The 40,700-nt window shown below is 59.5% G+C and carries 36 protein-coding genes and 1 pseudogene; 22 read left to right on the forward strand and 15 right to left on the reverse strand.

Annotated elements, in window-relative coordinates; genetic code table 11:
* Positions 1-231: 231 nt before the first annotated feature.
* On the forward strand, positions 232-1,257 hold the full coding sequence (gene tsaD, locus ACIP66_RS21070; protein WP_053124416.1) for a tRNA (adenosine(37)-N6)-threonylcarbamoyltransferase complex transferase subunit TsaD: 1,026 nt from the start codon (positions 232-234) through the stop codon (positions 1,255-1,257).
* Positions 1,258-1,280: 23 nt separating this feature from the next.
* Here tsaD and plsY read toward each other — a convergent pair whose 3' ends face one another.
* Complete coding sequence (plsY, locus tag ACIP66_RS21075; protein ID WP_400650556.1) at positions 1,281-1,850, reverse strand: glycerol-3-phosphate 1-O-acyltransferase PlsY; 570 nt, start codon at positions 1,848-1,850, stop codon at positions 1,281-1,283.
* Between the two features lie 74 nt (positions 1,851-1,924).
* Between plsY and folB the strand changes: the two genes are divergently transcribed.
* Positions 1,925-2,281 carry a dihydroneopterin aldolase gene (gene folB, locus ACIP66_RS21080; RefSeq protein WP_053124412.1) on the forward strand — a complete coding sequence of 119 codons (357 nt, stop codon included), beginning with the start codon at positions 1,925-1,927 and terminating at the stop codon, positions 2,279-2,281.
* Positions 2,272-2,787 (forward strand): 2-amino-4-hydroxy-6-hydroxymethyldihydropteridine diphosphokinase, encoded by a 516-nt coding sequence (gene folK / locus ACIP66_RS21085; RefSeq protein ID WP_400650558.1) that lies wholly within the window; start codon positions 2,272-2,274, stop codon positions 2,785-2,787. Before folB ends, folK begins: the two co-directional genes overlap by 10 nt.
* Before the next feature lie 91 nt (positions 2,788-2,878).
* Here folK and ACIP66_RS21090 read toward each other — a convergent pair whose 3' ends face one another.
* The 11 genes from ACIP66_RS21090 to ACIP66_RS21140 form a co-directional block, all read right to left on the reverse strand.
* Positions 2,879-4,102 (reverse strand): multifunctional CCA addition/repair protein, encoded by a 1,224-nt coding sequence (locus ACIP66_RS21090; RefSeq protein ID WP_400650561.1) that lies wholly within the window; start codon positions 4,100-4,102, stop codon positions 2,879-2,881.
* A gap of 63 nt (positions 4,103-4,165) precedes the next feature.
* Entirely contained in the window at positions 4,166-5,728 is a 1,563-nt protein-coding gene (locus ACIP66_RS21095) for a SpoVR family protein (protein WP_053124404.1), read from the reverse strand.
* The gene (locus ACIP66_RS21100; RefSeq protein ID WP_053124403.1) at positions 5,725-6,996 is read right to left on the reverse strand and encodes a YeaH/YhbH family protein; all 1,272 of its coding nucleotides are present in this window, start codon (positions 6,994-6,996) and stop codon (positions 5,725-5,727) included. The genes ACIP66_RS21095 and ACIP66_RS21100 overlap by 4 nt, the downstream gene beginning before the upstream one ends.
* Positions 6,997-7,117: 121 nt before the next feature.
* Positions 7,118-9,040, reverse strand: coding sequence for a PrkA family serine protein kinase (locus ACIP66_RS21105; protein ID WP_007910115.1), 1,923 nt, complete (start codon positions 9,038-9,040; stop codon positions 7,118-7,120).
* Between the two features lie 297 nt (positions 9,041-9,337).
* On the reverse strand, positions 9,338-9,667 hold the full coding sequence (gene glpE, locus ACIP66_RS21110) for a thiosulfate sulfurtransferase GlpE (RefSeq protein ID WP_400650566.1): 330 nt from the start codon (positions 9,665-9,667) through the stop codon (positions 9,338-9,340).
* Positions 9,668-9,700: 33 nt separating this feature from the next.
* Positions 9,701-10,582 carry a symmetrical bis(5'-nucleosyl)-tetraphosphatase gene (locus ACIP66_RS21115; RefSeq protein WP_159814854.1) on the reverse strand — a complete coding sequence of 294 codons (882 nt, stop codon included), beginning with the start codon at positions 10,580-10,582 and terminating at the stop codon, positions 9,701-9,703.
* A complete protein-coding gene (apaG, locus tag ACIP66_RS21120) occupies positions 10,582-10,962 on the reverse strand; it encodes a Co2+/Mg2+ efflux protein ApaG (protein WP_016983136.1) in 381 nt (126 codons plus the stop codon). Before apaG ends, ACIP66_RS21115 begins: the two co-directional genes overlap by 1 nt.
* A gap of 112 nt (positions 10,963-11,074) precedes the next feature.
* The gene (gene rsmA, locus ACIP66_RS21125) at positions 11,075-11,893 is read right to left on the reverse strand and encodes a 16S rRNA (adenine(1518)-N(6)/adenine(1519)-N(6))-dimethyltransferase RsmA (protein ID WP_053124397.1); all 819 of its coding nucleotides are present in this window, start codon (positions 11,891-11,893) and stop codon (positions 11,075-11,077) included.
* Complete coding sequence (pdxA, locus tag ACIP66_RS21130) at positions 11,890-12,879, reverse strand: 4-hydroxythreonine-4-phosphate dehydrogenase PdxA (protein WP_400650571.1); 990 nt, start codon at positions 12,877-12,879, stop codon at positions 11,890-11,892. Before pdxA ends, rsmA begins: the two co-directional genes overlap by 4 nt.
* The gene (surA, locus tag ACIP66_RS21135; protein WP_400650573.1) at positions 12,876-14,192 is read right to left on the reverse strand and encodes a peptidylprolyl isomerase SurA; all 1,317 of its coding nucleotides are present in this window, start codon (positions 14,190-14,192) and stop codon (positions 12,876-12,878) included. The genes pdxA and surA overlap by 4 nt, the downstream gene beginning before the upstream one ends.
* The gene (locus ACIP66_RS21140) at positions 14,173-16,995 is read right to left on the reverse strand and encodes an LPS-assembly protein LptD (protein ID WP_400650576.1); all 2,823 of its coding nucleotides are present in this window, start codon (positions 16,993-16,995) and stop codon (positions 14,173-14,175) included. The genes surA and ACIP66_RS21140 overlap by 20 nt, the downstream gene beginning before the upstream one ends.
* Positions 16,996-17,125: 130 nt before the next feature.
* Here ACIP66_RS21140 and ACIP66_RS21145 point away from each other — a divergent pair, with 130 nt between their 5' ends.
* The 3 genes from ACIP66_RS21145 to ACIP66_RS21155 are packed head-to-tail and all read left to right on the forward strand — an operon-like array spanning position 17,126 to position 19,582.
* Complete coding sequence (locus tag ACIP66_RS21145; RefSeq protein ID WP_400650579.1) at positions 17,126-18,145, forward strand: aminoglycoside phosphotransferase family protein; 1,020 nt, start codon at positions 17,126-17,128, stop codon at positions 18,143-18,145.
* On the forward strand, positions 18,142-18,813 hold the full coding sequence (murU, locus tag ACIP66_RS21150; protein WP_212550064.1) for an N-acetylmuramate alpha-1-phosphate uridylyltransferase MurU: 672 nt from the start codon (positions 18,142-18,144) through the stop codon (positions 18,811-18,813). The genes ACIP66_RS21145 and murU overlap by 4 nt, the downstream gene beginning before the upstream one ends.
* 1 nt (position 18,814) lies before the next feature.
* Positions 18,815-19,582, forward strand: coding sequence for a TerB family tellurite resistance protein (locus ACIP66_RS21155; RefSeq protein ID WP_053124388.1), 768 nt, complete (start codon positions 18,815-18,817; stop codon positions 19,580-19,582).
* 94 nt (positions 19,583-19,676) lie between these two features.
* Here the strand turns inward: ACIP66_RS21155 and ACIP66_RS21160 are convergent, their stop codons facing one another.
* Positions 19,677-20,666 carry an alpha/beta hydrolase family protein gene (locus tag ACIP66_RS21160; RefSeq protein ID WP_400650584.1) on the reverse strand — a complete coding sequence of 330 codons (990 nt, stop codon included), beginning with the start codon at positions 20,664-20,666 and terminating at the stop codon, positions 19,677-19,679.
* Positions 20,667-20,739: 73 nt separating this feature from the next.
* Between ACIP66_RS21160 and ACIP66_RS21165 the strand changes: the two genes are divergently transcribed.
* The 10 genes from ACIP66_RS21165 to trpE all read left to right on the forward strand — a co-directional run bounded on the left by ACIP66_RS21165 (position 20,740) and on the right by trpE (position 33,216).
* Complete coding sequence (locus ACIP66_RS21165; RefSeq protein ID WP_400650586.1) at positions 20,740-23,133, forward strand: PAS domain S-box protein; 2,394 nt, start codon at positions 20,740-20,742, stop codon at positions 23,131-23,133.
* A 105-nt stretch (positions 23,134-23,238) separates the two neighbouring features.
* The gene (locus tag ACIP66_RS21170) at positions 23,239-23,868 is read left to right on the forward strand and encodes a response regulator transcription factor (RefSeq protein ID WP_008085218.1); all 630 of its coding nucleotides are present in this window, start codon (positions 23,239-23,241) and stop codon (positions 23,866-23,868) included.
* A gap of 355 nt (positions 23,869-24,223) precedes the next feature.
* Positions 24,224-25,348, forward strand: coding sequence for an ABC transporter ATP-binding protein (locus ACIP66_RS21175; protein WP_400650589.1), 1,125 nt, complete (start codon positions 24,224-24,226; stop codon positions 25,346-25,348).
* Between the two features lie 48 nt (positions 25,349-25,396).
* Positions 25,397-26,440, forward strand: coding sequence for an ABC transporter substrate-binding protein (locus tag ACIP66_RS21180; protein ID WP_400650591.1), 1,044 nt, complete (start codon positions 25,397-25,399; stop codon positions 26,438-26,440).
* A gap of 198 nt (positions 26,441-26,638) precedes the next feature.
* The gene (locus tag ACIP66_RS21185; RefSeq protein ID WP_400650593.1) at positions 26,639-27,886 is read left to right on the forward strand and encodes an ABC transporter permease; all 1,248 of its coding nucleotides are present in this window, start codon (positions 26,639-26,641) and stop codon (positions 27,884-27,886) included.
* Positions 27,887-27,898: 12 nt separating this feature from the next.
* The gene (locus ACIP66_RS21190; protein ID WP_008084123.1) at positions 27,899-28,723 is read left to right on the forward strand and encodes an ABC transporter permease; all 825 of its coding nucleotides are present in this window, start codon (positions 27,899-27,901) and stop codon (positions 28,721-28,723) included.
* 223 nt (positions 28,724-28,946) lie between these two features.
* Entirely contained in the window at positions 28,947-30,095 is a 1,149-nt protein-coding gene (locus tag ACIP66_RS21195) for an iron-containing alcohol dehydrogenase (protein WP_212544982.1), read from the forward strand.
* A 79-nt stretch (positions 30,096-30,174) separates the two neighbouring features.
* The gene (gene rpe / locus ACIP66_RS21200; protein WP_007918813.1) at positions 30,175-30,849 is read left to right on the forward strand and encodes a ribulose-phosphate 3-epimerase; all 675 of its coding nucleotides are present in this window, start codon (positions 30,175-30,177) and stop codon (positions 30,847-30,849) included.
* Positions 30,846-31,664, forward strand: a complete 819-nt coding sequence (locus tag ACIP66_RS21205) for a phosphoglycolate phosphatase (RefSeq protein WP_400650599.1) — start codon at positions 30,846-30,848, stop codon at positions 31,662-31,664. The genes rpe and ACIP66_RS21205 overlap by 4 nt, the downstream gene beginning before the upstream one ends.
* Before the next feature lie 70 nt (positions 31,665-31,734).
* Positions 31,735-33,216 carry an anthranilate synthase component I gene (gene trpE / locus ACIP66_RS21210; RefSeq protein WP_400650602.1) on the forward strand — a complete coding sequence of 494 codons (1,482 nt, stop codon included), beginning with the start codon at positions 31,735-31,737 and terminating at the stop codon, positions 33,214-33,216.
* Between the two features lie 219 nt (positions 33,217-33,435).
* On the opposite strand, the gene estP is transcribed toward trpE, so the two are convergent.
* Positions 33,436-35,343, reverse strand: a complete 1,908-nt coding sequence (gene estP / locus ACIP66_RS21215) for an esterase EstP (protein ID WP_400650603.1) — start codon at positions 35,341-35,343, stop codon at positions 33,436-33,438.
* A gap of 408 nt (positions 35,344-35,751) precedes the next feature.
* Here estP and ACIP66_RS21220 point away from each other — a divergent pair, with 408 nt between their 5' ends.
* The 4 genes from ACIP66_RS21220 (at position 35,752) to ACIP66_RS21235 (ending at position 39,073) form a co-directional block, all read left to right on the forward strand.
* Positions 35,752-36,345, forward strand: coding sequence for an aminodeoxychorismate/anthranilate synthase component II (locus tag ACIP66_RS21220; RefSeq protein WP_034155101.1), 594 nt, complete (start codon positions 35,752-35,754; stop codon positions 36,343-36,345).
* Between the two features lie 9 nt (positions 36,346-36,354).
* Positions 36,355-37,404, forward strand: coding sequence for an anthranilate phosphoribosyltransferase (gene trpD, locus ACIP66_RS21225; protein ID WP_150793331.1), 1,050 nt, complete (start codon positions 36,355-36,357; stop codon positions 37,402-37,404).
* Positions 37,401-38,237: an indole-3-glycerol phosphate synthase TrpC gene (gene trpC / locus ACIP66_RS21230; protein ID WP_400650607.1), complete on the forward strand. Its 837-nt coding sequence runs from the start codon at positions 37,401-37,403 to the stop codon at positions 38,235-38,237. Before trpD ends, trpC begins: the two co-directional genes overlap by 4 nt.
* Before the next feature lie 137 nt (positions 38,238-38,374).
* The gene (locus tag ACIP66_RS21235; RefSeq protein ID WP_400650609.1) at positions 38,375-39,073 is read left to right on the forward strand and encodes a biotin/lipoate A/B protein ligase family protein; all 699 of its coding nucleotides are present in this window, start codon (positions 38,375-38,377) and stop codon (positions 39,071-39,073) included.
* Here the strand turns inward: ACIP66_RS21235 and crp are convergent.
* The gene (crp, locus tag ACIP66_RS21240) at positions 39,070-39,714 is read right to left on the reverse strand and encodes a cAMP-activated global transcriptional regulator CRP (RefSeq protein ID WP_053124359.1); all 645 of its coding nucleotides are present in this window, start codon (positions 39,712-39,714) and stop codon (positions 39,070-39,072) included. The genes ACIP66_RS21235 and crp overlap by 4 nt on opposite strands.
* A gap of 236 nt (positions 39,715-39,950) precedes the next feature.
* Here crp and ACIP66_RS21245 point away from each other — a divergent pair, with 236 nt between their 5' ends.
* Positions 39,951-40,373 carry an OsmC family protein gene (locus ACIP66_RS21245; RefSeq protein WP_003228794.1) on the forward strand — a complete coding sequence of 141 codons (423 nt, stop codon included), beginning with the start codon at positions 39,951-39,953 and terminating at the stop codon, positions 40,371-40,373.
* A gap of 237 nt (positions 40,374-40,610) precedes the next feature.
* Positions 40,611-40,700 (forward strand): annotated as a pseudogene (locus ACIP66_RS21250) (S-adenosylmethionine decarboxylase); the annotation flags it as partial.

Consider the following 40,700-nt stretch of genomic DNA (forward strand, 5'->3'; position numbering starts at 1 on the left):
GCATCGTACACATCACCACTGCCGGCTGGCATCCACAGCAACCTACAATCATCACCGGGGTCAACATCCACGCGGCAAAAGAGCACTTGAAGACGTCGCTATTTCACCGTACCGGATGTTAACCCCTCATCGCTCGGAATGCAAAGCCTCTGATCGAAAACCGCTGGTCGGGGCATCACGTGGCGACTATTATGCGCGCCTTCGAAGTCAGCCTAAACAAGGCGCAAACCCATGCTAGTACTGGGATTAGAAACCTCCTGCGACGAAACCGGCGTCGCATTATATGACAGTGAGCGCGGTCTGCTGGCCGACGCACTGTTCAGCCAGATCGACCTGCACCGCGCTTATGGCGGTGTGGTGCCGGAGCTCGCCTCGCGTGACCACGTCAAACGCATGCTGCCCTTGATTCGTCAGGTGTTGGCCGAAGCGGACTGTGTACCCACCGAGATCGACGCGATCGCCTATACCGCGGGCCCTGGCCTGGTTGGCGCGTTGCTGGTCGGCGCTTCCTGCGCTCAGGCGCTGGCGTTTGCCTGGGGCATTCCGGCGCTCGGCGTGCACCACATGGAAGGGCATTTGCTCGCGCCGATGCTGGAGCCAAAACCGCCGGAATTCCCGTTCGTCGCTTTGTTGGTCTCGGGCGGTCATACGCAGCTGGTTCAGGTCGATGGCATCGGTCAATACACCTTGCTCGGCGAGACGCTCGACGACGCTGCCGGTGAAGCTTTCGACAAAACCGCGAAAATGATGGGCCTGAATTATCCGGGCGGGCCGGAAATCGCCAAGTTGGCGGAGAAAGGCGTTGCAGGACGTTTCACCTTTCCGCGTCCGATGTGCGATCGCCCGGGCCTGCAATTCAGCTTCAGCGGTCTGAAAACCTCCGCGCTCAACGCCTGGCAGCAGTGCGTCAGCGCCGGGGACGACAACGAGCAAGCCCGTTGCGACATCGCGCTGGCGTTCCAGCAGGCCGTGGTGGAGACTTTGACCATCAAGTGCAAGCGCGCCCTGAAACAGGCGGGCATGAAGCGTCTGGTGATCGCTGGCGGCGTCAGCGCCAACAAGGCTTTGCGCGTTTCGCTGGAGAAAATGCTCGGCGACATGAAGGGCGATGTGTTTTATGCGCGTCCGGAGTTCTGCACCGACAACGGCGCGATGATCGCCTTTGCCGGTTGCCAGCGCTTGCAGGCCGGTCAGCAGGAAAGTCTGGCGATCAGCGTGCAGGCGCGTTGGCCGATGGAGCAGTTGTCGCCGCTGTGATGAGCGGCGCTCATGGACGGTATTTAAAAATGCCGTTCGCGCCCGGCAAACAGGTCGCGTAGATTGCCGCGGTGGCGCCAGACGATCAGCAGTGTCAGCGCGCTCATCGGCAGTAGCGCCTCCGGTTCTTGCCAGGCCAGCAGTGGCAGGGTCAGCGGCGTGGCGATCAGTGCCGCCAGCGAGCTGGTGCGGGTCAGGTAGAACGTCAGCAGCCAGGCACACACGGCCAGCAGCGCGGCGGGCGGATACAGGCCCAGCAGCATGCCGGCGGCGGTGGCGACACCTTTGCCACCACGGAAGCGGAAATACAGCGGGAACAGGTGACCGATCACGGCACACACGCCGATCCACGCCTGCTCCTGCAGCGAAAGGCCGACAGCCGAGCCAATCAGCACCGGCACCAGGCCTTTGCACAGATCACCCAGCAGGGTCAGGATCGCCAGTTTGCGACCGACCAGGCGGAGCATGTTGGTGGCGCCGGCATTACCCGAGCCACTCATTCGCGGATCCGGATTTCCGGTCAGGCGGCTGAGCAAAATGGCGAAGGACAGCGAGCCGAGCAGGTAGGCGAGAGTCGCCAGTAACCAAAACATGCTAACTATTCCGGGCGAGGACGCCCTGATTCTAACGGCGCATTGCGCCCTTGTCGTGCAGCGGAGAGAAGTGCTTGGACAGAGTGTTTATCGAGGGCCTGGAAGTCGATACCGTGATCGGTGCCTACGACTGGGAGCGCGGCATCCGCCAGTGCCTGCGTCTTGATCTGAGCTTCGCCTGGGACAATCGCCCGGCCGCCGCCGGTGACGACCTGACCCTGGCGCTCGATTACGCCAGCGTTTCCACACGGATTCAGGGTTTCGCCGAGCAAGCGCAGTTTCAACTGGTCGAGACGTTCGCCGAGCGTCTGGTCGAAGTGCTGATGAGTGAATTCAACATCACTTGGGTCCGGCTGAAGCTGACCAAGCCTGGCGCGGTGCCAGCGGCCAAGGGCGGCGTGGGTGTGGAGATCGAGCGCGGATGTCGCTGACTCAGGTCTACCTCGGGCTCGGTAGCAATATCGAGCGCGAAACCCATTTGCGTGCAGGTCTCGACGCGTTGGCGACGTTTCTGGTGGATATCCGCTGTTCGGCGGTGTTCGAGAGCCAGCCAGTCGGAATCAAAAGCGGGCCGTTCTTCAATTTTGTGGTGTCGGCGTTTACCGATCTGCCGTTGATTGAACTGGATCGTCGCTTGAAGTTTATTGAGGCGGATAACGGTCGATATGCCCCGGATCGCAAGGGCTTGCCGCTGGATATCGACGTGCTGTTGTACGGCGATCTGGCGGGCAATTTCGACGGTCTGGTGTTGCCGCGTGCGGAAATTCTGAAAAATGCTTTTGTGTTGTGGCCGTTGTCGCTGATTGCGCCGGATCGCGTGCATCCGGGTGTGGGAAAAAGCTTCGCGACATTGTGGGCAGAGGCGCAGATTGATCAGGTGCTGGCGCCGGTCGGGTTTGAGTGGCGCGGGCAGCAGCTCACGCCTTCGGATCTTTAAAAGCAAAAGATCGCAGCCTGCGGCACCTCCTACAGAGAAACGCGTATTCCCATGTAGGAGCTGCCGAAGGCTGCGATCTTTTGATCTTGCTTCAAGCGTTCTCTTTGTACACTTTCAATGCCTTAAGCCGCTCACGCTTCAGCGCCTCACCCAACTCAGGCCCCTTGAATCCCTTCTTCAGCAACGGCTGCACCGCAACCTCCCGCGCAACCTTCGCTGCACCGCGCAAATAATCCGCTTGTGGATAACTTCTCTGCTCCAGCCCCTTGCGGCCCCGGGCATCCATTTCGCACGCAGCGATAAATTCTTCAAACCGCTGCGGCCGGCGATACACGTCAAAACTCTGCAACAACTCCAGCAACGTCGAAGCCTTCAGCTCCAGCGCCCGGTGCCCATGGGTGTGGTATTTGCCAACCAGCAAGGCCAGTTCCTGGCAATCCTTCGGCGCTTTAAAGCGTTCGTTGACCGCTTTGATCAGCTTCAGTCCGGTGTGCTCATGGGCGATGTGCCGTGGCCATTCCTCTTCCGGTGTCAGGCCTTTACCAAGATCGTGCAGCAGGCAGGCCCAGCGTACGGTCAGCGGTTGTTTGTGCAGCGCTGATTGCTCCAGCACGCTGAGCGTGTGCAGCCCGGTGTCGATTTCCGGGTGATGCGCTTCCGGTTGCGGCACGCCGAACAGCGCATCCACTTCCGGCATCAAGACTTTCAGCGCGCCGCAATCACGAAGCACCTGAATGAATACCTGTGGCTGGTTTTCCATCAGCGCGCGGGAGATTTCTTTCCAACTGCGCTCAGCGGTCAGTGCCTCCAGTTCACCGGACTCACTGAGTTGACGCATCAACTCAAGCGTCTCCGGCGCAACGCTAAAACCGAGCCTGGCATAACGCGCCGCGAAGCGGGCTACACGCAGGACACGCAGGGGATCTTCGGCGAACGCCGGGGATACGTGACGCAGGATTCGCGCTTCAAGATCGCGCTGACCGTGGTATGGATCGGTCAGATTTTGCTGATCGTCTTCAGCGATGGCGTTAATGGTCAGGTCGCGGCGAATCAGGTCTTCTTCAAGCGTCACTTCGGGACTGGCGTGAAAGGTGAAGCCACCATAGCCGCGACCGCTTTTACGTTCGGTGCGGGCGAGGGCGTACTCCTCGCCGCTTTTCGGATGAAGAAACACCGGAAAATCTGCGCCGACCGGTCGATAGCCCTTGGCGAGCATTTCTTCCGTGGTAGCACCGACCACGACCCAATCGATATCGGTAACCGGTTTGCCCAGCAAGCGATCACGAACCGCGCCGCCAACCTTGAAAATCTGCATAAAAAACCTCCGTTAGCCCGACAGGATAACCCTTGCGCCGGACTTTCGGAGGCCAGAACCGTTTCAAAGATGAATGACGGCGAGATCGAGCCGGCCGTAATCCCCTTCGCTGTGTTCACTGCGCGGCGGCACGTGATGGGTTTTCATGATCTGGTCGCCCTGCAGCGTTTCCAGATGAATATCGAAGCCCCACAAACGGTGCAGGTGTTTGAGCACCTCTTCAGTGGAATCGCCAAGCGGTTTGCGGTCGTGCTGCTGGTGCCGCAGGGTCAGTGAGCGGTCGCCACGTCGATCGATGCTGTAAATCTGCACGTTCGGTTCACGGTTGCCGAGGTTGTATTGCGCGGCCAGAGTTTCGCGGATGATTCGGTAACCGGGCTCGTCATGGATCGCCGGCACCAGCAAATCGTCCTTTTGATCGTCATCCATGATGCTGAACAGTTTCAGATCGCGGATCACCTTCGGTGACAAATATTGCAGGATGAAGCTCTCGTCCTTGAAGCTGCTCATGGCGAATTTGATGGTCGACAGCCAGTCGCTCCCGGCGATGTCCGGGAACCAGTGGCGATCCTCTTCGGTAGGTTCCTCACACATGCGCCGGATGTCGCGGTACATGGCGAAACCCAATGCGTACGGGTTGATGCCGCTGTAGTAAGGGCTGTCGAAACCTGGCTGGAACACTACGCTGGTGTGTGAGGTGAGGAACTCCATCATGAAACCGTCGGTGACCAGGCCCTCGTCGTACAGGTCATTCATCAGCGTGTAGTGCCAGAACGTTGCCCAGCCTTCGTTCATCACCTGTGTCTGGCGCTGTGGATAAAAGTACTGGGCAATCTTGCGCACGATACGCACGATCTCGCGCTGCCAAGGCTCGAGCAATGGCGCGTGTTTCTCGATGAAGTAAAGAATGTTTTCCTGCGGCTCGGCCGGGAAGCGTGCGTTGTCCTTGTCGCTGTATTTGTCCGCGCCTTTGGGAATGGTGCGCCACAGATCGTTGATCTGCTTCTGCATGTGTTCTTCGCGATCCTTTTGCCGCCGGCGTTCTTCTTCGGCGGAAATAGGGTAGGGGCGTTTGTAGCGGTCGACGCCGTAATTCATCAGTGCATGGCAGGAGTCGAGCAAGTCCTCCACCGCGTCGATGCCGTGGCGCTCCTCGCACTGCATGATGTACTGCTTGGCGAACACCAGGTAATCGATGATCGAACTGGCGTCGGTCCAGGTGCGGAACAGGTAATTGCCCTTGAAGAAACTGTTGTGGCCATAGCACGCGTGCGCCACCACCAGTGCCTGCATGCAGATGGTGTTTTCTTCCATCAGATAGGCGATGCACGGATCCGAGTTGATCACGATCTCGTACGCCAGGCCCATCTGCCCGCGGCTGTAGGATTTTTCGGTGCTGAGGAAGTGTTTGCCGTAAGACCAGTGGTGATAACCCAGCGGCATGCCCACCGAGGCATAGGCGTCCATCATCTGCTCGGCGGTGATCACTTCGATCTGGTTGGGGTAGGTGTCCAGCGCATAGCCGGCCGCGATACGGGCGATTTCGCGGTCGTAGGTCTGGATCAGCTCGAACGTCCATTCAGAGCCGGTGGAAATGGGTTGGCGCTTCTGCTCTTTGGCGGTCATGTCACTAACCTGCGCTGGAAGAGTTCACGGAAGACCGGATAGATATCCCCGGCCGAGACCAGTTGCTGCTGGGCAAAAGTGTCAGAAAAAGCGTCGGCGATGCGTTCGTACTCGTACCACAAAGCCTGATGTTCGCGCGGGGTGATCTCCACGTAAGTGTAGTACTGCACAAACGGCATGATCTGGTTGATGAGGATGTCGCGGCAGATCGGCGAGTCATCGTTCCAGTTGTCGCCGTCGGAAGCCTGCGCCGCGTAGATGTTCCATTCGTTGCTCGGATAACGCTCGGCCATGATCTCTTGCATCAGTTTCAATGCACTGGAAACGATGGTGCCGCCGGTTTCCCGTGAATAGAAAAACTCTTCTTCGTCGACTTCGCGCGCACTGGTGTGGTGACGGATGAACACCACGTCAATCTTGTCGTAGTTCCGCTTGAGGAACAGGTACAACAGGATGAAAAAGCGTTTGGCGATGTCCTTGGTCGCCTGGGTCATGGAGCCGGACACGTCCATCAGGCAGAACATCACGGCTTTCGAGCTGGGATTTGGTTGCTTGATCAGCAGGTTGTATTTCAGGTCGAAGGTGTCGAGGAACGGTACGCGATGAATGCGCGCGCTGAGTTTCTCGATTTCTGCTTCGAGCTCCTGAATATCGCCAAAGTTATCTGGCTCTTCGCGTTTCAGCCGCTCGAGTTCTGCTTTGGCTTCGCGCAGTTTCGCCCGGCTACTGCCAGACAAAGCGATGCGCCGTGCATGGGCCGAACGCAGGGTGCGGATGATGTTGATCCGGGACGGGTTGCCTTCGTTACTGATCCCGGCGCGCACGGTTTTGAAGGTGTCGGTGCCGCTCAGGTTGCGTTTGACCAGGTTCGGCAGTTCGAGGTCTTCGAACATGAATTCGAGGAATTCTTCCTGGGTAATCTGGAAGACGAACTCGTCCATGCCTTCGCCGGAGTTACCGGCCTTGCCCGGGCCGCGTCCGCCGCCACCACCCGGTGGACGAGCAATGTGTTCGCCGGCGGTGAATTCCTTGTTACCGGGATGAACCACGGTCTGCTTACCGCCGCGCCCGTGGTGAAGCACCGGTTCGTCGATGTCGCGACCGGGAATGCTGATCTGTTCGCCGTGTTCCATATCCGTAATGGAACGCCGGCTGACCGCCTCTTCGACAGCCTTTTTGATGTGGTCACGGTAACGCCGCAGGAAACGCTGGCGGTTTACCGTGCTCTTGTTCTTGCCATTCAAACGTCGGTCGATCACATAACTCATAGGAAGCCCTCCGGGCAGCTTCAAGTTGTGAGCTTCAAGCTGCAAGTAAAAGCAGGTTCCCGGGCATCAGTGGGTTACGCGCTTTGTTCTTGCAGCTCGTAGCTAGAAGCTTGCAGCTGCTTCACTGCGACTTCCGTACCCGCAGGTACCATTCGGAAAGAAGCCGTACCTGTTTGTCGGTGTAGCCGCGTTCGACCATTCGAGTGACGAAGTCGTTGTGCTTTTGCTGATCCTCCTTGCTGGCCTTGGCGTTGAAGCTGATGACCGGCAGCAGATCCTCGGTGTTCGAGAACATTTTCTTCTCGATGACCACGCGCAGTTTTTCGTAGCTGAGCCAGGTCGGGTTCTTGCCGTTGTTGTTGGCCCGGGCGCGCAGGACGAAGTTGACGATTTCGTTGCGGAAATCCTTCGGATTGCTGATGCCGGCCGGTTTTTCGATTTTCTCCAGTTCTTCGTTCAGGGCAACACGGTTGAGGATCTCGCCGGTTTCCGGATCGCGGTATTCCTGATCCTGAATCCAGAAGTCTGCGTACAGCACGTAGCGGTCGAAGATGTTCTGGCCGTACTCGCTGTAAGACTCGAGGTAAGCGGTCTGGATTTCCTTGCCGATGAATTCGATATAACGCGGTGCTAGGTATTCTTTCAGGTAGCGCAGATAGCGCTCGCGGGTTTCGGCCTGGAATTGTTCCTGTTCGATCTGCTGTTCCAGCACATAGAGCAGGTGCACCGGGTTGGCGGCGATTTCATGCGGATCGAAGTTGAAGACCTTGGACAGGATCTTGAATGCAAAGCGGGTCGACAGACCGTTCATGCCCTCATCAACGCCTGCAGAGTCGCGGTATTCCTGAATCGACTTGGCTTTCGGATCGGTGTCTTTGAGGTTTTCACCGTCGTAGACGCGCATCTTCGAATAAATGTTGGAGTTTTCCGGCTCCTTGAGGCGTGACAGCACAGTGAACTGCGCGAGCATTTTCAGGGTGTCGGGTGCGCAATGCGCCTTGGCCAGAGAACTGTTGAACAGCAGTTTGTCGTAGATCTTCACTTCGTCGCTGACGCGCAGGCAATACGGCACTTTGACGATGTAGATCCGGTCGATGAACGCTTCGTTATTCTTGTTGTTACGGAAGGTGTGCCACTCCGATTCGTTGGAGTGGGCGAGCAGGATCCCGGTGAACGGAATCGCGCCGAGGCCTTCGGTACTGTTGTAGTTGCCTTCCTGGGTCGCGGTCAGCAATGGGTGCAGCACCTTGATCGGTGCCTTGAACATTTCGACGAATTCCATCAGGCCCTGGTTGGCCCGGCACAGCGCACCGGAGTAGCTGTAAGCGTCGGCATCATTCTGTGGGTATTCCTCGAGTTTGCGAATGTCGACTTTACCGACCAGCGCCGAGATGTCTTGGTTGTTCTCGTCACCCGGTTCGGTTTTGGCCACGGCGATCTGATTGAGGATCGACGGGTACAGTTTGACCACGCGGAACTGGCTGATGTCGCCGCCGAATTCGGCCAGGCGTTTGGTCGCCCAAGGCGACATGATGGTGTTCAGATAGCGCCGTGGAATGCCGAAATCTTCTTCGAGGATCGCGCCATCTTCGGTGGCGTTGAACAGACCCAAAGGCGATTCGAATACCGGCGAGCCCTTGATCGCGTAGAAGGGCACTTTCTCGATCAGCTGTTTCAGCTTCTCGGCCAGGGACGATTTACCGCCACCGACGGGGCCGAGCAGGTAAAGGATTTGTTTCTTCTCTTCCAGGCCTTGGGCGGCATGGCGGAAATACGAAACGATCTGGTCGATGCATTCTTCCATCCCGTGGAAGTCTTCAAAGGCCGGATAGCGACGGATCACCTTGTTGGAGAAGATGCGTGACAGCCTCGAATTGGTCGAGGTGTCGAGCAGTTCCGGTTCGCCGATGGCCAGCAATAGACGCTCGGCGGCGGAAACGTAGGCGCTTCGGTCTTTCTTGCACAGCTCCAGGTACTCTTGCAGCGAGAGTTCTTCCTGGCGTGTGGACTCGAAGCGTTGTTGGAAGTGGCTAAAGATACTCATGACGTCACCTCGCTCGATACGTGGAGCCGACGCCGGATCACTCAGTCGATGCTGGCAAACAACCGTTTTGGCAGCTGTTTGTTTACCCCCCAGAACACTTTCACGATCGACAATCGCGAAAGTCACTCCCGATGACCCGTGCGCCGGTGTACCGGCTCTCCCCTGTTTTGGATGGCCTGGGCTTAAGGATAGTTGGGAATTCAGGAGGTAAAGGCGAGATACGTAATTAGTTGTGGCAAGACCGTTCGTCTGCCCGCGCAGGCCCACGGCAGCCGGGGCCTGCGCGTGACAAAAAAATTATCCGGCGGTGCCTTGCGCGGTTTCCGCAGGATAAGTCGTACGCCACAGCTCGAAGCCGCCGTCCATGCTGTAGACGTCGGAAAAGCCTTGGCTGATCAGGTAGGCCGCAGCGCCCTGGCTGGAATTGCCGTGGTAGCAGACGACCACGGTCGGTGCATCAAGGTCAGCGCCTTGAATGAAGGCGTGCAGGGAATGATTGTCCAGATGCTTCGAGCCGCTGATGTGCAGGGCAGCGAAAGTCGCCGGATCACGGACGTCGACGACGACGGCCCCTTGCTCACGCAGGGCCTGGGCCTGTTCCGGGGGGATTCGTTTGAATTCGCTCATGGCGGGTTCCTGTTGCTCGGCTGAAAGCGCAGTTTAACGCGGTGCGTTGACTGGCGAAGTTTCGGGGATAAGTGGTGCGACGGTTGGCGCGAGGCCACCGTGTTCGTCGCATTTGCATGACAGGCGTTCGCCGCTGTCGACATTCATCAGGGTCAGGCTGCCGCCCCAGACACAACCGGTATCCAGTGCCGAAATGCCTGGCTCATGGATATTGCCTTCAAGGGCTGCCCAGTGACCAAAGATGATGCGCAGGCCTTTGGTCTTGCGCTCTTTGTGCTGAAACCACGGTTTGTAGCCGGGCGGGGCGGTATCCAGACCTTCCTTGCTCTTGAGGTCGAGCTTGCCCTCGGCGGTGCAGAAACGCATGCGCGTGAAGTAGTTGGTGATCACGCGCAGGCGAGTCACGCCTTTGAGGTCGTTGTCCCATTTCGCCGGATCGTTGCCGTACATGCCGTCGAGGTAGGCGGGGAACAGGTTGTCGTCGCGCAGCGCTGTTTCGACTTCATCCGCGCACTTCAAGGCGCGGCGCAGTGACCATTGCGGTGGAATGCCGGCGTGAACCATGGCGACATCACGCATTTCGTCGTAGTGCATCAGCTTCTGCTGGCGCACCCATTCAAGCAATTCGGCACAGTCCGGTGCGTCGAGAATCTCGCGCAAGGTGTCGGACTTCTTCAAACGCTCGATATTTTTGGCGGCCGCCAGTAGATGCAGATCGTGATTGCCCAACACGCAGACCAGCGACTCGCGCATGCCGTACAGAAAGCGCAGGGTTTCCAATGACTGCGGGCCTCGGTTGACCAGATCGCCGACCAGCCATAGCCGATCGAGCGTCGGGTCGAACGCGACTTGCTTGAGCAGACACTTCAGCGGTTCGAGGCAGCCTTGCAGGTCGCCGACGGCATAGGTTGCCATCAGTGCAAGGCCCCGGGCACCGCCAGGCGGAAAGGTTTGATGATCGCATCGAAATGTTTGCCGTCGTCGGCGACCATTTCGTAAGTGCCCTGCATGGTGCCGACCTTGGTGGTCATTACCGTGCCGCTGCTGTAGGTGTGGCTTTGCCCGGCATTGATCAGCGGTTGCTGACCCACCACGCCGGCGCCGCGTACTTCTTCGACGTGGCCGTCGCCATCGGTGATCACCCAGTGCCGCGACAGCAGTTTGGCCGGGATCGCGCCATTGTTCTGCACGGTGATGGTGTAGGCGAAGGCGAAACGGTCGTGCTCGGGTTGCGATTGGTCTGCCAGATAGCGGGTAACGACGCTGACATCGACCTGGTAACGGGAATCGGACATGCAAGGGGCCTTAACGAAGCGGAACGCGGGGCGTAGCTGATGGGGAATCAGTCTAGGCAAGTATCGGGCAGTAAACCAGAGTGGCGTCCTGCCCGATAGCGTTCATCGTATGTCAGTCGGCGGCGGGGGAGGCCGGGACTTGCACTGCGAGCTGATCGGCCAGGCGCACGAATGCGGCCAGATCCAGTTGCTCCGGACGCAGGCTGCCATCAACGCCAGCGGCTTCGATCTCGGCATTGCTGAGCAATTGTTTGAGGGTGTTGCGCAGAGTCTTGCGACGCTGGTTGAAGGCTTCGCGCACAACGCGCTCCAGCAACTTGTGATCCTTGGCCGGGTGCGGCAGCACGGCATGCGGCACCAGACGAACGATCGCCGAATCAACTTTTGGCGGCGGGTTGAACGCGCCCGGGCCAACGTTGAACAGATGTTCGACGCGGCAGTGGTACTGAACCATGATCGACAGACGACCCCAGTCACCACCGCCAGGGCCTGCGGCCAGACGCTCGACCACTTCTTTCTGCAGCATGAAGTGCATGTCGCGAATGATGCCGGCGTTGTTCAACAGGTGAAAAATCAGCGGCGTCGAAATGTTGTACGGCAGGTTACCGACCACACGCAGGCTGTTTGGCGCGGCGTTGAGCGTGTTGAAGTCGAACTTCAGCGCATCGCCCTGGTGCAGGTTGAAATTGCTCTTGCCGGCGAACTGCTGGTTGAGGATCGGGATCAGATCCTTGTCCAGTTCCACCACGTCGAGCTGCCCGCCGGAATTCAGCAGGCCGGCGGTCAGTGCGCCTTGGCCCGGGCCGATTTCCAGCAGGCGATCGTCAGGCTTGGCGCTGATGGAGCGCAGGATGCGGTCGATAACGCCGGCATCGTGCAGGAAGTTCTGGCCAAAGCGTTTGCGCGCCTTGTGTTGGTATTGCTCGGTCATAAACGGGTCTCGGCCATCTGGTAGGCGGTTTCCAGGGCGACTTGCAGGCTGCCGGTGTCGATCTTGCCGCTGCCGGCCAGATCCAGGGCAGTGCCGTGGTCGACCGATGTGCGGATGATCGGCAGGCCCAGGGTCACGTTGACGGCAGCGCCGAAGCCTTTGTACTTAAGCACAGGCAGGCCCTGGTCGTGGTACATCGCCAGCACTGCGTCGCATTGCTCCAGATATTTGGGGGTAAACAGAGTGTCGGCAGGCAGCGGGCCACGAAGGTCCATGCCCTCGCCGCGCAGGCGCTCTAATGTCGGTTCAATGATGTCGATTTCTTCATGGCCCAGGTGTCCGCCTTCGCCAGCGTGCGGGTTGAGTCCGCACACCAGAATGCGTGGCTGGGCGATGCCGAATTTGTTTTGCAGATCGCTGTGCAGAATTCGCGTGACCCGTTCCAGCCGTTCCGGCGTGATCGCATCGGCAATCTCGCGCAAGGGCAGGTGCGTGGTGACCAGTGCCACGCGTAAACCGCGTGTCGCCAGCATCATCACAACCTGTGCGGTATGGGTCAGGTCAGCGAGAAATTCCGTATGCCCGGAGAACGGAATGCCCGACTCGTTGATCACGCCTTTGTGTACCGGTGCGGTGATCATCCCGGCGAAATCGCCGTTCAGACAGCCGTTGCCGGCACGGGTCAGGGTTTCAAGGACGAAAGCAGCGTTGGCCTTGTCCAGTTGCCCGGCCACCACGGGGGCGCTGAGCGGGGTATCCCAGACGTACAGGCTGTTGGCGGGCGCCGGGGCGTCCGGCCAGTGATTCGGGCCGACATCCAGCAAGTTGACGGCCAGCCCCAACTGCGCGGCCCGCTCATTGAGCAGGTCGCGGCTGGTGATGGCAATCAGGGGATGTGGCTGGGCTTGCGAGGCGAGCAGCAGGCACAGGTCGGGACCGATGCCGGCTGGTTCGCCGGGTGTCAGCGCGAAACGCTTGGGTTTCACTGCGCTGCCTGGTCTGCACCAGGGAGTTTGATCTCTACGTACGCTTCGTCACGGATCTGACGCAACCAGGTTTGCAGCTCTTCGTCGTATTTGCGGTTACGCAGTACGGTCATGGCTTGCTGCTCGCGGGCCTGTTCGGTGCTGTCAGTGGCACGACGGCCAAGGACTTCCAGAACGTGCCAGCCGTATTGGGTCTGGAATGGCTTGGACAGCTGACCTTGTGGGGTCTTGGCCATCACTTCGCGGAATTCCGGCACCAGTGCGCCCGGGTCAATCCAGTTCAGGTCGCCGCCGTTGAGCGCCGAACCCGGGTCTTCGGAGTAGCTTTTCGCCAGTTCAGCGAAGTCTTCGCCAGCCAGAATGCGGTCATACAGCGACTGCACCAGGGCTTTGGTTTTGGCTTCGTCGCGAATCGGGCTTGGCTTCACCAGAATATGGCGGACATGCACTTCGTCTCGCATCTGGGTCTCGCCACCACGCTTGGCCAGCAGCTTGAGGATGATGAAACCACCCGGTGTACGCGCTGGTTGAGTGATGTCGCCTACGGCCATGCTGCTCAGCTCGCGGTCGAACGGAGGTGGCAATTGAGCAGCTTTACGCCAGCCCATGTCGCCGCCTTCCAGTGCGTTGTCGCTGGCGGATTTGGCTACAGCCAATTGACCGAAGTCGGCGCCTTGTTTGAGCTGCTGGTAAACATCCATGGCCTGACGGGCAGCGTTCTGAATTGCTTCAGAGTTGGCGCTTTCTGGGGTTGGAATCAGGATATTGGCCAGGTGCAGTTCTTCCGACAGCTGCATTTTGCCCAGATCGGAAGCGAGGAAGTTTTTCACTTCCTGCTCGGAGACCTGGATGCGTTCTGCCACACGACGCTGACGCACACGGCTGATGACCATTTCACGGCGAATCTGATCACGAGCGTCGTCGTAAGACAGACCGTCGTGAGCCAGGGCAGCGCGGAATTGATCCACAGTCATGTTGTTGCGTTGAGCAATGGTGCCGACAGCCTGGTTCAGCTCTTCATCGGTGATGCGGATGCCGGAACGTTCGCCGATCTGCAGTTGCAGGTTTTCGACGATCAGGCGCTCAAGCACCTGTTGATCCAGTACGCCCGGAGGCGGCTGGCCGCCTCCACGCTTGGCGATGGTCTGCTGAACTTCGTGGACACGCTGATCCAGTTGGCTCTGCATGACCACGTCGTTGTCGACGATCGCGACCACTTTATCGATGGACTGAACGGCGGCGTTACCCGCCGTACTCAGGAACAGCGCGCCCAGCATCAGCGGGCGCAGACAATCAGAAAGCTTGGTCTTCACGTTGACGATAACCTTGGATGCCTTTGTCGAGGAAACTCTCAGCCTTGGCGCCAGTCAGGCCGCCCAGTCCCTTCAGAACAATTTGGAGGAAGACGCCGTGGTCGCCTTTTTCGTTTTGCGGAGCTTCCTGACTGAATTCGTCGTAGGAAACCCAGTAACGGTTGATCAGGCGCAGTTTCCAGCAGCAGTTGTCGTATTCGAAACCACCGAAGGCTTCCAGCGTACGGTTGCGGTTGTAGTCGTACTGCCAGCGGCTAATCGCGCTCCACTGCGGAACGATCGGCCAGATGACCGAGAAGTCATGCTGCTGGATTTTATAGTAGTCCTTCACGTAGCCAGGAGTACCAGGGGTGCCGTAGTCACCGCCGCCAACAGTCCACTTACCGGTGTTCTGGTCGTAGCGAACCTGGTCGTTGCGATAGCGATAGCCGACGTTGACGATCTTGTTCGGATTGTCTTCAGGCTGGTAGTGGAACATCGCGCTGCCGGAACGCGGGCTGCGGCTGTCCGGATCCCAGTTGTAATCGGCAGTGGTGCGCCAATCGCGGTTCCAGCGATATTCGTATTCGAGTGCATAGGGCGAAACGTTGGCCCGCGCATCGTCACGGTCGGCGAAGCTGATGCCCGGCAACTGAACCTTGCGATCCTTGAAGTACAGGGCCTGGCCGACGCTGATGCGCTGACGCTCAAAGCCATCGTCTTCAATCCAGCGACTGGTCACGCCCAGCGACAGTTTGTTCTCGTCACCAACGCGGTCGGCACCGGAGAAGCGGTTGTCACGGAACAGCGATGCATAGTTGAAGGTGTATTCGCTGGTATCGAATACCGGAATATCTTCCTGATCTTTCTCTGGTACGTAGAGGTAGTACAGGCGCGGTTCCAGAGTCTGATTGTAATTCTTGCCAAAGTAGGAAGTCTTACGATCGAAATACAGACCACTGTCGATGCTGGCGATAGGTACGCCACGGTTCTGGTTGCTGTCGAACGTGCCGTTCAACTTGTCCTGTTCAGGGGTCTGCTGGGCGATCTGGGATTTGCCGGTACCGTCCAGATCCAGTTGGTACTGAGTGTACTGGTACTTAAGCGATGGCTTAAGGAAGCCATAAGTCCAGTTCATCGGCAGGCTGACACCCGGCTTCAGGTTCAGGCGGTCACCGTTCGCACGATCCAGCCCACGAATGTTGTTATCCAGACGCGGCGTGCCGACGGTGCCATCTTCGTTGAACGGCCCGCCATCTTTATCGGTGTAGTTGCCGGTTTTCAAATCCCGGTCGAAACGAACCAGCTCAGTCTCGTAATCGAATTGCAGGCCTTCCGGGTGAACCGGCAGCTGACCATTGAAAGTGATCTGCGGCAGACGGTCATACGGGGTGGTGTTAGCTACGGTGGCCAGTTGATAGGACTGGGCGTTCAAACGCGCCGTGTAACTGTCGCCTCGATAGGTAACCGAACCCTGCTGGTTCACATAGTCAGCACTTTTCACGCCGATCTGATCGGTATCCAGATCCTGGAAGTAGTACGGGTCGCTGATCTTGGTGTAGTCGACTTGCGTCAGGATGCGCGAGTCCAGGCCACCCTTGTGCTGCCAGTTGTACATGTAGCGGGTCGACTTGGAGTCGGTCTGCTTGTCGCGATCGTCATCCTCGTCGTTGAGGAACGCCGCGCCGAATTGACCTTCACTCGACTTGGTCAGGTAACGGAACTCACCCTCGACCAGCATGCCGCGCTTGCTCATGTAACGTGGATACAACGTGGCGTCGTAGTTTGGCGCCAGGTTGAAGTAGTACGGTGTCACCAGCAAGAAGCCAGTATCGCTGCCGGTGCCGATGGTCGGCGGCAGGAAGCCTGATTGACGACGGTCGTCGATCGGGAAATAGATGTACGGGGTGTACAGGATCGGAATGTCCTTGACCCGCAGTGTCACGTTGGTCGCGGTACCGAAACCGGTGGCCGGGTTCAAGGTGATGTTGTTGCCCTTGAGCTGCCAGGCGTTGCTGTTCGGTTCGCACGTGGTGTACGTGCCGTCCTTCAAGCGGATGATCGCGTTCTCGGCACGCTTGGCGTACAGCGCGCTGCCGCGGATACGCGATTTGTGCATCACGTATTCGGCGTTGTCGACCTTGGCTTCACCGGTGTCGAGCTGAACATCGGCGTGGTCGCCGACGATCAGCGCGCCGTTGTCGCGAATACGCACACCGCCGTTGAGTTCGGCGCGGCTCTCGGCCTGGTACAGGCTCGCCTCGTCGGATTCAACCTGCATGCTGCCCTGACGCAAGACGACATCACCGGCCAGCGTACCGACTTGATCATCGGTGTTATAGCGCGAGGCTTTTGCGCCGATAAAGGTAGGCGCATCGCTTTTGCTCGTCTTGTCATTCATGCCAGGACGAGACGGCTCGATGTAGGCACCCGAGCAATACGGGCCGGTTTCGGCCAGTTGCGCGGCGGTCAGCTTCTCGCGCGGAACCCAGTCGAGGTGACTGTAGTCTTCGCTACGGGCTTTCAGGCCGCGGCCTTTGGCTTCGGTGACGAGTGCTGTTTTAGGGCCAGTGTCGGCGGTCGAACCGTTTTCGGTCGCAGCGTCGCCGGCAGCGCTGACGGCACTGCCGTCATGCACTGGGCGCGGAGGCAATGCAGCCGCCGTCGCCTTGGGCGCACAGGCCCAACCACCCGTTGCCGAGACGGAGCAGTCATACTGCTCGGCAGCAACAACGAATTGACTGGCCAGAGGTTGCATAGCCAGCAGACTGCCGGTTACCAACAACGGAAATTTTTTACGAAACGCGGGGGATTTCAATGCCATCTTATTAGTCCGGGCTTCCTGCGTGCCATCTGCCCGCGGTGTGGGCCGCACGCCTCTCGATGGTCTGAAAAAGATGCTGGATAATAAAGCATGACCCGCTTGACGGCTAGCGCCGTCGGAGACCCTTGCAATGCCTGACCAAGATGTACGCTTGCAACACCTGAAAGTTTGGCTCGATGAACAGCTGGCAATCCTCTTTGCAGATCAGGGTTGGGGCGCTGTGCCCCCGGCCACGTTGACTGCGGCCAGCAGCGACGCGAGTTTCCGCCGTTACTTCCGTTGGGAAGGCGAGGGCAAAAGCTTTGTCGTCATGGACGCTCCGCCACCCCAGGAAAACTGCAAACCGTTCGTGGATATCGCTTTTTTGCTGGCGAAATCCGGAATAAATGTGCCGAAAATTTACGCAGAAGACCTCGAACGCGGTTTTCTTTTGCTCAATGACCTGGGCAACAAGACCTATCTCGACGTGATCGATGGCGAAAATGCCGACGCATTGTTCAGCGATGCCCTGCAAGCACTGCTGGCTTTTCAGCAGTTGCCGATGGTCGCGCCGCTGCCGAGTTACGACGTCGCCTTGCTGCGCCGTGAGCTGGAACTGTTCCCCGAGTGGTACGTGAAACGTGAACTCGGCGTCGAATTCGATTCGGCCCAGCAACAACAGTGGCAGCAGATCAGCGATCTGTTGATCGACAGCGCACTGGCCCAACCGAAAGTGCTGGTGCACCGCGACTACATGCCGCGCAACCTGATGCTCAGCGAGCCGAATCCCGGCGTGCTGGATTTCCAGGACGCGGTCTACGGCCCGGTCACCTACGACGTCACCTGCCTGTTCAAGGATGCGTTCCTCAGCTGGCCTGAAGAACGTGTGCGCGGTTGGCTGGAAAATTACTGGCAGCAAGCCTCGGCATTGAATGTTCCGGTGCAGTCGAACTTCGAAGACTTCCTGCGCGCGAGCGACCTGATGGGCGTGCAGCGTCACCTGAAAGTCATCGGCATCTTCGCGCGCATCTGCCACCGCGATGGCAAGCCGCGTTACCTGGCTGACGTACCGCGTTTCTTCTCCTATATAGAAGCAGTGATCGCCCGTCGCCCGGAACTGGCCGAGTTGCAAGCGCTGTTCACCAGCCTGCGGGGTGGAGCGACAGCATGAAGGCAATGATTCTGGCGGCAGGCAAAGGCGAGCGCATGCGCCCGCTGACCCTGACTACTCCTAAACCGCTGGTGCGCGCCGGCGGCGTGCCCTTGATCGAATATCACCTGCGCGCCCTCGCGGCCGCCGGTTTCAACGAGATCGTGATCAACCACGCCTGGCTCGGTCAGCAGATCGAGGATTACCTCGGTGACGGTTCGCAATTCGGCCTGAGCATCCAGTACTCGCCGGAAGGTGAGCCGCTGGAAACCGGCGGCGGGATTTTCCGTGCGCTGCCGTTGTTGGGTGACGATGCGTTTCTGGTGGTCAACGGTGATATCTGGACGGATTACGACTTCAGCGTGCTGCACCAGCCGATTAACGGTCTGGCGCATCTGGTGCTGGCGGACAACCCGGCGCATCACCCAACCGGCGACTTTTCTCTGGTCGATGGGCAGGTGATTGATGGCCAGGCCGATGCTGCGACTTTGACCTACAGCGGTATCGCGGTACTGCATCCGCAACTGTTCGACGGCTGCACGGACGGCGCCTTCAAACTCGCGCCGCTGCTGCGTAAAGCCATGGCCGAAGGCGAAGTCACTGGCGAACGTCTCAAAGGTCACTGGGTGGATGTCGGCACCCACGAGCGTCTCGCTGAAGCCGAAACCTTGATAGAAGCGAGTCGCTAACATGCTTTGGCCAGGGACTCTGATTGGAGCCGGAGCGGGTTTTGCGATCGCCAGCATTCCGGGGGCCATGCTTGGGGCGTTGTTGGGGCAGGCGCTGGATCGGCGTCTGCACTTGCAGAGCTGGGGGCATTTACGCGAAAAACTCGGCGGTCGACCGATGTTGCGCAACGACGAATTGTTGTTTGTACTGCTCGGGCGTCTGGCCAAGAGTGACGGGCGCGTCACTGACGGGCATATCCAGCAGGCGCGCAACGAAATGCGTGCGCTGGAAATGAGTGATCCGGCAATGCGTCGGGCGATTGCCGCATTCAATCGCGGCAAGTCGGGTAACGACAGTCTGCGCGGGTACCTGCGTCGGCTCAGCGGCCAGCCCCATGCTGCCGAAGGTGTCTTGCGCGCCTGTTGGCGGATGGTCTGGGCGGATGGTCGCGCCGGTGTCAGCGAACGTGAATTGTTGGCGCAGTGGGGTAAGTGGCTGGGCTGGACAGTGCAGCAGGTGCAGGCGCTGGCCAGTGATTACGAGCCCGGCAAAAGGCCAATTGTCAGTGCGGCGGTGAGTTATCAGGAGGCGATGCGTTTGCTCGGGGTGTCGGCCAATAGCGAACCGGCGCAGATCAAACGGGCGTACCGGCGGCTGTTGAGTCGGCATCACCCGGACAAGATTGCCGGCACGGGAGCAACGACGGCGCAGGTGCGTGAGGCAACCGAGCGTACGCGTGAGTTGCACAATGCCTACACATTGATTCGTGAGCGGCGGGATTTTCGCTGACCGTTGAAGATCAAAAGATCGCAGCCTTCGGCAGCTCCTACCTTGGAATGCGTTTCCTGTAGGAGCTGCCGAAGGCTGCGATCTTTTTGCTTTATCAGTCGGTGTACTGCGGATTCAACCAGCCGCGCACCCGACGGACCAACTGTTCCTGCTCAGCCTTCTTGTCCGGCAACGCCTGCAATGCCACCTGGCTAAACGCCGAAGTCTTCAAGCGCTTGCTCGCCTGCATACGCTCCAGCGCTGCGTTGCGATCCAGCGCCTTGTCCATGTAGAAAATATCTGCGGTCGGCAATTTCAATGTCGGTGTCAGTTCCGCCAATGCCGGTTTGGCTTTGGCCGGTGTCTGCGCATCGACCATTACAAACTTCTCCACCTGCGCGGTCTGCTTCTCGCTGAGATAACGCGCCGCCCAATAAGCCCCGGTGCCATGCCCGAGCACGACAATGCTGCGCGCGCTCTGCTGTTCGGCATAGGCAATGGCCGCGTCGATGCGGGCGAAGATGCGCTCGCCGTCAGCCTTTTCCTGTTCTTCCACGGTGTCGGCCGCAACTTGATCGACAACTTCGGCTTCACCGCCGGCGGCCTGCTCGATCGGTTGTGCGGTGGTGGCATCCTTGCTGCCGGTTTCCGGCGCTTTCGGCGCGGCGGCGGGCTCGACGACGCGCGGTGCGATGGCATCGCTTTGCAGATCGGGCAGGGTGATACTCAGGCTGCTCCACTTGGCGTCGGGCAATTTTTGCCGCAACGGGCCGATTGCTTGCGGCCAGTCAGCGGTTTCGCCGGCGCCGGGGATGATAATCACCGCGCCCTTGGGTTCGGCGGTGTTGGCGGTTTTCCACAGGGCGAGGAAGGTGTCGCTGCCGGCCTGCAACTGTTGCTGCTCTTGCGCCGGAACCGTACGGCCGAGTGCGGCGGCTTCTTCCTGACTACGCTCAAGCAGTGGCTGGCGTTCGGCGGGTTTCGCTTCGGCAGGTTTTTCCGCCGAGGCGGCGGGCGCCGGATCGGCGGCTTCGACGGAAAACGCACAAGGCAGGATCAGCGACAGGCACAATGCTGGCATTGCCAGGCGGTAGACAGAGGGCATCGGTTATTCCAGGCCAGAAATGTATCCGGCAGCCTAATGGGTTGGTCAGAATTTGTCAGTGTATGAGACTTCAATGAAGCGATTTTGCTGCCTCTGGTTTATCGGCTGGTTGTGCTTTCCCTTGATTGCCTGGGCGGTGCCTGAGCCGTCGGCGCACGCTGCGCAATTGACGGCGAGCCAGCAACAGTGGCTGGCGCAACACAAAGAGCTGCGCGTCGGTCTGGTGTTGCAGGCGCCGTTTGCGCAATACGACCGGCGTCTGCAAAAGCTGTCCGGAGCCAATGTCGAGTTGATGAAGTCGTTGGCCAAGGTGCTCAATGTCGAACTGAGCTGGCGCAACTTTCAAGACCTCGCGCAACTGGAAGCGGCGGTGCGCGAAGGTGAAATCGACATCGCCCCCGGCCTGATGCAAACCCCGAGCGCGCTGCGTCTCTGGCAGTTTTCCGACCCCTACATGCGCGTGCCGCAACTGGTGGTCAGCGATCAGAAAGCCAGCGGCACGATCGATCTGGAAAAACTCGACAGCCAGACCCGCGTCGCCGTGCGCATGCCCAGCGCGACTGCCGATTATCTGCGCGGCAACTATCCCCATCTCAACTTGCAAGGCGTGCCGCTCGAGCGTCAGGCGTTGCAGTTGCTGCTGAGTCAGCAGGCGTCCTACGCGGTGGTCGATGAGGCACAACTTGGGCGATTGTCTGTAGAGCCTGAGTTCGCCGAACTGGTAGTGGTTGGCGATATCGGTCTGCCGCAATTGTTGCGGGTTGCTTCGCGACGGGATTGGCCGGAGCTGGCCGGCATCGTCCAAAGCGCTTTGCGCGCGATCCCGGCGAAAGATCTGGAGCGCCTGCACAATCAATGGCTGCAACCGAAATACCCGCGATTGTCGGAGTCGCCGGGCTTCTGGCAAAACCTCGCGCTGTTGTTTGCGGTGATGTTGCTCAGTTGCGTGGCGATCGTGTTCTGGCAACGGCGCCAGCAGCACAGCCTCGAACAACGGTTGCTCGCCGCCCGGGAAGACATTGCCTTGCGCGCCGCCAGCGAAGAAGCGCTGCGGCTGACGCAATTTTCCATCGATCAAAGCACCGTCGGCATCCTCTGGGTCAACTGGGACAGCCATGTGCGCTACGCCAATCGCGCGGCGGAAAACATGCTCGGTTATCCCTCGGGCGGGTTGATCGAGCGGCCGCTGATCGACTTCGAACCGGGTCTGCACATGGATCGCTGGCTCAATCTCTGGAAGCGTGCGCGAGCGAGCGAGGAAGGGCCGTTGAGTTTTGAAACCAGTTGCGTGCGTGCCGACGGCAGTATTTTGCCAGCGGATGTGTCGCTGAGTTTTCTGCGTTTTCGCGACAGTGAATACCTGGTGGTCTACCTCACCGACGTCACCGACCGCCGTCGCGCACTGGCCGCGTTGCAGGAAAGTGAGGCGCGCCTGCAAGGCATCGCCGCCAACGTGCCGGGATTGGTATTCCGGCTGGAGCGCGCGCCGGTGACCGGGCAGATCGACTTTGCCTACATCAGTGAGGGCAGCGAAAGTCTGGTCGGCTACGCGCCGGCCGCCATCGCCCATCGCGACATGGGCCTGCGCAGTCTGGTGCACCCGGACGACAAGGCCAGTTATCACCGCACCCAGGATCAAGCGCTGGACACCGACAGCGACTGGTCGTGGCAGGGCAGAATTGTTACGCGACAGGGCCAGCAGCGTTGGGCCGAAATCAAGGCGATCACCCGGCAACTGGAGGATGGCGCGTACGTCTGGGACGGCATCGTCTGGGACATCACCGAGAGCAAACGCATTGAACTGGAACTGGCCGATTCTCGTGAACAGCTGCGCGAACTGTCGGCGCACCTTGAAAGCGTGCGCGAAGAAGAGAAGGCGCGCATCGCCCGCGAAGTGCACGATGAGCTGGGGCAGATGCTCACGGTGCTGAAACTGGAGACATCGATGTGCGAATTGGCCTACGCGCAACTCGACCCGGGCCTGAACGAACGGCTCAACAGCATGAAGCGCCTGATCGCCCAGTTATTCCAGTTGGTGCGTGATGTGGCGACGGCGCTGCGGCCACCGATTCTGGATGCCGGGATCGCGTCGGCGATCGAATGGCAGGCGCGACGATTTGAAGCGCGTACGCAGATTCCATGTCTGGTGCAGGTGCCGGAGAATCTGCCGGCGCTGAGTGATGCCAAGGCGATTGGGTTGTTCCGGATTTTGCAGGAAGCGCTGACCAACGTGATGCGTCATGCTCAGGCGCATACTGTGGAGCTGACGCTGGCGCTGGAGGGCGATGAGTTGTGCCTGACGGTTGCCGATGATGGCGTAGGATTTGTCGCCGCTACCGGTAGGCCGACTTCGTTTGGTTTGGTCGGCATGCGCGAGCGGGTGTTGATCATGGGTGGGCGGTTGGTGCTGGAGAGTGAGCCGGGGGAGGGTACCAGTCTGAATGTCTGGGTACCTTTGGATCGCTAGAAGATCGCAGCCTGCGGCAGCTCCTACAGGGGAATGCGATCAATGTAGGAGCTGCCGAAGGCTGCGATCTTTTGCCCTTAAAAACAACAACCGAGGAGAGTGCAAGTGATCCGTGTACTGGTAGCCGAAGACCACACCATCGTCCGTGAGGGCATCAAGCAATTGATCGGCCTGGCCAAGGATCTGCAAGTGGTGGGCGAGGCGAGCAATGGCGAACAACTGCTGGAAACCCTGCGCCATGTGCCGTGCGAAGTGGTGCTGCTCGATATCTCCATGCCCGGCGTCAATGGCCTGGAGGCGATCCCACGGATTCGTGCACTGAACAATCCGCCGGCGATTCTGGTGCTGTCCATGCACGACGAAGCGCAGATGGCTGCTCGCGCATTGAAGGTCGGCGCGGCCGGTTATGCGACCAAGGACAGCGATCCGGCGCTGTTGCTCACGGCGATCCGCAAGGTCGCGGCGGGTGGGCGTTACATCGATCCGGATCTTGCTGACAGAATGGTTTTCGAAGTCGGCCTGACCGATGCGCGGCCGCTGCATTCGTTGCTATCCGAACGTGAATTTTCAGTGTTCGAGCGCCTGGCCCAAGGCGCCAACGTCAACGACATCGCCCAGCAACTGGCGCTAAGCAGCAAAACCATCAGCACCCACAAGGCGCGGCTGATGCAGAAGCTCAACATCACCTCGCTGGCCGAACTGGTCAAATACGCGATGGAACACAAACTCCTCTGAACCCGCCCCCTGTAGGAGCTGCCGAAGGCTGCGATCTTTTGACTTTATAAACAGCAAGATCAAAAGATCGCAGCCTTCGGCAGCTCCTACAGTAGAACCGAGTGGCATCCCGTTCGCGTTCATGGCTGACGCTGTGTGGGCATATCTGTTAGCGACACGCGTTTTTTGCTTGTTCTTGCAGCTCGCCGCTCACCCCTCGCCACTGCCTTATCCGTTAGCGCCATCGTTGTAGGGCAATCCCTACCCCCAACCTTCCATCCGGCTGAGGCGATTCTCTCCTGCGCCCCGATTTGCGTGCCTGTCAGCAACCACTAGGCTTAATCCACAAGCAGTCATCAACAACAAAGGTGTGGGTATGAGCCAGGTCGATACAAACGCAGGGGCCAGTGATGTGCTGGTCAGCTTTCGTGGAGTGCAGAAGAGCTACGACGGCGAGAACCTGATCGTCAAAGACCTCAACCTGGACATTCGCAAAGGCGAATTCCTCACCCTGCTCGGGCCGTCGGGTTCCGGCAAGACCACCAGCCTGATGATGCTCGCCGGTTTCGAAACGCCGACTGCCGGCGAGATTCTGCTGGCCGGGCGTTCGATCAATAACGTGCCGCCGCACAAACGCGACATCGGCATGGTCTTTCAGAACTACGCGCTGTTCCCGCACATGACCGTCGCTGAAAACCTCGCCTTCCCGCTGAGCGTGCGCGGCCTGAACAAGAGCGACGTCAACGACAAGGTCAAGAAAGTCCTGAGCATGGTGCAGCTTGACGCATTCGCCTCGCGCTACCCGGCGCAGTTGTCCGGTGGTCAGCAACAACGTGTGGCATTGGCCCGCGCGCTGGTGTTCGAACCGCAACTGGTGTTGATGGACGAACCCCTCGGCGCCCTCGACAAACAACTGCGCGAACACATGCAGATGGAAATCAAACACCTGCACCAGCGCCTCGGCGTGACCGTGGTCTACGTGACCCACGATCAGGGTGAAGCGCTGACCATGTCTGACCGCGTCGCGGTCTTTCATCAGGGCGAAATCCAGCAGATTGCTCCGCCGCGCAGCCTCTACGAAGAGCCGAAAAACACCTTCGTCGCCAACTTCATCGGTGAGAACAACCGCCTCAACGGCCGCCTGCTCAGCCAGACCGGCGAGCGCTGCGTGGTCGAGTTGGGCCGTGGCGAAAAGGTCGAGGCGCTGGCGGTCAATGTCGGCAAGACCGGCGAACCGGTAACCCTGTCGATCCGTCCGGAGCGCGTCAGCCTCAACGGTTCGAGCGATCAATGCGTTAACCGCTTCTCAGGGAGGGTGGCGGAATTCATCTATCTGGGCGACCACGTCCGGGTGCGCCTGGAAGTCTGTGGCAAGACCGACTTCTTCGTGAAACAACCGATTGCCGAGCTCGATCCCGCGCTCGCCGTCGGTGACGTGGTACCGCTTGGCTGGCAGGTCGAGCACGTTCGCGCGCTTGATCCGCTTTTAGAGGCGAACTGATCGCCCCGGCAATACCAACACCAACCCTGCACGTGGAGAGAACAATAAATGTTGAGATCCCTGAAGTTCACCGCCCTGACCCTGGGCCTGATGGGTGCGACCAGCGCAATGGCCGCTGGCCCGGATTTGACCGTGGTGTCGTTTGGCGGGGCGAACAAGGCGGCGCAAGTCAAAGCCTTCTATGCACCGTGGGAAGCGGCGGGCAACGGCAAGATCGTCGCTGGCGAGTACAACGGCGAAATGGCCAAGGTCAAAGCCATGGTCGACACCAAGAGCGTGTCGTGGGACTTGGTCGAAGTTGAATCGCCAGAGTTGTCCCGTGGTTGTGACGAAGACATGTTCGAACAACTCGACCCGGCGCTGTTCGGCAAATCCGAAGACTACGTTAAAGGCGCGATTCAGCCGTGCGGCGTAGGTTTCTTTGTGTGGTCGACCGTGCTGGCTTACAACGCCGACAAGCTGAAAACCGCGCCGACCAGCTGGGCGGATTTCTGGGACACCAAGCAATTCCCGGGCAAACGTGGCCTGCGTAAAGGTGCCAAGTACACCCTCGAATTCGCCTTGATGGCCGATGGCGTGGCGCCGAAAGACGTCTACAAAGTGCTGGCGAGCAAGGACGGTCAGGATCGTGCGTTCAAGAAGCTCGATGAGCTGAAACCGAGCATCCAGTGGTGGGAAGCCGGCGCGCAACCGCCGCAGTACCTCGCTTCCGGCGACGTGGTGATGAGCTCGGCCTACAACGGTCGCATCGCTGCCGTGCAGAAAGAATCCAACCTGAAAGTGGTGTGGAACGGCGGCATCTACGACTTCGACGCCTGGGCCATACCGAAAGGTCTCGACGCCAAGCGTGCCGAAGCGGCGAAGAAATTCATCGCCTACTCCGTACAGCCGCAGCAGCAAAAGACCTACTCGGAAAACATCGCATACGGCCCGGCCAACACCCAGGCCGTACCGCTGCTGGCCAAGGACGTCCTGAAAGACATGCCGACCACCCCGGAAAACATCGCCAACCAGGTGCAGATCGACGTCAGCTTCTGGGCTGACAACGGCGAGCAACTGGAGCAGCGCTTCAACTCCTGGGCTGCGAAATAAGCACGTCACACGGGCCGACGGTGTACCAGATGATCGTTCCCACGCTCTGCGTGGGAATGCCGCCCGGGACGCTCCGCGTCCTCGTGTGACGCAGAGCGTCACTGGATGCGTGCCCACGCGGAGCGTGGGAACGATCAGTAGCTAAAGTTCGAGGTGGTTCGCCACCTCTGTAACGATCAAAGATTTGCGGAGTACGTCATGGCCATCGCCGTTCCCCTGAAAGAGGGCAACAGCCCCACCTTGAAGCAGAAGCTCAAGCGCGCCGAGCGGGTCAACCGCTGGAAGGCTCAAGCGCTGATTGCGCCGTTGGTGCTGTTTCTGTTGCTGGTGTTTCTGGTGCCGATCGTGGCGCTGCTCTACAAAAGCGTCGGCAACCCCGAAGTGGTCGGCGGCATGCCGCGCACGGTGGCGGCCATCGCCAGTTGGGACGGCCGCGGCCTGCCCGCTGAACCGGTCTACAAGGCCGCCGGCGAAGACCTCGCCGAAGCACGTAAAAACCAGACGCTGGGCGATCTGTCCAAGCGCTTGAATATGGAATTGGCCGGCTATCGCAGCCTGCTGACCAAAACCGCCCGGGCGCTGCCTTTCGCCAGCGAACCGGCCTCTTATAAAGAAGCGCTGGAAGGTCTCGACGAACGTTGGGGCGACCCGGCCTACTGGCAAGCGGTCAAACGCAACACCAGCAGCATCACTCCCTACTATTTGCTGGCAGCGGTCGATCACCGCATCGACGACCTCGGCGAAATCGCCCCGGCCACCCCGGATCAGGCGATCTACCTCGACATCTTCGCCCGCACGTTCTGGATGGGCCTTGTGATCACAGTGATCTGCCTGCTGCTCGCCTATCCTCTGGCCTACCTGCTGGCGAACCTGCCATCGCGGCAAAGCAACCTGCTGATGATTCTGGTGCTGCTGCCGTTCTGGACGTCGATTCTGGTGCGCGTCGCCGCATGGATCGTGCTGCTGCAATCGGGCGGGCTGATCAACAGCGGGCTGATGGCCATGGGCATCATCGATAAACCGCTGGAACTGGTGTTCAACCGCACCGGCGTGTACATCTCGATGGTGCACATTCTGCTGCCGTTCATGATCCTGCCGATCTACAGCGTGATGAAAGGCATCTCGCCGACCTACATGCGCGCGGCGATTTCCCTCGGCTGCCACCCGTTCGCCAGTTTCTGGCGGGTGTACTTCCCGCAAACCTACGCCGGTGTTGGCGCCGGTTGCCTGTTGGTGTTCATCCTCGCCATCGGCTACTACATCACCCCGGCGTTGCTCGGCAGCCCGAACGATCAAATGGTCAGCTACTTCGTCGCCTTCTACACCAACACCAGCATCAACTGGGGCATGGCCACCGCACTCGGCGGGTTGTTGCTGCTGGCGACCGTGGTGCTTTATCTGATTTATAGCTGGCTGGTCGGCGCCAGTCGCCTGCGCCTGAGCTAAGGGGAATTCGAGATGCTGAGTCCTTACATGTCGCCCATTGAACGGGTGTGGTTCTACAGCCTGCGGATCCTCTGCGGCCTGATTCTGTTGTTCCTGATTCTGCCGGTGCTGGTGATTATTCCGCTGTCGTTCAACTCGGGGAGTTTTCTGGTCTATCCGCTGCAAGGCTTTTCGCTGCAGTGGTACCACGACTTCTTCGCCTCGGCGGAATGGATGCGCGCGCTGAAGAACAGCATCATCGTTGCTCCGGCGGCGACGGTGCTGGCGATGATCTTCGGTACGCTGGCGGCGATTGGCCTGACTCGCGGTGACTTCCCCGGTAAAGCGCTGGTGATGGCGCTGGTGATTTCGCCGATGGTGGTGCCGGTGGTGATTATTGGTGTGGCGAGTTATCTGTTTTTTGCGCCGTTGGGGTTGGGTAACAGCTTTTTCTCGCTGATCGTCGTGCATGCGGTGCTGGGCGTGCCGTTTGTGATCATCACGGTGTCGGCAACCTTGCAGGGGTTCAATCACAACCTGGTGCGTGCCGCCGCGAGTCTCGGTGCATCGCCACTGACCGCGTTTCGTCGGGTGACCTTGCCGCTGATCGCGCCGGGGGTGATTTCGGGTGCGCTGTTTGCGTTTGCGACTTCGTTTGATGAGGTGGTGGTGACGTTGTTTCTTGCGGGGCCTGAGCAGGCGACGTTGCCTCGGCAGATGTTTAGCGGGATTCGCGAGAACCTCAGTCCGACGATTGCCGCTGCTGCGACGTTGCTGATTGCGTTCTCGGTCATCCTGCTGCTGACCCTGGAATGGCTACGCGGCCGCAGCGAAAAACTGCGTACTGCCCAAGTCTGACGCTGATCGTTCCCACGCTCTGCGTGGGAATGCCTCTCGGGACGCTCCGCGTTCCAGCTCGCGAATGGAACGCAGAGCGTCCCCGGCGGTATTCCCACGCAGAGCGTGGGAACAATCAGTGACAGGGGCTAGTCGTTGGTCATTCATGGAGTGAATAGCAGACAACCCCAAATCCCCAGCTAATCTTGTGCCCAGCTCCCACATCTATAAGAGGCTGCGCACGATGAGTCTGTCCCAGTTCAAAATCGCTCACAAACTGATCACCGGTGCCGCCGCCATCGAACAACTGGCCGCCGAACTCACGCGCCTCGACATCGACAACCCGCTGATCGTCACCGACGCCGCGCTGGTCAAATCCGGCACCGTCGAGCTGGCGCTGTGCCAATTGGGCGGGCGCGAGTACGAGATTTTCGACCGCGTGCTGCCAGACCCGGAAATCGCCATCGTCGAAGATTGCATGCGCGTTTACCGCGAGGGCGGGCATGACGGCTTGATCGGCCTCGGTGGCGGCAGTGCCATCGACATCGCCAAAAGCGTCGCCGCGTACGCCGGTTACCACGGTGCGCTGGAAGATCTGTTCGGCGTCGATCAGGTGCCGCGCAAAGGCCCGCCGCTGATCGCCATCCCGACCACCGCCGGCACCGGTTCCGAAGTGACCAACGTCGCCATCCTTTCGGACAAAGTCGCGCAACTGAAGAAAGGCATCGTCAGCGACTATCTGTTACCCGACGTCGCGCTGGTCAGCCCGCAAATGACCCTGACCTGCCCACGCAGCGTCACCGCCGCCAGTGGCGTCGACGCATTGGTGCACGCCATCGAATCCTATCTGTCGGTCAACGCCTCGCCGATCACCGACTCACTGGCGATCGGCGCGATCAAGCTGATCGCCAAAGCCCTGCCCAAGGCCTACGCCAACGGCGCCAATCTGCAAGCCCGCGAAGACATGGCCACCGCCAGCCTGATGGCCGGCATGGCGTTTGGCAATGCCGGGGTCGGCGCGGTGCATGCGCTGGCGTATCCGCTGGGCGGGCGTTTCAACATTGCCCATGGTGTGAGCAATGCCTTGCTGCTGCCGTATGTCATGACCTGGAACAAGATGGCCTGCGTCGAACGCATGCAGGATATTGCCGAAGCCATGGGCGTGAAGACCGCTCATCTGAGTGCAGCCGAGGCGGCGGACAAAGCCGTGCAGGCGATGACTGATCTGTGCGCGGCGGTGGAAATTCCTGCCGGCCTGCGCAGTTTCGGCGTCCCGGAAGATGCGATCCCGGCCATGGCCGCAGAAGCCGCGGGCATCGAGCGCTTGATGCGCAACAACCCGCGCAAACTCAGCGCCGTCGATATCGAGAAGATTTACCGAGCGGCGTACTGATCATCGCGGTCACGGTGCGCGCGCTCAAGCATGAGGCTACAATGCGCGCCATCGTGATTTAGCTCAGAAAAGGTGCGTCATGCAGCCCTTCGTAATTGCTCCGTCGATTCTCTCCGCCGACTTCGCCCGCCTCGGCGAGGAAGTGGACAATGTTCTCGCCGCTGGCGCCGACTTCGTTCACTTCGACGTCATGGACAACCACTACGTACCCAACCTGACCATCGGCCCGATGGTCTGCGCGGCGTTGCGCAAGTACGGCGTCACCGCGCCGATCGACGCGCACCTGATGGTCAGCCCGGTGGATCGCATCGTTGGCGATTTCATCGAAGCCGGCGCGACCTACATCACTTTCCACCCGGAAGCCACGCTGCACGTTGATCGCTCGCTGCAGCTGATCCGTGAAGGCGGCTGCAAATCCGGTCTGGTGTTCAATCCGGCAACCCCGCTGGACGTGCTCAAGTACGTGATCGACAAGGTCGACATGGTCTTGCTGATGAGCGTCAACCCAGGCTTCGGCGGGCAGAAATTCATTCCCGGCACCCTCGACAAACTGCGTGAAGCGCGGGCGATCATCGATGCTTCGGGCCGTGACATCCGTCTGGAAATCGACGGCGGCGTCAACGTCAACAACATCCGCGAAATCGCTGCCGCTGGCGCTGACACTTTTGTCGCCGGCTCGGCAATCTTCAACGCGCCGAACTATCAGGAAGTCATCGACAAGATGCGCTCCGAACTGGCGCTGGCGCGCCCATGAGCGGATTTGAGCAGCTGTTCCCGGGAAAACTGCCACGGCTGGTGATGTTCGATCTGGATGGCACGCTGATCGACTCGGTTCCAGACCTGGCAGCGGCGGTGGACACCATGCTGCTCTCCCTCGGCCGCCAGCCTGCCGGCATCGAAGCGGTGCGCGAGTGGGTTGGCAACGGCGCGCCGGTTCTGGTGCGCCGTGCTTTGGCCGGTGGCATCGATCATTCGGCGGTGGATGACGTCGAGGCCGAGCATGCGCTGGAAGTGTTCATGGAGGCTTACGGCGCCAGCCATGAGCTGACCGTGGTCTATCCCGGCGTGCGCGACACCCTCAAGTGGCTGCACAAGCAAGACGTGGCCATGGCGCTGATCACCAACAAGCCCGAGCGCTTTGTCGCGCCGTTGCTGGATCAGATGAAGATCGGCCGCTACTTCAAGTGGATCATCGGCGGCGATACCTTGCCGCAGAAGAAGCCTGATCCGGCGGCGCTGTTTTTCGTGATGAAAATGGCCAACATCCCGGCCTCGCAATCGTTGTTCGTCGGCGACTCGCGCAGCGACGTGCTGGCGGCGAAAGCGGCGGGGGTCAAATGCGTGGCGCTGAGTTATGGCTACAACCATGGCCGACCGATTGCTGAAGAATCGCCGGCGCTGGTGATCGACGATCTGCGCAAGCTAATTCCCGGTTGCCTCGGTTCGGCCGCTGAGATAACGTTGCCCGACGCTTCTCAATCCCATTCTGGAAACGCCATCGTGGTGGTCACTCGCAAACTCTGGATGAAAGTCATCAAGGCCCTGGCCCGCTGGCGTTGGCGCGCCTGACTTTTTTCTGGCCGGCCTGCCGGCGCGTTTGCATACCTGACTGATAGCACCTCACACCACGAGGCACCTTATGATCCGCGAAGAATTCCTGCGCTTGGCCGCTGACGGCTACAACCGCATTCCGTTGGCCTGCGAAACCCTGGCCGACTTCGACACGCCGCTGTCGATCTACCTGAAACTGGCCGACCAGCCCAACTCCTACCTGCTCGAATCGGTGCAGGGCGGTGAAAAGTGGGGCCGTTACTCGATCATCGGTCTGCCATGCCGCACGGTTATGCGCGTTCACGACCATCACGTCAGCATCACCGTTGATGGCGTCGAGACCGAAAGCCACGACGTTGAAGACCCGCTGGCTTTCGTCGAAACCTTCAAGGCGCGTTACAACGTGCCGACCATTGCCGGTCTGCCGCGTTTCAACGGTGGTCTGGTCGGATACTTCGGTTACGACTGCGTGCGTTATGTCGAGAAGCGCTTGGGCAAGTGCCCGAACCCGGATCCACTGGGCGTGCCGGACATTTTGCTGATGGTGTCCGACGCCGTCGTGGTGTTCGACAACCTTGCCGGCAAGATGCACGCGATCGTCCTCGCCGACCCTGCGCAGGCCGATGCCTTCGAACAAGGTCAGGCACGTTTGCAGGAATTACTCGAGCAACTGCGCCAGCCCATCACCCCGCGCCGTGGCCTGGATTTCAGCAAGCAGCAATCGGCTGATCCGGTGTTCCGTTCGAGTTTCACTCAGGACGATTACGAAAAAGCCGTCGACACCATCAAGGAATACATCCTCGCCGGTGACTGCATGCAGGTCGTGCCGTCGCAGCGTATGTCGATCGACTTCAAGGCTGCACCGATTGATTTGTACCGCGCGCTGCGCTGCTTCAACCCGACGCCGTACATGTACTTCTTCAACTTTGGCGACTTTCACGTCGTCGGCAGTTCGCCGGAAGTGCTGGTGCGCGTTGAAGACAACCTGATCACCGTGCGCCCGATTGCTGGCACGCGCCCACGTGGCGCGACCGAAGAAGCCGATCTGGCGCTGGAAGAAGACCTGCTGTCGGACGATAAAGAGATTGCCGAGCATTTGATGCTCATCGATTTGGGTCGTAACGATACCGGTCGCGTTTCGGAAATCGGTTCGGTGAAACTCACCGAGAAAATGGTTATCGAGCGTTATTCCAACGTGATGCACATCGTTTCCAACGTCACCGGTCAGTTGAAAGAAGGGCTGACGGCGATGGATGCACTGCGGGCGATTCTGCCAGCGGGCACCTTGTCCGGTGCACCGAAGATTCGTGCGATGGAAATCATCGACGAACTGGAACCGGTCAAGCGTGGTGTGTATGGCGGTGCGGTCGGTTACTTCGCCTGGAACGGCAACATGGACACCGCGATTGCGATCCGCACCGCAGTGATCAAAAACGGCGAACTGCATGTGCAGGCCGGTGGCGGCATCGTTGCCGACTCGGTGCCGGCCCTGGAATGGGAAGAAACCCTGAACAAACGCCGCGCGATGTTCCGCGCCGTCGCCCTCGCCGAACAAACCCCGCAAACCTGATCCACGCAAAACCCTTGTAGGAGTGAGCCTGCTCGCGATAGCGGATTAACATTCAACAGATGTGTTGAATGAACCACCGCAATCGCGAGCAGGCTCACTCCTACAGTTGATTGTGTTCAGTCATAAAAAAAGCGGCGCCTGTGAGGGCGCCGCTTTTTTCATGCACTGCAACAACCCCCTGTAGGAGCTGCCGCAGGCTGCGATCTTTCGATCTACCGCTTAAAAATCCAACACCACCCCAACATTCACACCCTGCTGGGTAAAGTCATCATCCTTGCGGAACGAATACCCGCCACGCAACGCCAGATCCGCCGTCAACTTGTGGCTCACGCCCAAACTCAACCGATTCAAATGGCTCTGCGGCGTATAACCCTCAAGTTTGAAGTCATTCGCCGGCAAGGTATTCAGCGCGATATTGACCTTCTGCACGTCATCCTCGTACTCGCGCTCATGCGCATACTCACCAAACACCTGCGTTTGCGGGGTGAAGTTGTACTTGCCCTGAATACCGACACCCAGACGTTTCGAATCGCGGGTCTGATCATCGAAGGTCAGCGCTGTAGCGCGGTTGCTCTTCTCCGAATAACCATCGACATCAACACTGGCGTAATCAGCGCTGACGAACGGCGACAGATGCCATTCGCTGCCCGGCTGGGCAATGTCGTAGCCGATGCGCGTGCTGAACGCCCAGAGGCTGCCGTCGGTATCACCTTTCTCCGCACCTTCGCTGGCGCCCAGATCAAACTTGCGCTTGAGGTTGTCGTAGTCGAGTTTGCCGCCGGTCAACGCCGCGTCAGCCCACCAGCGATTCTGCTGGAACTGGGCAAATGCGGTGGCCATGTAGCTGTTGAGTTTGTAGTCCGAATCGTTATGCCCGGCCTCGAGATTCTGCCGGTAGAAACCACCCGCCACACCGACACGCCACGCGTCATTCAGACGATAGCTGCCCCCGACATTGAGGTTGTAACCGCTGCCGTCGGCACTGGCGCCGCTGCTTTGGCTGTCGACATCCAGATTCTGGCCACCGGCGGAAACGATCGCGCGCCATTGGCCGACCGCTTGCCAGTTTTCCCAGTCCGCCTGCCATTGGCTGCGCAGTTCATCCTGATGCGCACGCACGGTGGCGTGGGCCATTTCCGGCAGCAGCGTCAGTTCCCACGGCGCGGCCAGTAGGGAATAGGCGTAGTCGGAGATCAGTTTTTGCCCGGCTTCGGTCGGGTGCACGCCGTCGTTGTAAATCAGCTTGGTCGGATCCGGCGTCGCACTGTTGATGCCGTAACGGGCGTTTTCCGGGCAATCGCTGCCGCTGAAGCACGTCGCGGTGAGGTTCTGATCAGTGGCCAGACCAAAACGGCCCGGATCGGCGAACACTTCCGACAGCAATACAGGAATGTTCAACGGAATAATTTCCGCGTTGATGCCTTGCAGACGACTGACCAACTGGCTGTTGAATTGCGCGGCGAGTTGGCTGCTGAACGCTTGCAGCGGCGTGCCGTTGATGGCCGGGGTCAGACCGACGTCAGGCAACAGCCAGACCATCACGTATTTGGCACCGGCCGATTGCAACGCTTGCACGCTGTCAGCCAGTCGATCGGCACCGGCGTTGGCTTGCGGCAGGCTGAGGATGCGGCCCTGGAGGAAGTCGTTACCGCCGCCGGAAATGTAATACAGCGCATTCGGGTCAGCACGGAAGCCGTTCGAGGGCAGATAACCGGTGCGAGTGCGTTCACCGGTGGCCGATTGCGAGGTGATCGAATCGAGAATCTGGTCGGTGCGATAACCGCCGACCGCCCAGTTGTTGCCGTCGACCTGACCGTTTTCGACGCGCACTTGCGAGCTGGAAGAGGCCGTCTGATCCGGGGTGAAGCCGAGTCGGCCACCGAGCAATTGCGTGGAGTTCAGATCACGGGATTCGCCGCTGCCGTCCAGATAGATTGGCCCGGTACGGTTGGTGTAGCGCTGGGTAGAACCGGCCGGGCCGCCGGTGTCCCTGAAGGTGCCGGCATCGTTGAGGCTGTCGCCAAACACCACGAAATTCGAGTAAGGATTGGGGGCGGCATTCGCCTGGGCGCAAGCCAGTGCGAGCAAGCATCCAGCCAGCGGTACAAACAACGTCTGTTTGATCATGAGCAAGTCCGTTTATTTATTGTTGTAGGTGAACGAAACGACAGTACCAAAAACTTCCGGCCTTTTGCCATCGGTCGCGAACCCTCTTATAGATTTAACCCCCAAAGCCCCGGCCATATTGCACGCTCCGCCCAGCTAAGTTACTGTGCCGGAACGTATGAACGAGACCTTCCCCGTGTTGATCACCAGCAAACTTCTGGATCAAGTCATCAAGGCACACGCCCGCTGGCGTTGGCGCGCCTGAATCTTTTCTGCCGGCCCCGCCGGATCTGTATCGCTTTGCCTTCCTTGCCTGTTTGAAATGCCGCTGTGCCGACGCGTCCACCTGCGTCCGACATCGTGCAGCGCCCTGCGGGCAAGTCATCTGAAGGCTGTCTCCAAGTCAGAATTCAAGAGGTTCGAATCGCCATGTTGCTGATGATCGACAACTACGACTCCTTTACTTACAACGTTGTGCAATACCTCGGCGAACTGGGTGCCGAGGTCAAAGTCGTGCGCAACGACGAATTGACCGTCGCCGAAATCGAAGCGCTGAAACCCGAGCGCATCGTCGTCTCCCCAGGCCCTTGCACCCCGACCGAAGCCGGCATCTCCATCGAAGCCATCAAGCACTTCGCTGGCAAACTGCCGATCCTAGGTGTCTGCCTTGGCCACCAATCGATCGGCCAGGCGTTTGGTGGCGATGTAGTCCGCGCCCGCCAAGTGATGCACGGTAAGACTAGCCCGGTATTCCACGAGGACAAGGGCGTTTTCCAAGGCCTGAATCATCCGCTGACGGTTACCCGCTACCACTCGCTGATCGTCAAGCACGATACTTTGCCCGATTGCCTGGAACTGACCGCGTGGACGCAACACGACGACGGTTCGGTCGACGAAATCATGGGCCTGCGTCACAAGACCCTGAACATTGAGGGCGTACAGTTCCACCCCGAGTCGATCCTGACCGAGCAGGGTCATGAACTGTTTGCCAACTTCCTCAAACAAACCGGCGGCACGCGCTAAGGACTTCCCATGAATATCAAGACAGCCCTGAGCCGTATCGTCGAGCACCTCGATCTCAGCACCGATGAAATGCGCGATGTGATGCGCGAAATCATGACCGGACAATGCAGCGACGCGCAGATCGGCGCGTTCATGATGGCCATGCGCATGAAGAGCGAGAGCATCGACGAGATCGTCGGCGCCGTGTCGGTGATGCGTGAGCTGGCCGATCAGGTCGAACTGAAAACCCTCGACGGCGTGGTCGATGTGGTCGGCACCGGCGGTGACGGTGCGAACATCTTCAACGTGTCGACGGCTTCTTCCTTTGTTGTCGCGGCAGCCGGTTGCACCGTGGCCAAACACGGTAACCGTGCGGTCTCGGGTAAAAGCGGCAGTGCCGACTTGCTCGAAGCTGCCGGCATTTATCTGAACCTGACGCCGGTGCAGGTTGCGCGTTGCATCGACAACGTCGGCATCGGCTTCATGTTCGCCCAGACCCACCACAAAGCCATGAAGTACGCCGCCGGCCCGCGCCGCGATCTCGGCCTGCGTACGTTGTTCAACATGCTCGGCCCGCTTACGAATCCGGCCGGTGTTAAGCATCAGGTAGTGGGCGTGTTCAACAAGGCACTGTGCCGGCCATTGGCCGAAGTGTTGCAGCGTCTGGGCAGCAAGCACGTGCTGGTGGTGCACTCGAAGGACGGTCTGGACGAGTTCAGCCTCGCCGCGCCGACTTTTGTCGCCGAGCTGAAGAACAACGAAATCACTGAGTATTGGGTCGAGCCGGAAGATCTCGGCATGAAGAGCCAGAGCCTGCACGGTCTGTCGGTCGACGGCCCGGAAGCGTCGCTGGCGCTGATCCGCGATGCCCTCGGCAAGCGCAAAACCGAGAACGGCCAGAAAGCCGCCGAAATGATTGTGCTCAACGCCGGTGCCGCGCTGTACGCCGCCGACGTGGCGAGCAGTTTGAAACAGGGTGTAGAGCTTGCTCACGACGCTTTGCACACCGGCCTCGCTCGGGAAAAACTCGAGGAGCTGGGTGCCTTTACCGCGGTATTCAGAGTGGAGAATGAGGGATGAGTGTACCGACGGTTCTGGAAAACATTCTGGCCCGCAAAGTTCAGGAAGTTGCCGAGCGTAGTGCCCGCGTCAGCCTGAGCGAGCTGGAAAGTCTGGCCAAGGCGGCCGATGCACCCCGTGGTTTCGCCAACGCGCTGCTGGCGCAAGCGAAGAAAAAGCAGCCAGCGGTGATTGCCGAAATCAAAAAGGCTTCACCGAGCAAAGGCGTGATCCGCGAGAATTTTGTTCCGGCCGACATCGCCAAAAGCTACGAGAAGGGCGGGGCGACCTGTCTGTCCGTGCTGACCGACATCGATTACTTCCAGGGCGCCGATGCTTATCTGCAACAGGCGCGTGCCGCGTGCAGTCTGCCGGTGATCCGCAAGGACTTCATGATCGATCCGTACCAGATCGTCGAAGCCCGCGCGTTGGGCGCCGACTGCGTGCTGTTGATCGTCTCCGCCCTGGATGACGTGAAAATGGCCGAGCTGGCCGCTGTCGCCAAAAGCGTCCGTCTCGATGTGTTGGTTGAAGTGCACGACGGCGATGAGCTGGAGCGCGCGTTGAAAACCCTCGACACGCCGTTGGTCGGGGTCAACAACCGTAACCTGCACACCTTCGACGTCAGCCTCGAAGTGACGCTCGACCTGTTGCCGCGTATTCCGCGCGACCGGTTGGTGATCACCGAGAGCGGAATCCTCAACCGTGCCGATGTCGAGCTGATGGAAATCAGCGACGTGTATTCGTTCCTGGTCGGCGAAGCGTTCATGCGCGCGGAAAACCCGGGCACTGAACTGCAGCGCCTGTTCTTCCCGGAGCGTGGCACCTCGATCAGCGGTTCGACCCTGGACTGATATTCTTTCAGACCGAGTCGACGCCATCGCGAGCAGGCTCACTCCTACACTTGGAATGCGTTCCCCTTGTAGGAGTGAGCCTGCTCGCGAAGGGGCCATCGAAACCGCTGAAGATTCTTATGTTGCCGGAGCCTGTTATGTCGCTGCCAACCCCCCTGACCATCGAAGCAGGCCTCAAAGCCGAGCAAGACTTGCTGGCCTCGGTCTGCGCTGGCGACTCCGAATTCGGCCTTCTCTTCTGGCAACCGAGCGATCGCGCGTTGGTCATGCCACGCCGCCTCAATCGCCTGTCCGCATTCGACCACGCCTGCGATGTCTCCGCAGCCGCCGGCTGGCCAGTCCTGCTGCGTGAAACCGGCGGCGAACCCGTCCCGCAATCCGCCGCCACCATCAACATCGCGTTGGTTTACGCACCACCGCGCAGCGAAGGCGATCTGAACCGCATCGAAACCGGTTACCGCCGTCTCTGCGATCCGATCTGCCAGTTGCTCGATGAGTTGGGCGGCACGTCATCGTTAGGCGAAATCGACGGCGCATTCTGCGACGGCCGCTTCAACGTCAATCTCGACGGTCGCAAAATGGTCGGCACCGCCCAGCGCTGGCGCCAGAGTCAGGGCGGACAGCGTCCGGTCGGTCTGGTGCACGGGGCGATGCTGATGGATGACGAGCGCGAATCGATGGTTGCAGCGGTCAATCGCTTCAATGAAGCGTGCGGCCTGGAGCAGCGGGTGAGGGCGCAAAGCCACATCGCTTTGCATGAAAAATTCAACGCGCCACAGGCCTTGGCGCGTCTCGATGAGCTGTTTCGTCTGATGTTGGCGCAGATGTACGTTTAGCGCGTACCGAAGACCACCATGGTTTTGCCTTTCACATCGACCAGGTTGCGTTCCTCAAGATCCTTGAGCACGCGACCGACCATCTCCCGTGAACAGCCGACAATCCGGCCGATTTCCTGACGCGTCACCTTGATCTGCATGCCGTCCGGGTGGGTCATTGCGTCTGGCTGTTTGCACAACTCCAGCAGGCAACGCGCTACGCGACCGGTCACATCAAAGAACGCCAGATCGCCGACTTTGCGTGTGGTGTTGCGCAAGCGCTGTGCGATTTGTCCGCTGAGGACGTAAAGAATGTCCGGATCCTGCTGCGACAATTCGCGGAACTTGGTGTAGCTGATTTCCGCGATCTCGCATTCAACCTTGGCGCGCACCCAGGCGCTGCGTTCTTGCTCCTGCCCGGCCTGTTCGAACAGACCCAGTTCACCGAAGAAATCCCCGGCGTTCAGGTAGGCGATGATCATTTCGCGACCGTCGTCATCTTCGATCAGGATCGTCACCGAACCCTTGATGATGAAATACAACGTATCGGAACGGTCGCCGGCGCAGATGATGTTGCTCTTGGCCGCATGACGACGGCGCTGACAATGCATCAGCAGCTTGTCGAGGTTCTTGATTTTGGGTGTGGGGGTAATAGCAACCATGGTTGTATCCCGAAAAGACTGCACGGTGATGTTTGGTTTTTTTATGAGGCGCTGAAGGCGGTCGCTGCACAGCTGGCATGGGCGCCAGCGAATTGGCGCCAGCTTAACAGACACTTCGTCGCAAATTCGAGAAATTACCTACGTCGTAGACGCATCCGTCCTAGGAACGGCGCGCGCTGGCGGCACAATGCCCGTGCTAAGCTGGCGACCCTTTTTTCTACAGTGGAGTCTTGGCGATGAAGGCACGCATCCAATGGGCTGGCGAAGCCATGTTCCTCGGCGAATCCGGCAGCGGTCATGTCGTGGTGATGGACGGTCCGCCGGACGCCGGTGGTCGTAACCTGGGTGTTCGCCCGATGGAAATGCTCCTGCTCGGTGTGGGCGGTTGCAGCAATTTCGACGTGGTCAGCATTCTGAAGAAGTCGCGTCAGGCCGTGGAAAGCTGCGAAGCCTTCCTCGAAGCCGAGCGCGCGACTGAAGATCCGAAAGTGTTCACCAAGATTCACATGCATTTCGTGGTCAAGGGCCGTGGCTTGAAAGAAGCCCAGGTCAAACGCGCGATCGAACTGTCCGCCGAGAAATATTGCTCGGCCTCGATCATGCTCGGCGCCGCTGGCGTGGCCATCACCCACGATTACGAAATCGTCGAACTCGGTTGAAGCGACATTCAACTATCATAAAAGCAGTGCAGACTCTGGCGATCCCCCGCTGACGTCTGCATAATGCGCCACTTTTTTCAGGGCAGTGATCGGTCAACCGACGGATCATCCGCCTGAACAGATAACCAAAATCGCCATCGCGAAGAGGTGTTAACCGTCCTACGCAGGTGCGTCGTTCGCACTTGACGGGCATGCTTGATCACGCGGCTGCGCCGCATACATAGAGAGTTTTTAACGGTGAAAAGCAAACTCAAGCTCCACGGGTTCAATAACCTGACTAAGTCCTTGAGCGGCAACTTCTATGACATCTGCTACGCGGTAACCCCG

The sequence above is a fragment of the Pseudomonas sp. NPDC088429 genome (assembly GCF_044753305.1).
Classification (GTDB): domain Bacteria; phylum Pseudomonadota; class Gammaproteobacteria; order Pseudomonadales; family Pseudomonadaceae; genus Aquipseudomonas; species Aquipseudomonas rustica.

What these genes read in the sequence shown, in the direction of transcription:
- rsmA (WP_053124397.1), bottom strand. Translation starts at nt 11,893, where the DNA reads ATGACCGAGCAATACCAACACAAGGCGCGCAAACGCTTTGGCCAGAAC.
- ACIP66_RS21235 (WP_400650609.1), top strand. Translation starts at nt 38,375, where the DNA reads ATGTCGCTGCCAACCCCCCTGACCATCGAAGCAGGCCTCAAAGCCGAG.
- ACIP66_RS21245 (WP_003228794.1), top strand. Translation starts at nt 39,951, where the DNA reads ATGAAGGCACGCATCCAATGGGCTGGCGAAGCCATGTTCCTCGGCGAA.
- trpE (WP_400650602.1), top strand. Translation starts at nt 31,735, where the DNA reads ATGATCCGCGAAGAATTCCTGCGCTTGGCCGCTGACGGCTACAACCGC.
- ACIP66_RS21205 (WP_400650599.1), top strand. Translation starts at nt 30,846, where the DNA reads ATGAGCGGATTTGAGCAGCTGTTCCCGGGAAAACTGCCACGGCTGGTG.
- ACIP66_RS21095 (WP_053124404.1), bottom strand. Translation starts at nt 5,728, where the DNA reads ATGACCGCCAAAGAGCAGAAGCGCCAACCCATTTCCACCGGCTCTGAA.
- estP (WP_400650603.1), bottom strand. Translation starts at nt 35,343, where the DNA reads ATGATCAAACAGACGTTGTTTGTACCGCTGGCTGGATGCTTGCTCGCA.
- tsaD (WP_053124416.1), top strand. Translation starts at nt 232, where the DNA reads ATGCTAGTACTGGGATTAGAAACCTCCTGCGACGAAACCGGCGTCGCA.
- ACIP66_RS21105 (WP_007910115.1), bottom strand. Translation starts at nt 9,040, where the DNA reads ATGAGTATCTTTAGCCACTTCCAACAACGCTTCGAGTCCACACGCCAG.
- ACIP66_RS21145 (WP_400650579.1), top strand. Translation starts at nt 17,126, where the DNA reads ATGCCTGACCAAGATGTACGCTTGCAACACCTGAAAGTTTGGCTCGAT.
- ACIP66_RS21165 (WP_400650586.1), top strand. Translation starts at nt 20,740, where the DNA reads ATGAAGCGATTTTGCTGCCTCTGGTTTATCGGCTGGTTGTGCTTTCCC.
- folK (WP_400650558.1), top strand. Translation starts at nt 2,272, where the DNA reads ATGTCGCTGACTCAGGTCTACCTCGGGCTCGGTAGCAATATCGAGCGC.
- ACIP66_RS21185 (WP_400650593.1), top strand. Translation starts at nt 26,639, where the DNA reads ATGGCCATCGCCGTTCCCCTGAAAGAGGGCAACAGCCCCACCTTGAAG.
- rpe (WP_007918813.1), top strand. Translation starts at nt 30,175, where the DNA reads ATGCAGCCCTTCGTAATTGCTCCGTCGATTCTCTCCGCCGACTTCGCC.
- ACIP66_RS21190 (WP_008084123.1), top strand. Translation starts at nt 27,899, where the DNA reads ATGCTGAGTCCTTACATGTCGCCCATTGAACGGGTGTGGTTCTACAGC.
- ACIP66_RS21220 (WP_034155101.1), top strand. Translation starts at nt 35,752, where the DNA reads ATGTTGCTGATGATCGACAACTACGACTCCTTTACTTACAACGTTGTG.
- apaG (WP_016983136.1), bottom strand. Translation starts at nt 10,962, where the DNA reads ATGTCCGATTCCCGTTACCAGGTCGATGTCAGCGTCGTTACCCGCTAT.
- ACIP66_RS21155 (WP_053124388.1), top strand. Translation starts at nt 18,815, where the DNA reads ATGCTTTGGCCAGGGACTCTGATTGGAGCCGGAGCGGGTTTTGCGATC.
- ACIP66_RS21180 (WP_400650591.1), top strand. Translation starts at nt 25,397, where the DNA reads ATGTTGAGATCCCTGAAGTTCACCGCCCTGACCCTGGGCCTGATGGGT.
- crp (WP_053124359.1), bottom strand. Translation starts at nt 39,714, where the DNA reads ATGGTTGCTATTACCCCCACACCCAAAATCAAGAACCTCGACAAGCTG.
- ACIP66_RS21115 (WP_159814854.1), bottom strand. Translation starts at nt 10,582, where the DNA reads ATGGCAACCTATGCCGTCGGCGACCTGCAAGGCTGCCTCGAACCGCTG.
- plsY (WP_400650556.1), bottom strand. Translation starts at nt 1,850, where the DNA reads ATGTTTTGGTTACTGGCGACTCTCGCCTACCTGCTCGGCTCGCTGTCC.
- ACIP66_RS21160 (WP_400650584.1), bottom strand. Translation starts at nt 20,666, where the DNA reads ATGCCCTCTGTCTACCGCCTGGCAATGCCAGCATTGTGCCTGTCGCTG.
- ACIP66_RS21100 (WP_053124403.1), bottom strand. Translation starts at nt 6,996, where the DNA reads ATGAGTTATGTGATCGACCGACGTTTGAATGGCAAGAACAAGAGCACG.
- glpE (WP_400650566.1), bottom strand. Translation starts at nt 9,667, where the DNA reads ATGAGCGAATTCAAACGAATCCCCCCGGAACAGGCCCAGGCCCTGCGT.
- murU (WP_212550064.1), top strand. Translation starts at nt 18,142, where the DNA reads ATGAAGGCAATGATTCTGGCGGCAGGCAAAGGCGAGCGCATGCGCCCG.
- ACIP66_RS21195 (WP_212544982.1), top strand. Translation starts at nt 28,947, where the DNA reads ATGAGTCTGTCCCAGTTCAAAATCGCTCACAAACTGATCACCGGTGCC.
- trpC (WP_400650607.1), top strand. Translation starts at nt 37,401, where the DNA reads ATGAGTGTACCGACGGTTCTGGAAAACATTCTGGCCCGCAAAGTTCAG.
- ACIP66_RS21140 (WP_400650576.1), bottom strand. Translation starts at nt 16,995, where the DNA reads ATGGCATTGAAATCCCCCGCGTTTCGTAAAAAATTTCCGTTGTTGGTA.
- ACIP66_RS21090 (WP_400650561.1), bottom strand. Translation starts at nt 4,102, where the DNA reads ATGCAGATTTTCAAGGTTGGCGGCGCGGTTCGTGATCGCTTGCTGGGC.
- trpD (WP_150793331.1), top strand. Translation starts at nt 36,355, where the DNA reads ATGAATATCAAGACAGCCCTGAGCCGTATCGTCGAGCACCTCGATCTC.
- ACIP66_RS21175 (WP_400650589.1), top strand. Translation starts at nt 24,224, where the DNA reads ATGAGCCAGGTCGATACAAACGCAGGGGCCAGTGATGTGCTGGTCAGC.